The organism is Micrococcus cohnii (assembly GCF_014205175.1).
In the GTDB taxonomy this organism is placed as follows: domain Bacteria; phylum Actinomycetota; class Actinomycetes; order Actinomycetales; family Micrococcaceae; genus Micrococcus; species Micrococcus cohnii.
On the sequence record NZ_JACHNA010000001.1, the window covers coordinates 1,543,232 to 1,598,903 of the forward strand.

At 72.1% G+C, this 55,672-nt stretch carries 51 protein-coding genes and 1 tRNA gene (1 of these 52 only partly in view); 13 read left to right on the forward strand and 39 right to left on the reverse strand.

What is annotated here, in order from left to right:
• The 4 genes from HDA30_RS07060 to HDA30_RS07075 form a co-directional block, all read right to left on the reverse strand.
• Positions 1–215: the 5' end (the start) of a hypothetical protein gene (locus HDA30_RS07060; protein ID WP_158496456.1), read on the reverse strand. The gene continues 778 nt to the left of window position 1, outside the view; 215 of the gene's 993 nt are visible here — the first part of the coding sequence; the start codon lies at positions 213–215; its stop codon lies off the left edge, out of view.
• A 147-nt stretch (positions 216–362) separates the two neighbouring features.
• The gene (locus tag HDA30_RS07065) at positions 363–917 is read right to left on the reverse strand and encodes a hypothetical protein (protein WP_246418717.1); all 555 of its coding nucleotides are present in this window, start codon (positions 915–917) and stop codon (positions 363–365) included.
• A 164-nt stretch (positions 918–1,081) separates the two neighbouring features.
• Positions 1,082–2,056: a Sir2 family NAD-dependent protein deacetylase gene (locus tag HDA30_RS07070; protein ID WP_184241494.1), complete on the reverse strand. Its 975-nt coding sequence runs from the start codon at positions 2,054–2,056 to the stop codon at positions 1,082–1,084.
• Complete coding sequence (locus tag HDA30_RS07075; RefSeq protein WP_158496454.1) at positions 2,056–2,274, reverse strand: DUF3073 domain-containing protein; 219 nt, start codon at positions 2,272–2,274, stop codon at positions 2,056–2,058. The genes HDA30_RS07070 and HDA30_RS07075 overlap by 1 nt, the downstream gene beginning before the upstream one ends.
• Positions 2,275–2,560: 286 nt before the next feature.
• Here HDA30_RS07075 and HDA30_RS07080 point away from each other — a divergent pair, with 286 nt between their 5' ends.
• Complete coding sequence (locus HDA30_RS07080; RefSeq protein WP_184241495.1) at positions 2,561–3,952, forward strand: M20/M25/M40 family metallo-hydrolase; 1,392 nt, start codon at positions 2,561–2,563, stop codon at positions 3,950–3,952.
• Between the two features lie 91 nt (positions 3,953–4,043).
• On the opposite strand, the gene HDA30_RS07085 is transcribed toward HDA30_RS07080, so the two are convergent.
• Both HDA30_RS07085 and HDA30_RS07090 read right to left on the reverse strand, forming a co-directional pair.
• On the reverse strand, positions 4,044–4,664 hold the full coding sequence (locus tag HDA30_RS07085; protein WP_184241496.1) for a response regulator transcription factor: 621 nt from the start codon (positions 4,662–4,664) through the stop codon (positions 4,044–4,046).
• Positions 4,661–5,950 carry a sensor histidine kinase gene (locus tag HDA30_RS07090; protein ID WP_184241497.1) on the reverse strand — a complete coding sequence of 430 codons (1,290 nt, stop codon included), beginning with the start codon at positions 5,948–5,950 and terminating at the stop codon, positions 4,661–4,663. The genes HDA30_RS07085 and HDA30_RS07090 overlap by 4 nt, the downstream gene beginning before the upstream one ends.
• 170 nt (positions 5,951–6,120) lie before the next feature.
• Between HDA30_RS07090 and HDA30_RS07095 the strand changes: the two genes are divergently transcribed.
• Positions 6,121–6,660, forward strand: a complete 540-nt coding sequence (locus HDA30_RS07095) for a hypothetical protein (RefSeq protein WP_158496450.1) — start codon at positions 6,121–6,123, stop codon at positions 6,658–6,660.
• A gap of 89 nt (positions 6,661–6,749) precedes the next feature.
• Here the strand turns inward: HDA30_RS07095 and clpB are convergent, their stop codons facing one another.
• A complete protein-coding gene (clpB, locus tag HDA30_RS07100) occupies positions 6,750–9,377 on the reverse strand; it encodes an ATP-dependent chaperone ClpB (RefSeq protein WP_184241498.1) in 2,628 nt (875 codons plus the stop codon).
• A 198-nt stretch (positions 9,378–9,575) separates the two neighbouring features.
• On the reverse strand, positions 9,576–10,169 hold the full coding sequence (locus HDA30_RS07105; RefSeq protein ID WP_158496448.1) for a hypothetical protein: 594 nt from the start codon (positions 10,167–10,169) through the stop codon (positions 9,576–9,578).
• A 218-nt stretch (positions 10,170–10,387) separates the two neighbouring features.
• Between HDA30_RS07105 and HDA30_RS07110 the strand changes: the two genes are divergently transcribed.
• From HDA30_RS07110 to trmB, 3 genes are all read left to right on the forward strand, one after another.
• Entirely contained in the window at positions 10,388–11,131 is a 744-nt protein-coding gene (locus HDA30_RS07110) for a DedA family protein (protein ID WP_158496447.1), read from the forward strand.
• Positions 11,128–12,924 (forward strand): hypothetical protein, encoded by a 1,797-nt coding sequence (locus HDA30_RS10690; RefSeq protein WP_184241499.1) that lies wholly within the window; start codon positions 11,128–11,130, stop codon positions 12,922–12,924. The genes HDA30_RS07110 and HDA30_RS10690 overlap by 4 nt, the downstream gene beginning before the upstream one ends.
• Before the next feature lie 61 nt (positions 12,925–12,985).
• Entirely contained in the window at positions 12,986–13,894 is a 909-nt protein-coding gene (trmB, locus tag HDA30_RS07120) for a tRNA (guanosine(46)-N7)-methyltransferase TrmB (protein WP_158496445.1), read from the forward strand.
• Between the two features lie 19 nt (positions 13,895–13,913).
• Here trmB and HDA30_RS07125 read toward each other — a convergent pair whose 3' ends face one another.
• The 6 genes from HDA30_RS07125 to HDA30_RS07150 all read right to left on the reverse strand — a co-directional run bounded on the left by HDA30_RS07125 (position 13,914) and on the right by HDA30_RS07150 (position 21,740).
• Complete coding sequence (locus HDA30_RS07125; protein WP_288819085.1) at positions 13,914–14,906, reverse strand: alpha/beta hydrolase; 993 nt, start codon at positions 14,904–14,906, stop codon at positions 13,914–13,916.
• Positions 14,885–15,556: a heat shock protein transcriptional repressor HspR gene (locus HDA30_RS10810; protein ID WP_425488390.1), complete on the reverse strand. Its 672-nt coding sequence runs from the start codon at positions 15,554–15,556 to the stop codon at positions 14,885–14,887. The genes HDA30_RS07125 and HDA30_RS10810 overlap by 22 nt, the downstream gene beginning before the upstream one ends.
• Complete coding sequence (locus tag HDA30_RS07135) at positions 15,553–16,551, reverse strand: DnaJ C-terminal domain-containing protein (RefSeq protein ID WP_184241500.1); 999 nt, start codon at positions 16,549–16,551, stop codon at positions 15,553–15,555. Before HDA30_RS07135 ends, HDA30_RS10810 begins: the two co-directional genes overlap by 4 nt.
• 55 nt (positions 16,552–16,606) lie before the next feature.
• On the reverse strand, positions 16,607–17,266 hold the full coding sequence (locus tag HDA30_RS07140; RefSeq protein ID WP_184241501.1) for a nucleotide exchange factor GrpE: 660 nt from the start codon (positions 17,264–17,266) through the stop codon (positions 16,607–16,609).
• Positions 17,267–17,400: 134 nt separating this feature from the next.
• The gene (gene dnaK / locus HDA30_RS07145; RefSeq protein WP_158496442.1) at positions 17,401–19,257 is read right to left on the reverse strand and encodes a molecular chaperone DnaK; all 1,857 of its coding nucleotides are present in this window, start codon (positions 19,255–19,257) and stop codon (positions 17,401–17,403) included.
• Positions 19,258–19,487: 230 nt separating this feature from the next.
• The gene (locus HDA30_RS07150) at positions 19,488–21,740 is read right to left on the reverse strand and encodes an MMPL family transporter (protein ID WP_184242422.1); all 2,253 of its coding nucleotides are present in this window, start codon (positions 21,738–21,740) and stop codon (positions 19,488–19,490) included.
• A 91-nt stretch (positions 21,741–21,831) separates the two neighbouring features.
• Between HDA30_RS07150 and HDA30_RS07155 the strand changes: the two genes are divergently transcribed.
• Both HDA30_RS07155 and HDA30_RS07160 read left to right on the forward strand, forming a co-directional pair.
• Complete coding sequence (locus HDA30_RS07155; protein ID WP_158496441.1) at positions 21,832–22,368, forward strand: MarR family winged helix-turn-helix transcriptional regulator; 537 nt, start codon at positions 21,832–21,834, stop codon at positions 22,366–22,368.
• On the forward strand, positions 22,365–22,886 hold the full coding sequence (locus HDA30_RS07160) for a nucleoside/nucleotide kinase family protein (RefSeq protein ID WP_184241502.1): 522 nt from the start codon (positions 22,365–22,367) through the stop codon (positions 22,884–22,886). The genes HDA30_RS07155 and HDA30_RS07160 overlap by 4 nt, the downstream gene beginning before the upstream one ends.
• Before the next feature lie 3 nt (positions 22,887–22,889).
• Here the strand turns inward: HDA30_RS07160 and HDA30_RS07165 are convergent, their stop codons facing one another.
• Positions 22,890–23,546: a TetR/AcrR family transcriptional regulator gene (locus HDA30_RS07165; protein WP_221419058.1), complete on the reverse strand. Its 657-nt coding sequence runs from the start codon at positions 23,544–23,546 to the stop codon at positions 22,890–22,892.
• 269 nt (positions 23,547–23,815) lie between these two features.
• On the opposite strand from HDA30_RS07165, the gene HDA30_RS07170 reads away from it, so the two are divergent.
• The 3 genes from HDA30_RS07170 to HDA30_RS07180 all read left to right on the forward strand — a co-directional run bounded on the left by HDA30_RS07170 (position 23,816) and on the right by HDA30_RS07180 (position 27,907).
• On the forward strand, positions 23,816–26,497 hold the full coding sequence (locus HDA30_RS07170; protein ID WP_184241503.1) for an MMPL family transporter: 2,682 nt from the start codon (positions 23,816–23,818) through the stop codon (positions 26,495–26,497).
• A gap of 29 nt (positions 26,498–26,526) precedes the next feature.
• The gene (locus tag HDA30_RS07175; RefSeq protein WP_158496438.1) at positions 26,527–27,549 is read left to right on the forward strand and encodes an aminotransferase class IV; all 1,023 of its coding nucleotides are present in this window, start codon (positions 26,527–26,529) and stop codon (positions 27,547–27,549) included.
• Between the two features lie 79 nt (positions 27,550–27,628).
• Complete coding sequence (locus HDA30_RS07180; protein WP_158496437.1) at positions 27,629–27,907, forward strand: DUF4235 domain-containing protein; 279 nt, start codon at positions 27,629–27,631, stop codon at positions 27,905–27,907.
• A gap of 26 nt (positions 27,908–27,933) precedes the next feature.
• On the opposite strand, the gene mnhG is transcribed toward HDA30_RS07180, so the two are convergent.
• The 7 genes from mnhG to dcd all read right to left on the reverse strand — a co-directional run bounded on the left by mnhG (position 27,934) and on the right by dcd (position 35,511).
• A complete protein-coding gene (mnhG, locus tag HDA30_RS07185) occupies positions 27,934–28,302 on the reverse strand; it encodes a monovalent cation/H(+) antiporter subunit G (RefSeq protein ID WP_158496436.1) in 369 nt (122 codons plus the stop codon).
• Positions 28,295–28,645: an MrpF/PhaF family protein gene (locus HDA30_RS07190; RefSeq protein ID WP_158496435.1), complete on the reverse strand. Its 351-nt coding sequence runs from the start codon at positions 28,643–28,645 to the stop codon at positions 28,295–28,297. The genes mnhG and HDA30_RS07190 overlap by 8 nt, the downstream gene beginning before the upstream one ends.
• On the reverse strand, positions 28,642–29,406 hold the full coding sequence (locus HDA30_RS07195; protein ID WP_184241504.1) for a Na+/H+ antiporter subunit E: 765 nt from the start codon (positions 29,404–29,406) through the stop codon (positions 28,642–28,644). Before HDA30_RS07195 ends, HDA30_RS07190 begins: the two co-directional genes overlap by 4 nt.
• Positions 29,393–30,976 carry a Na+/H+ antiporter subunit D gene (locus tag HDA30_RS07200; RefSeq protein WP_246418873.1) on the reverse strand — a complete coding sequence of 528 codons (1,584 nt, stop codon included), beginning with the start codon at positions 30,974–30,976 and terminating at the stop codon, positions 29,393–29,395. The genes HDA30_RS07195 and HDA30_RS07200 overlap by 14 nt, the downstream gene beginning before the upstream one ends.
• Positions 30,977–31,023: 47 nt before the next feature.
• Entirely contained in the window at positions 31,024–31,602 is a 579-nt protein-coding gene (locus HDA30_RS07205) for a Na(+)/H(+) antiporter subunit C (protein ID WP_158496433.1), read from the reverse strand.
• On the reverse strand, positions 31,599–34,790 hold the full coding sequence (locus HDA30_RS07210) for a Na+/H+ antiporter subunit A (RefSeq protein WP_184241505.1): 3,192 nt from the start codon (positions 34,788–34,790) through the stop codon (positions 31,599–31,601). The genes HDA30_RS07205 and HDA30_RS07210 overlap by 4 nt, the downstream gene beginning before the upstream one ends.
• Before the next feature lie 139 nt (positions 34,791–34,929).
• The gene (gene dcd, locus HDA30_RS07215) at positions 34,930–35,511 is read right to left on the reverse strand and encodes a dCTP deaminase (protein ID WP_158496431.1); all 582 of its coding nucleotides are present in this window, start codon (positions 35,509–35,511) and stop codon (positions 34,930–34,932) included.
• A 98-nt stretch (positions 35,512–35,609) separates the two neighbouring features.
• Between dcd and HDA30_RS07220 the strand changes: the two genes are divergently transcribed.
• Both HDA30_RS07220 and HDA30_RS07225 read left to right on the forward strand, forming a co-directional pair.
• Positions 35,610–35,680 (forward strand) — tRNA-Gly (locus HDA30_RS07220).
• Between the two features lie 119 nt (positions 35,681–35,799).
• Entirely contained in the window at positions 35,800–36,783 is a 984-nt protein-coding gene (locus tag HDA30_RS07225) for an AEC family transporter (RefSeq protein ID WP_158496430.1), read from the forward strand.
• Positions 36,784–36,807: 24 nt separating this feature from the next.
• Here the strand turns inward: HDA30_RS07225 and HDA30_RS07230 are convergent, their stop codons facing one another.
• The 12 genes from HDA30_RS07230 to rpmB all read right to left on the reverse strand — a co-directional run bounded on the left by HDA30_RS07230 (position 36,808) and on the right by rpmB (position 47,668).
• Positions 36,808–37,284, reverse strand: coding sequence for a flavodoxin domain-containing protein (locus HDA30_RS07230; RefSeq protein WP_184241506.1), 477 nt, complete (start codon positions 37,282–37,284; stop codon positions 36,808–36,810).
• 71 nt (positions 37,285–37,355) lie between these two features.
• Positions 37,356–39,404, reverse strand: coding sequence for an NHL domain-containing thioredoxin family protein (locus HDA30_RS07235; protein ID WP_184241507.1), 2,049 nt, complete (start codon positions 39,402–39,404; stop codon positions 37,356–37,358).
• 80 nt (positions 39,405–39,484) lie between these two features.
• Positions 39,485–40,366 (reverse strand): hypothetical protein, encoded by an 882-nt coding sequence (locus HDA30_RS07240; protein WP_343059323.1) that lies wholly within the window; start codon positions 40,364–40,366, stop codon positions 39,485–39,487.
• Entirely contained in the window at positions 40,353–42,542 is a 2,190-nt protein-coding gene (locus tag HDA30_RS07245; RefSeq protein WP_184241508.1) for a bifunctional copper resistance protein CopD/cytochrome c oxidase assembly protein, read from the reverse strand. Before HDA30_RS07245 ends, HDA30_RS07240 begins: the two co-directional genes overlap by 14 nt.
• A gap of 99 nt (positions 42,543–42,641) precedes the next feature.
• The gene (locus HDA30_RS07250; RefSeq protein WP_158496426.1) at positions 42,642–44,000 is read right to left on the reverse strand and encodes a Dyp-type peroxidase; all 1,359 of its coding nucleotides are present in this window, start codon (positions 43,998–44,000) and stop codon (positions 42,642–42,644) included.
• On the reverse strand, positions 43,987–44,610 hold the full coding sequence (locus tag HDA30_RS07255) for a copper chaperone PCu(A)C (RefSeq protein WP_158496425.1): 624 nt from the start codon (positions 44,608–44,610) through the stop codon (positions 43,987–43,989). Before HDA30_RS07255 ends, HDA30_RS07250 begins: the two co-directional genes overlap by 14 nt.
• 114 nt (positions 44,611–44,724) lie before the next feature.
• On the reverse strand, positions 44,725–45,540 hold the full coding sequence (locus HDA30_RS07260; protein WP_184241509.1) for a copper resistance CopC family protein: 816 nt from the start codon (positions 45,538–45,540) through the stop codon (positions 44,725–44,727).
• 53 nt (positions 45,541–45,593) lie between these two features.
• Positions 45,594–46,274: a hypothetical protein gene (locus HDA30_RS07265; protein WP_158496423.1), complete on the reverse strand. Its 681-nt coding sequence runs from the start codon at positions 46,272–46,274 to the stop codon at positions 45,594–45,596.
• A gap of 151 nt (positions 46,275–46,425) precedes the next feature.
• On the reverse strand, positions 46,426–46,707 hold the full coding sequence (locus tag HDA30_RS07270) for an HU family DNA-binding protein (RefSeq protein ID WP_158496422.1): 282 nt from the start codon (positions 46,705–46,707) through the stop codon (positions 46,426–46,428).
• Positions 46,708–46,953: 246 nt separating this feature from the next.
• Positions 46,954–47,259, reverse strand: coding sequence for a 30S ribosomal protein S14 (gene rpsN / locus HDA30_RS07275; RefSeq protein ID WP_158496421.1), 306 nt, complete (start codon positions 47,257–47,259; stop codon positions 46,954–46,956).
• A gap of 3 nt (positions 47,260–47,262) precedes the next feature.
• Complete coding sequence (gene rpmG / locus HDA30_RS07280) at positions 47,263–47,430, reverse strand: 50S ribosomal protein L33 (RefSeq protein ID WP_158496420.1); 168 nt, start codon at positions 47,428–47,430, stop codon at positions 47,263–47,265.
• 1 nt (position 47,431) lies between these two features.
• Positions 47,432–47,668, reverse strand: a complete 237-nt coding sequence (rpmB, locus tag HDA30_RS07285) for a 50S ribosomal protein L28 (protein ID WP_158496419.1) — start codon at positions 47,666–47,668, stop codon at positions 47,432–47,434.
• A 544-nt stretch (positions 47,669–48,212) separates the two neighbouring features.
• Here rpmB and HDA30_RS07290 point away from each other — a divergent pair.
• Positions 48,213–49,511, forward strand: a complete 1,299-nt coding sequence (locus HDA30_RS07290) for an NRAMP family divalent metal transporter (protein ID WP_158496418.1) — start codon at positions 48,213–48,215, stop codon at positions 49,509–49,511.
• Positions 49,512–49,544: 33 nt separating this feature from the next.
• Here HDA30_RS07290 and HDA30_RS07295 read toward each other — a convergent pair whose 3' ends face one another.
• From HDA30_RS07295 to HDA30_RS07315, 5 genes are all read right to left on the reverse strand, one after another.
• Positions 49,545–50,249, reverse strand: coding sequence for a GntR family transcriptional regulator (locus HDA30_RS07295; protein ID WP_158496417.1), 705 nt, complete (start codon positions 50,247–50,249; stop codon positions 49,545–49,547).
• An 83-nt stretch (positions 50,250–50,332) separates the two neighbouring features.
• Positions 50,333–52,096, reverse strand: coding sequence for an acetyl/propionyl/methylcrotonyl-CoA carboxylase subunit alpha (locus tag HDA30_RS07300; protein WP_158496416.1), 1,764 nt, complete (start codon positions 52,094–52,096; stop codon positions 50,333–50,335).
• 3 nt (positions 52,097–52,099) lie between these two features.
• Positions 52,100–53,899, reverse strand: a complete 1,800-nt coding sequence (locus HDA30_RS07305) for a 5-oxoprolinase subunit B/C family protein (protein WP_158496415.1) — start codon at positions 53,897–53,899, stop codon at positions 52,100–52,102.
• The gene (locus HDA30_RS07310) at positions 53,896–54,660 is read right to left on the reverse strand and encodes a LamB/YcsF family protein (protein ID WP_158496414.1); all 765 of its coding nucleotides are present in this window, start codon (positions 54,658–54,660) and stop codon (positions 53,896–53,898) included. The genes HDA30_RS07305 and HDA30_RS07310 overlap by 4 nt, the downstream gene beginning before the upstream one ends.
• Positions 54,661–54,767: 107 nt before the next feature.
• Positions 54,768–55,574: a nitrilase-related carbon-nitrogen hydrolase gene (locus HDA30_RS07315; RefSeq protein ID WP_184241510.1), complete on the reverse strand. Its 807-nt coding sequence runs from the start codon at positions 55,572–55,574 to the stop codon at positions 54,768–54,770.
• Positions 55,575–55,672: the final 98 nt, after the last annotated feature.

Here is a 55,672-nt window from a genome sequence, read left to right on the forward strand (position 1 = left end):
TCCTCAGGGCAGAGGGGCGACGGTGCCTCCCCGTACCCGAGCGCGGACCACGAGCCGAGCGAGTCCGCGGTGCGCCGGTGCACTCCGTGCGTGACGCGCCTCACGTCGCGGGCGCGCACGCGATCCACGGGCAGGCCGGCCGCGGTGAGATCGGCGCGGGTGAACAGCGGCGAGGCGCGGACGACGTCGGTGAGCGGGACGGGCGGGACTGGCATGATTCCAGCCTGCCCGGGGGTGTTCAGGCCCCGCGTCCGCACCCGGGTGCGATGGGGACGACGGCAGGGCGAATGTGCCCTGTGCAGGAGCGGTGTCCTGACATCCTCCGCTCATGCCGGGCCCCGGCGTCCGGGGTCAGGCGCGCGTCAGCGACCTGACCCAGCCTCCGCCGGCAGCAGCGCGCGCGTCGCCGCCACGAGCAGCCACAGCATCGTGAAGATCAGGATGCCGTCCGCGGCGATGTACAGGTAGTGCCAGCTCGACCCGCCGTCGTCGACCCCCGCCAGCACCAGATCGGTGCGCTGGTTCAGCAGCGGGCGGATGGCCAGGGTCTTCACCGCAAGGGTGGCCGCGGCCACGATCCCGCCCAGCCACAGCCGGCCGGCACCGCTCGTGCTGCTCCCTCCCGAGCCTCGAGGCTTCCCGCACGCGCGCCACAGCGCCACCAGGAGCAGCACCGCGAGCACGACTTCGACGGCGTTCATGGCGGCGAACACGCGACGGCCGATGCCCAGGCCAAGCGGGATCGTGATGCCCGGCGCGGTGAACTTCAGCGGCGCCTCGATCAGCGAGATCCCGATCAGCAGTCCGAGCCAAATCCCCGGCACCGCGAAGAGCAGGGCCCGCGCCCACCGCGGTCCGCGGAGGACGACGTCGGGGCGGGGCGATCGGCGGCGGCGTTCCGAGGCTGTGGTGTCCATGAGGAGAAGATTACTCGCATGGGACATGCGAATTTCGCAGGTTTCCGGGCCCTCTCCCCCGCGAGCCTCCCGTTTCTCGCTCCAAAACGCCACAGAAAACTCCCGTTTCGTGCACCAAAGCGCCGCAGGTAACTCCCGTTTCGTGCACGAAAGCGCTGGGCGGGTCAGAGGCGGGCGTCGAGCCAGGCGAGCGACGCGGTCGCGGGCGCCCGCCAACGCCACCGGGCTTTCTGATCGGCGCGCGTGGGGCCGAGGTTGATCAGGCCCACCGGCTTGCCGGCCCGCTCAGCACGCAGCACGAAGCGGTAGCCGCTCATCACGGCCAGCGAGGACCCCACCGCGAGCACGGCCCCGGCGCCCGCGAGCAGGGCCTCGGCCGATTCCCGGCGACCGCGGGGGATGTTCTCGCCGAAGTACACCACGTCCGGCTTCAGCTCGACCGAGCCGCAGACGAGACAGCCGACCATAACGAACTCGTCCACCCAGCGCTGATCGAGGGTGACGTCGCCGTCCGGGTTGACCGCATCAGGATCAACCGCCACGCGCTCGAGATAGCCGGGGTTGGCCGCCTCGAGTCGGGCGTCGAGCTCACGACGATCCTCGGTTGCGCCGCAGCGCAGGCAGGCCACGCGCGCCAGGTCGCCGTGCAGCGCGCTCAGCGGCGCCGGCCCCGCATCGCCGCCATCGATTCCCCCGGCCTCGCGCTCCGCCGCGACGCGCGCCGCAGCCTGAGCATGCAGACCGTCGACGTTCTGCGTGACGATGCCCGCCAGCAGACCGCGGGCGTTCCACTCGGCGAGCAGCCGGTGGGCGTCGTTCGGCCGGGCCTGGTCCATGCGCCGCCAGCCCACGAACGAGCGCGCCCAGTACCGGTGCCGCGCGGCGGGGTCGTCGCGGAACTCCTGAAACGTCATGGGCCGGTGTCGGTGCAGCGAACCGTTCGGACCGCGATAGTCAGGGATGCCGGAGTCCGTCGACACGCCGGCGCCCGTGATGACGAGCGGCCGCCGCTCCAGGAGACGCAGAAGACCCCGAGACGCTGTCTCGGGGTCCTGCGGCGGCGCCGTGTCCTCGACGACTCGGGCGATGGACCGCACAGCGGCCTGATGCCCGTCGAGGGCCGGATGACGGTGACGCATCAGCGACGGTCGGCGCCGTCGTCCTCGTCCTCATCGGCGTAGAGGTCCGCATAGGGGTCCTCATAGGTCGGGTCCTCATACGAGGAGCCCGAGGAGTCGTTCCGCGCGCGCTTGGCCGCGAGCTCCCTTTCCAGTGCCGAGAGGTCCGTACCGGGCGTGAAGTACTTCATCTCCCGTGCCTGCTTCGTGGCTTTTGCCTTCTGACGGCCGCGCCCCATGAGCGTGACCCCCTTCGCATCTCTCGTCCTCGGGCGTAATGGGCACACAGAGGCCCGCCGGAGTGTTCACTGGTCAAAATGGTTCGTGGGGACCAGGTTACATGAACAGCACATGGCCAGGGCCCAGACGAGAGGTCCGAACGCCCCCTGTTCGCCGACGGGGAAGAGCCCGCCGCCGCGCCCAGCGCGCCGTCCGGCCCGACGAACATGACACGCGCCCTGCGCCGCGCCCACTCATCAGCTATGTTGCTCCCGTCACATTCACACGACGGAACTGAGGTACACGATGCGTCGCACTCCCGCCCTGCTGGCCGCCGCAGCCCTGGCCGCCACCCTCTCGGCACCGGTCTCGGTCGCCGCCCCCGCGCCCTCCGCGGCCCCCGCCGCGCAGTCCGCGAGCTCGGCACCGCACTCGGACCGGGCCGGCGGCAACCCGAACAGCCCGGAGAAGCTCGTGCGCAGCATCTCCTCGCAGAACCTGCGCGAGGACATCGAGGCGTTCGCCGCGATCGCCGACGAGCACGGCAACCGGGCCGCCGGCACGTCGGGCTACAAGGCCTCGCTCGACTACGCGGTCGACGAGCTCGAGGAGGCCGGCTACGACGTCGAGCTGCAGGAGTTCGAGATCACCTACACCGAGACCCTGCGGGACGAGCTCACGCAGACCGACCCGCAGCAGCGCGAGCTGGCGCACACCGTGTTCACAAACTCTCCGTCGGCCCACGTCGAGGACGCCGCGCTGGCCGCGCCCAGCGGCGACGCAACGGGCTGCGCCGAGGCGGACTGGGGCGGGGCGGACCTGACGGGCCGGGTCGCCCTCGTCGCCCGCGGCGACTGCGCGTTCGGTGAGAAGTCGGCGATCGCCGGGGCTGCGGGCGCCGAGGCGGTCGTGATCTACAACAACGAGGCCGGCGAGCTGAACGGCACCCTCGGCGAGGCCTCCGACACCCACGTGGGCTCGGTGGGCGTGACCGCCGAGCTGGGCGAGGACCTGCTGGCGCAGGTGCGCGACGGCGGCGCGAACGTCACCCTCGACCTCGAGCAGCTCGTCGAGCAGCGCCCGACCTGGAACGTGCTCGCCGAGACTCGCACCGGCAGCGACGAGGACGTCGTGATGGTCGGCGCCCACCTCGATGGCGTGCCCGAGGGCCCCGGGATCCACGACAACGCCTCGGGCGTCGCGGCGACCCTCGAGGTCGCCCGCCAGGCCGCGAAGGCGAACAAGGGCGAGTCGAAGGTCCGCTTCGCGCTGTGGGGCGCCGAGGAGATCGGCCTGCTGGGCTCGGAGCACTACGTGTCGCAGCTCGGCGACGCCGAGCGCGAGGCCATCACCCTGTACACAAACCTCGACATGGTCGCTCCGCTGGACCACCAGAACACCCTGGGCGTGCTGACGGCCGACTGGTCGATCGGAGCGGAAGAGCTGCTGGGCGAGCAGCTGGACCGTGACGGCCACGCGCACCAGCCCGAGGGCAGCAATGGCCGCTCGGACTACGCGCCGTTCGTGGACGCCGGCGTCCCGTCGACCGGCCTGCTCTCGATCCACGACGACAACTACCACACGCCTGAGGACGACATCGACAACGTCTCCATCACCACGCTGACCCACTCGGCGCGGGCCGTGGCGCACTTGATCGGCACGCTCCAGCAGGACGCGGACGCGCTCGAGCAGGGCTGAGGCCCCGCCCCGCACGACGAGGGTGCAGTTGTGGTCGCTTCCCCGCGTGGGAGGCGACCACAACTGCACCCTCGTCTGGGTTGAGGGCGGCTCAGATCCAGCCGGCCTCCCAGGCCCGCTGTGCCGCCTCATGACGAGTGCGCACGCCGAGCTTGCCCATCGCGTTCGAGAGGTGATTGCGCACCGTGCCCGGTGCGAGGTGCAGCGCCGCGGCGATGTCCTCGACGCGCGCGGCACGCCGGCCCTCGCGCAGGACGTCGAGCTCCCGGTCGGTCAGCGGCGAGCGCTCGGCGCTCAGGGCCGCTGCCGCGATCTCCGAGTCGACGTAACGGCCGCCCACCGCGACCTGCCGCAGCACCTCGGCCAGCCGAGACGCGGGCGTCGACTTCGGGACGAAACCGGACACCTTCTCCGCCAACGCTCGCCGCAGCACGCCGGGACGGGCATGGCGGGTGAAGATCACGACCTTCGTCGGCACCGTCCTCAGGATCTGCCGTGCCGCGTCGACGCCGTCGAGCCCGGGCATCTCCAGGTCCAGCAGGCACACGTCCGGCACGAGCTCCTGCGCGGCGGCCACGGCGTCGTCGCCGCGACCGACCCCCGGCAGCACCTGCAAGTCTGGTTCGAGACCCAGCAACGCCTCGACGGCGCCCCGGATCAACTCCTCGTCGTCGGCGACCAGCACGCGAATCCGACGTCCGGCCTCGCTCATGGGCGTCCTCCCTCTCGCCCCGCACGGGGCACCGTCACCTGCACCGAAAAGCCTCCCCCCGCGCCGGGACCCGTCCGCAGACTCCCACCGGCCGCCTCCGCCCGCTCGGCGAGGGCGGCCAGGCCGGTCCCGACCCCGACACCCGCGTCGAGCGCGGAATCCTCTGACACGCGCCCCGGCGCACCGTCATTGACGACACTGAGCCGCGACTGGTCCGGGCCGTCGGCCTCCAGCCTCAGGTCCACCCGTCCCGCGCGGGCATGACGCAGCACGTTCGTCGTGGCCTCGCGTACCGCCAGACCCAGCACCCGCTCAGCAGTCTCGCCGAGCCGCGTCGCCTCGCCTTCGAGGTCCACCCGCACCCGGGACCCGGCGGCCTCGAGCACCGCACGGGCGTTGTCGATCTCCTGGGCCAGGCTCACCCGCCGCAGATCGCTCACGAGGGCGCGGGTCTCACCGAGCGCTTCGGCCGCCTGTCCGCGTACCTGCGCGAGCGCGGCCGCCGCTCTGTCCGGATCACCGGCCTCCAGGAGACGCTCGGCCAGCTCGGCATGCAGCGCGACCACCTGCAGATGATGGCCCTGCACGTCGTGCAGGTCCGCCGCGAAGCGCAGCCGCTCCCCCAGCACAGCCAGCTCGGCGGCCTGCCCGCGTGCCTGTTCGAGCCGCAAGGCGATGCGCCAGAACCACACCGAGGGCAGCACCACGAGAGGGATCATCACCCACCAGATCGCCAGGCCCAGGGCCGAGTCCTGCGGGCCCGCCGGATCGCGCAGCACCGCGATCGCCGCGATCGCGGCCGTCGTCGCGGCGCCGAACGTGAGCACCGGGCTACGCCACCGCGGGACGACGACGGTCGAGAGCAGACACACCGTGAGCCACGAGCTCAGCACCGGCCAGCCCGAAAACACTGGCCGCAGCAACGGCAGCCCGGCGACGGCGAGCGCCGGCACCAGGGTCGCGGTCACGAGTCGGAGCCCCGGCGTCTGTTCCTCCTCGAGACGTCGATGACGACGGATCAGTGCCCCTTGCCCGCCCAGACACGCGAGGAGCAGGGCCACGGTGACCGCTCCGATGGGAAGACCGGCTCGGGACGGATGCACCAGCACAACCGCGAGGAAGACGGCGATCCAGACGGCGAACACGATCAGGCCTCCGGCCGTGTACCACCACAGGCGGCGCATGTCCCGCACGGACGAGACAGCCTGCGGCAGCACCCCGGTCGGCCTCAGACCGGGCGCGGTCGCGTCCTCGTCGGCGGCCGGAACGGCGGATACGTGCGACATGGCCTTCAGCGTAGGGCCATGACAACTGTCACGGACGACCGGACACCAGCGCACGGCCCTCGGTGACCGGAGGGCACTTCCGGCGCGGGGCGGCACGGGGAATCGTGGTGGGTGTCAGAGCGACGACGAGGACGGCCACCCACGGTGGCGCCGCAGCGAGGAGGACGCACGTGGGATTCATGGACATGGCACGGGACTTCGTGGCGGGGCTGCCGGAGGGGCTGCAGGGCCTGGGGGTGCTTCTGGTCGCCGCGATCCCCATGGTCGAAGGCGAGGGAGCCGCCGTCATCGGTGTACTGCTGAAGATCAACCCGTGGATCGTGGTGCCGGCCGCGGTGCTCGGCAACGTGATCGCGGTGGCCCTGCTGATCTGGGCCGCCGATGGCACCCGGCAGACCGTCCGACGTCGCCGGATCGCCCCCGCCTCTGATGCGTCCGACGTCGCCGCGACCGCGTCGGTGCGCGGCGGCGAGACCGAGCGTGAGGCCCGGATGCGCGAGCGGTTCGACCGCTGGGGCGTGCCCGGCGTCAGCCTGCTCGGACCGTGGCTGATGGTGCCCGGCCACGTCTCCGGGCCGGCGATGGTCGGCTTCGGGGCCGAGCGCGGCGCGGTGATGCTGTGGCAGGCGGTCTCGATCGTCCTGTACACGGCCCTGGGCGCCGCCGTCGCCTACGGGATCGGCTCGGGCACCGGCCTGCTCACCGCCTGACACGCCCCCGCACGACGAGGGTGCAGTTGTGGTCGCTTCCCCACGTGGGAGGCGACCACGACTGCACCCTCGTCTGGGGTGGTGGGCGGTCAGGCGGCGGCCACGCTCAGGCCTCCGTCCTTCTCGCCGTCCTCACCGGGGGCGCGGTCGACCCGCACGGTGTCGCCGTCGGCGATCTCGCCGGACAGCAGCGCCCGGGCCAGCCGATCGCCGATCTCGCGCTGGACGAGCCGGCGCAGCGGCCGGGCGCCATAGGCCGGGTCGAAACCGGTCTCGGCCAACCATGCCGTGGCTTCCTCGGAGACCTCGAGCATGAGCCGGCGAGCCGCCAGCCGCTGCTGCAGCGCATCCACCTGCAGGTCCACAATCCGCGTCAGCTCGGCCACGCTGAGCGCGTCGAACTGCACGATCTCGTCCAGGCGGTTCAGGAACTCCGGCTTGAACGCCCCGCGCACCACGGACATGACCGACTCGCGCTTGGCCGCCTCGTCCAGCGTCGGGTCCACCAGGAACTGGCTGCCCAGGTTCGAGGTGAGGATCAGGATCACGTTGCGGAAGTCCACCGTGCGGCCCTGCCCGTCGGTGAGGCGCCCGTCATCGAGCACCTGCAGCAGGATGTCGAAGACCTCGGGGTGAGCCTTCTCCACCTCGTCGAGCAGCACCACGGAGTACGGGCGCCGCCGCACGGCCTCGGTGAGCTGCCCGCCCTCGTCGTAGCCGACATAGCCCGGAGGGGCGCCGACCAGACGGGAGACCGCGTGCTTCTCCGCGTACTCGGACATGTCGATCCGCACCATGGCGCGGTCGTCGTCGAAGAGGAACTCGGCCAGCGACTTCGCCAGCTCCGTCTTGCCCACGCCCGTCGGGCCGAGGAACAGGAATGAGCCGGTCGGACGGTTCGGGTCCGCAATGCCGGCCCGAGAACGGCGCACCGCGTCGGAGACGGCGCCGACGGCCTCGCGCTGGCCGATCAGCCGCTCGCCGAGGTGCTCCTCCATAGCCAGCAGCTTCTCGGTCTCGGAGGTGAGCATGCGTCCGGCCGGGATGCCGGTCCAGGCGGAGACGACCTCCGCGATGTCGTCGGCCGTCACGTTCTCTGAGACCATCGCGTCCTCGGGCTGCGCCTCGGCGTCGGCGGCGCGGGCGTCCGCCTCGGCCAGCTGCCGCTCGAGCGCGGGGATCTCCCCGTAGAGCAGGCGGGAGGCCTCGGCGAGGTCCCCCTCACGCTGGGCCTTCTCCGCGGTCGAGCGCAGCTCGTCGATCTTCGCGCGCAGGTCGCCGGACTCGTTGAGCGTCGCCTTCTCGCGCTCCCACCGGGCGGTGAGGGCGCGCAGCTGCTCCTGCTTGTCGGCCTTCTCGTCCCGCACGGCGGCTAGGCGCTCGACGGAGCCCGGATCGGTCTCGCCGTCGAGGGCGAGCTCCTCCATGGTCAGCCGATCCACCTGGCGGCGTAGCACGTCGATCTCCTCCGGAGCGGAGTCGATCTCCATGCGCAGTCGCGAGGCGGCCTCATCGACCAGGTCGATCGCCTTGTCCGGCAGCTGCCGCCCGGTGATGTACCGATCGGACAGGGTGGCGGCAGCCACGAGCGCGGAGTCGGCGATCGCGACCTTATGGTGCGCCTCGTAGCGCTCCTTGAGCCCGCGCAGAATCGTGATCGAGTCATCGACGGAGGGCTCGCCCACGTACACCTGCTGGAAGCGGCGCTCCAGCGCCGGGTCCTTCTCGATGTTCTCGCGGTACTCGTCGAGAGTGGTCGCGCCGATCAGGCGCAGTTCGCCGCGGGCGAGCATGGGCTTGAGCATGTTGCCCGCGTCCATGGCGCCCTCGGAGGCCCCAGCGCCGACCACGGTGTGGATCTCGTCGATGAACGTGACGATCCGCCCGTCGGCGGTCTTGATCTCCTCGAGCACCGCCTTGAGGCGCTCCTCGAACTCGCCGCGGTACTTGGCTCCGGCGACCATCGCGCCCAGGTCCAGAGAGATCAGCGTCTTGCCGCGCAGCGACTCGGGCACATCGCCGGCCACCATGCGCTGGGCCAGGCCCTCGACGACGGCGGTCTTGCCGACGCCGGGCTCGCCGATGAGCACCGGATTGTTCTTGGTGCGCCGCGAGAGCACCTGAATCACGCGGCGGACCTCGGCATCGCGGCCGATGACCGGGTCCAGACGGCCCGAACGGGCCACCTCGGTCAGGTCCGTGCCGTACTTGCCGAGGGCGTCGAATGTGGCTTCGGGGTCCGGGGTCGTGACGGTCGAGTCGCCGCGCACCTGCTCGAACGCGGCGGAGAGCGCGTCGGCGTCCGCGCCGTTCTCGGCCAGAGCGCGGCCGGCGGCGCCCTCGTCGGTGGCCAAGCCGAGCAACAGGTGCTCGGTGGAGACGTACGCGTCGCCGTGCGCGGCCGCCTGGGACTGCGCGGCCTTGACGACGGCGAGCCCCGCCGAGGAGAACGAGGGCTGGGACACCGAGGCCCCGGAGACCTTCGGCAGCGCCGCGATGCCGGCCGAGGCGGCCTCGGAAACGGCGTCGGCGGAGGCGCCGGCGGACGTCAGCACGGCGACGGCCACGGACTCGCGCTGGTCCATCAGCGCCTTGAGCAGGTGGACCGGCTCGACCTGCGGGTTCGAGGCCGTCTGGGCGTTGCCGGCGGCGGCCGCGACGGCTTCCTGAGACTTGGTGGTGAACTGCGGGGTCGGGTTCTGCTGGTTCTGATTCACGGACGCTCCTTCGTGCTCGGTTCCGCGCGGCGGGCCCGCTCCGGGACGCCGCCAAACTTGAGTCTATGAAGCTCAACTTCGTGCGGGCGGGGAGTATTCCCGGCCCCGGGCTTGGCCGTCATCCGACCCCCGACACGAGAACGCCCCCGTCGGATCCGGTACGGGATCCGACGGGGGCGTCGCTCTCGAGCGCGGCGCTCAGGCCTTCTTACGCAGCTTCTGCAGCTGCTCGCGGGCCTGGCGAAGCTTCGCGGTCTGCTCCTCGCGGGCGGCGTGGATCGAGTCGACCTTGTCGGCCTTCGCGGCCATGATGGCCTCGACCTTGGCGTCGCGGGCGGCCTGGATGCGGGCGGCGCGCTTCTTGGCGGCCTTGCGGCGCTTGCCCTGGCGGTTGGCGATGGAGTCGGCCATGATGCCCACGCCGGCGCCGACGAGGAAGACGTCCTTGGCGACGGCGGTGCCCTCCTGCGACGGGCGGATGCCGTCGGACTCGGTCATCGAGGGGGTGTTCAGGTACATCGACATCAGACCGCCGGAGAACGCGGTGAGGGCGGCACCGGCCACCCAGCCCGGGACCATCGGCAGCACGAGAGCCGAGCCGACGCCGATCTCCGAGGCGACGATGAAGTTCTTGAACTGCGCCGGGCTCATCTTGGCCAGCTGCGGCACACCCTTGGCCGCCATCGACTGCAGACCGGCAGCCTGCTCGTCGGACAGCTGCAGCTTGTTGATGCCGGAGTTCAGGATGAACGCGCCCGCGGTCAGACGCAGCGGAATCTGGACGATGCTCATGGATGCTTCCTTCCAGTCTTCCCGCAGCACTCCCGTGCGCGAGCAGACAGTGTGTCGAAGAGGTCTACAGCGCACAGACTACAGAAGACACACCCCGTCGCACCCGTTCGGCCCGCCCGGGTGACCGCCGCCGAGCAGTCGAGATCGTCACCGAACGGTGACCCGACTCTCCGGCCTGGGCTATCCCTGTCCCGCCGAGCTGGGAGACAATGGTCCCCATGCCCTGGACTTCCTCTGCCCCGCTGCTGGCCGCCTCCTCGACCGATTACGGCTGGCTCGGCAACATCATCGTGGACATCATGGAGGCCGTCGGCCCCGTCGGCGTGGGTCTGGCGGTGTTCGCCGAGAACATCTTTCCGCCGATCCCCTCCGAAGTAATCCTGCCCCTGGCAGGCTTCACCGCGGCAGACGGCGCCTTCACGCCGCTGTCCGCTCTGATCTGGGCGACGATCGGCTCGGTCGTCGGCGCCCTCGCGCTCTACGGGATCGGCGCGGCCATCGGCCGCAAGCGCATGTACCGCATCGCCGAGGCCATGCCGCTGGTCGACGTGGACGATGTGGAGCGCACCGAGCGCTGGTTCATCCGGTTCGGCTACTGGAGCATCTTCCTGGGCCGCATGGTCCCCGTGTTCCGCTCGCTGATCTCCATCCCCGCCGGCATCGAGCGCATGCCGCTGGCGCTGTTCACTCTGTACACGACGCTGGGCTCGCTGCTGTGGAACGCCCTGTTCATCTACGGCGGCTACGCCCTCGGCGAGAGCTTCCACGTGATCTCCGATTACGCCGACCTGCTCTCGAACGTGGTGCTGGGTCTGATCCTGCTGTTCCTGGCGGTGTGGATCGTGCGCCGCGTGCTGCGTAACCGCCGCCTGGCCCAGGACCCGAACTACCGCGAGCCCACGCCCGACGAGGCCGCCGCACGTGTCGAGGCCGCCCTCGATCGCCACCAGTTCCGGAAGTGACCCGCATGCCCTTCTGCCTCGACCCCCGCACCCCCGGCCGCCTCCATCGCGCCGCCCTGCTCTCGACGGCAGCGGTCACGCTGCTCACGCTCTCCGCCTGCGCCCCCGGCGAGGACTGGGGCGACGCCGGCGAGACGTCCGAGCAGTCGCAGTCCGGCTCCACGCTGCCCCCGATGGACATGGACCCGTTCACCCTCGACGTCCCCGAGCACGACATGCGCATGCTCCCGGGAGCGCGGGAGCGCACAAATGAGGGCGAGAACCATCTCGGCGCCTGGTACGAGCTGCCGAAGGCCCGCTCGTGGAGCGAGAAGATGAAATCCGTCGTCGACCGCGAGGTCGATTCCTTCACTCGCGACGCCTCCGACGACGACAACCTGACGGTCCAGCCGAGTCTGGCCGTCGTCGGCGAGGACATCGCGGCGGTGCGCATGCTCGGCACGGCCACGCGGAGCGAGGACTCCCGTTCGTGGGCCACCGTCGTCTGGTATGACGTCGACTCCCGCCGGGTGCTTCAGCCCTCTGACCTGTTCACCGACGACGGCTGGGACAGCCTGCGCGAGCAGGCCCGGAAGCGCATGGGCGCGGACCCGGACGTGAACGACAAACGGCTGGACTCCCTGGTGGAGGATCCCGAGGCCGCCGAGAACGCGCGGGTGTGGGACGGGATCGTGTTCCTCAAGGACGGCTCCGTGCTGGTCGAGGTCGACCAGGGTGCGATCGCCCCGGACGATGCCGGCGTGCTCAGCGTCCGCCTCCCCGCCGATCAGGCCTCCGACTGGCTCTCCGAGCAGGGCCGTCGCGCTCAGGAGGCCGCGAAGGACCCGGCGGCGGTGCGCTGGCCCGAGGGGTCCTCGGGCACGACCGACGGCGACGATGACGGACGCCCGGCCGGCGAGGACCGCGAGGATGAGGGCTCCGCCCGACCCGAGACCTCCCAGGAGCCGGCGGACGAGTCGACCCGGGACGCTGACGGCGGCGCCCCCGTTCCCGCGCCGGGCGCCGAGTCCTCCCGCGAGGACAGCCGCGGGAACAAGGAGAGCCCCGCCACGAACTCCCCTGATGAGGACGACGAGAGCGACGAGACGGCGTCGCAGCGGCCCACCCCGCCCCGCGAGTCCTCGTCCTCGGCCCCGGAGCGCTCCTCGAGCGCCCCGACATCCTCGGATGACGGGTCACCCTCGGATGAAGGGTTGCCCTCGAGCGACCCGGCACCGTCAAACGAGCCGGCACCGTCGAACGAGCCGGCACCGTCGAGCGATCCCGCCGAGAGCCGGGGCCCCAGCCCGTCCGAGGCACCGACATCGCAGCCTGCCACCTCCGAGGCGCCGACCTCCCAGGCCCCGACCTCCGAGGCTCCGACCACGGAGTCGGCGGCGCCCACCTCTGAGGCGCCCACCTCTGAGGCGCCGACCACGGAGTCGGCGGCGCCCACCTCTGAGGCGCCCACCTCTGAGGCGCCGACCACGGAGTCGGCGGCGCCCACCTCTGAGGCGCCCACCTCTGAGGCGCCGACCTCCCCGTCGGTTCCCGCATCCTCATCGGCGGTTACATCGGAGGCCCCGGCCTCGGACTCCCCCTCGAGCGAGACCGCGACGAGCGAGGCCCCGGCCGCGTCCAGCTCGACCGCTGAGCCCACGGAGTCCAGCTCCGCCACCGACACGAGCTCGGCGACGGCGGCTGCCACCTCCGAGTCCGCGACGTCGCCGTCCACCACCGAGGAGGCCGGCTCACCGAGCGCGGCCGACGGGGCCACGGACGCGACGCCGACCGCGAGCGGTGCCGTGGCCTGACCCGCCCACCTCGCGAACCACGTTTCGCGTCCCCGCCTCGGACCGGCGAGAATCGAGAACCATGACCGAGCCGAACCCCGCGTCGCAGGACCGCGACGCCGAGCCCAACCCCGTTCCCGCCTCGCAGCGGGCGCACCCGCATGATCACAACCTGGAGAAGGACCCGGCCCTGTTCCGTCGGGAGCCGGTCTCCTTCGTGCGCCGCGGCGCCCGCCTGAATCGCTCCCGGCAGGGGGCATGGGACCGTATGGCGGACACCGTGCTCGTGCCGGTGCCCCGCGACCGCGCCGACACCTCCGTCGCCCGCGACGCCGTGTTCGACTGGACGCAGATCTTCGGGCGGCCCGGCCGCATGCTCGTCGACATCGGCTGCGGCCAGGGCGAGTCGACCGCGCAGGGCGCCGCCGACCGTCCCGACTGGAACGTGCTGGCCGTCGAGGTGTACGTCCCGGGCCTGGCCGGACTCATGGGTCTAGCCGAGCGGGGCGAGCTGACGAACATCCGCGCCGTCGAGGCCAACGCCCCCGAGGTGCTCGACCACCTGCTGCCCGCCGGCGGCGTCGACGAGGTGTGGGTGTTCTTCCCCGATCCGTGGCACAAGTCGCGCCACCACAAGCGACGCCTGGTCTCCCCCGCGTTCGCCGACCGGCTCGCCCGCGTCCTGGCCCCCGGCGGACTGATCCGCCTGGCCACGGACTGGTCGGACTACGCCGTGCAGATGCGTACAGTCTTCGAGAGCGATGAGCGATTCGAGAACCTGCACCCGGGGGAACGCGCGGGCACCCACTCCCCGCTGACCCGGGTCCGGGCCGAGGGCCTCGAGAAGCAGGAGCCGCTGCCGGCCGAGGACGCGCTCGACGCCGAAGGCGGCTGGTCCCCGCGCTTTGCGGGACGCCCGCTGACCAGCTTCGAGGCGAAGTCGCAGAAGGCCGGGCGGCTCGTCTTCGATCTGACCTACCGCCGCGTGTGAACCGCCACCGCGGCCCCAGTCAGTGACGCGCCGCGCCCTCGGGCAGCGGGAGCCCCGCGGTGACACGGGCCGTGGCGGCCAGGGTGACCGTGCCGGGGTCCCGGTAGCCGCGGGGCGCGTCGGCCCCCTTCTCTCGGCGCCAGCGGGAGGTGTCGTGCCCGCTCACGGCGGCCCCGCCCAGGGACCGCACCGGGGCGGTCGGCAGGCGCACGGTGTCCGTCCACGGCGCCCGCGAGGACACGAGCCGACCGAGCCGGGCCAGCAGGTCACCCGGTGCGGCGGCCTGGAACACGCGCTCGCGCGACAGGCCCACCACGTCGTCCCCGTCGGCGAGCAGGTCCGCGGGCAGACCGATCGCCCCGGCGAGTACGAGAGCGTCGACGTGCCGCTGTCCCGTCTGCCGCGTGCGCTCGCGCAGCCGTCGCAGAGCGTGCGCCGCGACGAGGGTGCCGTAGGAGTGGGACTCGATGCTCACGTAGGGGGCCGTGCCGCGGGCCTGCGGACCGGTCGAACGCGCGAAGTCGGACCAGGCCTCGATGTCGCGGGCCAGTGCCTCGCCGCCGGCCCGGCCGGGCGCGTCCAAGGGCACCTTCCAGAACGGGGGCGCGGCATAGCCCAGCCACGCGATCGTGCACGGTCGCGGCGCGCCGACCTCGCGCTGCGCCGCCCAGAGCCGGGCCGCCTCCTGCGCGGTGCCCCACATGGCGGTGTGCGCGCGGATCCCCATGCCGGAGACGAGCCACGTCACGTGAGTCGCGCGAGCCGGGTCGCCGACGGCGACGACCGCCGTCGGGCCGTCGTCGCCGTCGAGGCAGTAGTCGAGCAGCCGCCGCTCGGGGAAGGACGCGTCCATCGCGTGCGGCTTCAGGGCGTGGACGATCCCGTCGAGGGCGCTGCGTCCGCGCCGGCCGAGAGCGCCGCGTCGGCGCATGTCCGCGTGCAGCCGCTCGCGGACCGCCACACGGTGCGCCGGCTGGAACGATGCGGGAGTCAGTCCCGCGCGCGCTTCCACACCAGCACCTTGCGTTCAGCGGTCGAACCGGCCGGCAGCGCGCGCACGCTCGGGGCCCACGCGGGCTGCTGCGGGGAGTCCGTATGGGCGGATCGCTCGTCGAGGTTCTCCGACGACGCGCCCTGCGTCCGTTCCTGGCCGTGGGCCGCGGCACGCTCCTGCGCCTGGGCGCGGGTGCGCGCGGACCGGCTCATGGAACGCCGCACGGCCGAGTCGGAGTACCGGGCCGACGCCTCGCCCTGCGCCCCCACGGTGAACACCCGGGAGATCCGGGAGACCTGGTGCATGCGGTCCACCTGGCCGGCCAGCTCGGCGACGACGTCCTGCAGCTGCTCGACCTCTCGCTCCAGGTCGACGATGCGTCGGATGCCCTCGAGCGAAACGCCGTCGCGGCTGAGGGCCTGCACGGTACGCAGCCGGTCGACGTCGGCCCGCGAGTAGCGACGCTGCCGACCACCCTGACGCTGCGGAACGACCAGACCGATGCGGTCGTACTGCCGCAGCGTCTGCGGGTGCATCTGCGCCATCTCGGCGGCGGCCGAGATCACGAACACCGGGGCGGTCCAGCCCTGACCTCGATCGGAGGAGGCGCGGGCGGCCTGCCGAGCACGGCGGGCCGCGTCATCCGCGCTCTGCGCAGCGGAACTCACCACTGCGCCTTCCGGTGCAGATCGGCGCGCACGTCCTGGCCCGCCGTCGCGGCCGCGAACGCTTCCAGGGCCTCACGGGCCTGGTCGTCCAGGTCGGCGGGCACGGCGACCTCAAGCTCAACGAGCAGATCCCCCGCCCCGTTCTTGGCCGGGACGCCGCGGCCCTTGAGCCGCAGCACCTTGCCCGACGACGAGCCGGCCGGCACCTTGACGCGGACCGGGTCGGCCAGCGTCGGCACCGAGATCGTCGCACCGAGCGCGGCCTCGGCGAACGTCACCGGAACCACGATGCGCAGATTCTCACCGTCGCGGCGGAAGAACTCGTGCTCGCGGACCTGCACCGTCACGATCAGGTCCCCGCGGCCCGCCGCGCCGGGCGAGCCCTTGCCGCGGGCGCGCACCTTCTTGCCGTCGGCGATCCCCGCGGGGATCTTCACCTCAGTCACCTCGCCGTCTCCGGCACGCAGGCGCAGCCGCGTGCCCTCGAGGGACTCGCGGAACGAGATGGTCGTGGTGGCCTGCCGATCGGCGCCCTTGCTCGCGGGCTGCTGGCCGAAACCGGTCTGACCGCCGAAGTCCGCCTGCCCCGGCCCGCCGAAGCCGCCGCCGGTGAACGCCCCGAACAGGTCCGACAGGTCGGGACCGGCGCCGCCCGAGCTCGAGAAGCGCCCGCCACCGCGTGCGCCGCCGAACATGTCCCCGAAGATGTCCTCGAAGCCGCCGGCCGAGCCTCCGCCAGGCGCGGCGAACCGCGCGCCACCGCCCATGGCGCGGACGGCGTCGTACTCCTTGCGCTGTTCCGGGTCGCCGAGGACGGTGTACGCCTCGGTGATCTCCTTGAACCGCTTCTCGGCCGCCTCGTCCCCCGGGTTCTGGTCCGGGTGGTGCGTGCGCGCGAGCTTGCGGTAGGCCTTCTTGATCTCGGCGTCGGAGGCGTCCTTCGCCACCCCGAGGACCTGGTAGAAGTCCTTGGTCATCCACTCTTGCGAGGCCATCAGCGCCTCCTTTCGTTCGTCGTCTCGGTCGTGTCGGTCGCGGTCGTCGCTCGGCTCACTCGGTGCCGGCGGAGACCATCACCTGCGCGGCGCGCAGCACGCGGCCCTCGCGCACGTAGCCGTTGCGGAAGACCTGCACGATGTGGTCAGCGGGGATCTCGTCGTGCGGCTGACGCATGACGGCCTCCTGCTGGGTCGGATCGAACTCGGTGCCAGCCAGGGCCTGGTGGTCCTGACGCTCAAGGCCCAGGCCGGCCAGGGCTGAGTCGAGCTTCGCGGCGATCGCGGCCATCGGGCCCTCCTCGAGGTCCCCGGCGGCGCGGGCCGCGTCGAGGTCGTCGAGCACGGGCAGCAGCGCGGTGACCGCGCTGAGCACGCCCTGGTCCTTCGCCACGTCGCGGTCGCGGTCCACGCGGCGCTTGTAGTTCACGTACTCGGCCTGCAGGCGGCGCAGGTCCTCCTGCAGCTCGGCCTCGCGGTCAGAGCCGGGGGCCGGCTCGTCCTGATCGGACTGAAGCTGTGCGTCGGCACCGGCCTCGTCGAGGATCTGCTCGGCCTGGGACAGCGCGTCCCCGTCCTCGGCGTGCCCGCCCGCGGCGGCTTCCTGCTCGGCCGAGACCTGTTCGGTTTCCTCGTGCTCGGCCTCCTGGCCGGTGGTCTGCTCGTGCTCGGCGTTCTCGTCGTGGTTCGGGGTCTCGTTCTGGTTCTCACTCATGGTGCACGTCCTTTCGCGGCCGCGGCGCACCGCCTGCGGCCGGTGGTCTCGGGTGGCGCTCGGCGGGCCGGCCGACAGCGGAGGCTGCCAGCCGGCCCGCCGAGTCACGGGGCGTCAGAGAGACGGGGCGACGATCAGTTCTTCTTGTCCTCGTCCTCGTCGACGACCTCGGCGTCGACGATGTCCTCATCGTCCTTGCCGGCGTCGCCGGCCGGCTGCTCGCCCGCACCGTCGGCCGACTGCTGTGCGTACAGCGCCTCGCCGATCTTCACCTGCGAAGCCTGCAGCTTCTCGAACGCCGCCTTGACCTCGTCGTCGTTGTCCTGCTTCTCCAGGGCCGCCTTGAGGGCGTCGACGTCGGCCTGGACCTCGGACTTCACATCCTCGGAGAGCTTCTCGTCGTTCTCCTTGAGAAGCTTGTCGACGGCGTAGGCCGACTGCTCCGCCTGGTTGCGCTGCTCGGCGGCCTCGCGGCGGGCCTTGTCCTCATCGGCGTGGGCCTCGGCGTCCTTGACCATGCGGTCGATGTCCTCCTGGGACAGCGACGAGCCGCCCGTGATGGTCATCGACTGCTCGGTGCCGGTGCCCTTGTCCTTCGCGGAGACGTGGACGATGCCGTTGGCGTCGATGTCGAAGGTGACCTCGATCTGCGGCATGCCGCGCGGGGCCGGCGCGATGCCGGTCAGCTCGAAGGTGCCCAGGTTCTTGTTGTCCCGGGTGAACTCACGCTCGCCCTGGAAGACCTGGATGGACACGGAGGGCTGGTTGTCCTCGGCCGTGGTGAACGTCTCCGAGCGCTTGGTCGGGATGGCCGTGTTGCGCTCGATGAGCTTGGCCATCACGCCGCCCTTGGTCTCGATGCCCAGCGACAGCGGGGTCACGTCGATCAGCAGGACGTCCTTGCGCTCGCCGGCGAGCACGCCGGCCTGCAGCGAGGCGCCGATCGCGACGACCTCGTCCGGGTTCACGGTCTTGTTCGGCTCCTTGCCGCCGGTCAGGTCCTTCACCAAGTCGGCGACGGCCGGCATGCGGGTCGAGCCACCCACGAGCACGACGTGGTCGATGTCCGAGACCTTGACGCCGGCCTCGGTGATGACGTCGTTGAACGGCTTGCGGGTGCGCTCGAGCAGATCCGAGGTGAGGTCCTGGAACTTGGCGCGGGACAGGTGCTCATCCAGGTGCACCGGGCCCTCCGGGGTGACGGAGAGGTACTGCAGCGAGATGTTCGTCGAGGTGGCCGACGACAGCTCCTTCTTGGCCTGCTCCGCAGCCTCCTTGAGGCGCTGCAGCGCGATCTTGTCGTTCGACAGGTCCGCGCCCTTGGCCTTGGCCTGGCTCAGCAACCAGTCGACGACGCGCTGGTCCCAGTCATCGCCGCCGAGGCGGTTGTCGCCTGCGGTGGCGCGCACCTGGATGGTCGAGAAGTCGTCCTCGTCCTTGCCCACCTCGAGCAGGGAGACGTCGAAGGTGCCGCCGCCGAGGTCGAAGACGAGGATCAGCTCGTCCTCCTTGCCCTTCTCGAGGCCGTAGGCGAGGGCGGCCGCGGTGGGCTCGTTGATGATGCGCGAGACCTTCATGCCCGCGATCTCGCCGGCCTCCTTGGTGGCCTGACGCTCGGCGTCGTTGAAGTACGCCGGGACGGTGATCACGGCTTCGGTGACCTTCTCGCCCAGGTACTCCTCCGCGTCGTGCTTGAGCTTCATGAGCGTGCGGGCCGAGAGCTCCTGCGCGGTGTACTTCTTCCCGTCCACCTCCGTGGTCCAGTCGGTGCCCATGTGGCGCTTGACCGACGCGTAGGTGCGCTCCGGGTTGTTCACGGCCTGGCGCTTGGCGACCTCGCCGACCAGGACCTCGTTGGACTTGGAGAAGGCGACCACCGACGGGGTGGTGCGGGCTCCCTCCGCGTTCGCGATGACCGAGGGCTCGCCGCCCTCGAGCACGGAGACGACGGAGTTGGTGGTGCCCAGATCGATGCCGACTGCTCGCGACATGGTGTGTGTCCTTTCGTCCGTTGACGTGTTGCCTATCTGCGTCGAGGCCGGTGCGACCGCATCGCGGTCCCGCCTTGAGCGCTCGGGACTCAACCTGCCACCGACTCCGGAGGCCTGTCAAGAAACCTGAGCCGCCTCGACTCATGTTCGGTTCACCGGAGACAACCGGGGCGGGACAGGTTTCATTCCCGCCCCGCCCCGGTGATTCAGGACACTCTCCGCGTCGAGCCTCAGGACGCCGTCGCCGGCCACCACACCCGGGGCCCGATCTCGCGCACGAGCGCGGGGATCAGCAGGGTACGCACCACAAGCGTGTCCAGCAGGACGCCCAGGCACACGATGAACGCCAGCTGCACCATGAACTGCAGCGGGATCACCGCGAGCGCGGCGAAGGTGGCCGCAAGGACCACGCCCGCCGAGGTGATGACGCCGCCGGTGACCGTGAGCGCGCGCAGCACGCCGGCCCGAGTGCCGTGCACGTCCAGCTCCTGCCGGGCGCGCGTCATCAGGAAGATCGTGTAGTCGACGCCCAGGGCCACCAGGAACACGAACCCGTAGAGCGGCACCGTCGGGTCGCCCCCCTCGAACCCGAGCACGAACCGGAACACGAGCGCGGAGAGCCCGAGTGCGGCGCCGAAGCTGAGCACCGTCGCGGCCACGAGCACCACGGGAAGCAGCACCGAGCGCAGCAGCACCGACAGGATGACCAACAGCATCAGCAGCACGAGCGGAATGATCACCCACAGGTCCCGCTGAGCGGTCTCGTTCGTGTCGAGGTTCTGCGCGGCCGTGCCCCCGACGAGCACGTCGCCGTCGAGGCGGTGCAGGCGCTCGCGCAGCTCGGCGACGGTCCGCTCGGCCTCGAGCGACTCGGCCGGATCGGACAGGGTGGCCGAAATCAGCACGCGGCCATCGATCTGCGCCGGGGGCAGGTTCATCGGCGGGGTGCCGGCCGGGGCCCCACCCTCGGCCGTCAGGCTTGCCTCGGCCACCCCGTCGGCACCCTGCACCACCTCGACCGCCTCGTCCTGAACCCGTGCAGGGGCGACGATCTGCGCGGGCGAGCCGGTGCCGGCGTCGAAGTGCTCGGCGAGCATCCGCTGGCCGTCCCGAGCGTCGGAGGCGCCGAGCAGCACCTCCGACTGGGAGGCCCCGTCGGCCTGGACCTGGGTCAGCCCCACGCACAGAAGAGCGAGCACCCCGGCGGTCACCAGCCACACGGGGCGGGCGCGGCGGGCCACGATGCCGCCGATGCGCGTCCACACCCCGTGGTCGTCCTCGAGCCCGGCGATCGGTTCGCCGCGGCGGTCCAGGGGCTGCTCGAACGCCGCGCCCCGGGACGCGCGGCGGTGCTGACGGCGGTGCTGCCGCTGCGCGCTCGGGGCGCTGGGCCAGAAGGCCACCCGCCCCAGCAGCGTCAGCAGCGCGGGCAGCAGGGTCAGTGCGGCAAGCCAGGCGAAGGCGATGCCCACCGCGGCGACCGGCCCCAGCGCACGGTTGGAGTTCAGGTCTGAGAACAGCAGCAGGAGCAGGGCGAGGGCGACGGTGACGGCCGAGGCCGTGATGGCGCCGAACGACCCCCGCACCGCCGCGCGGACCGCCTCGGCCGTGCGCTGGCGCACGAGGAGCTCCTCGCGCTGACGCGCGACGAGCAGCAGACAGTAGTCGGTCGTCGCGCCGATCACGAGGATCGACAGGATGCCCTGCGACTGCCCGTTGAGCTGGATCCACTCGGCCGCGGCCATGGCGTACACGGCCAAAATGGCCGCGCACAGAGCAGCCATGGCGGTGACCAGCACGAGCACGGGCAGCAGCACAGAACGGTAGACGAGCACCAGGATCACGAACACGACGATGAGCGCGACGAGCAGCAGCACCCCGTCGATGCCGGCGAACGCCGCACCGAGATCGGCCGCGAAGCCCGCCGGGCCGGCCACGTGCCACCGCCCCGCGTCGAGCTCGCCGCCGACCTGGTCGAGCTGCGCCCGCAGGTCCGCGACGACGTCGGCCGCCTCGCGCTCGGCGTCGTCGCCGGAGGAGATCAGCGCGATGTACTGGACCGCCCGCCCGTCCTCGCTGGGCGTCGGGCCGAGCACGCGCTCGACCCCGTCGACGCCGGAGAGGCCGTCCCCCAGGCGCTGCAGGGCAGCCGCGTCCTGCTCCGGCTCGGCCTCGCCCACGACGACGGCGGGGATGGCCTGCCCCTGCTGGAACCGGGCGGCCTCCTGCTGCGCGCGCGTCGACTCGGCCTCGGCGGGCAGGAAGGTGGCCTGGTCGTTCGAGGAGACCTCGGAGATCTTGCCGAACGTCGGCCCGCCAACCCCCATCGCCGCCAGCCACACGAGCACGAGGGCGAGCGCGAGGCCGACACGCACGAACGCCGTCGCTCGGCCGGCGCCGCCCGCCCTGCCGGGGTCGTCCTCGACCTCTCGCCGAGCAGGCGCGTTGCGGTATCGGCCCAGGTCCACACGGGCGGGGCGCATCTGTCTGATCACACCACCACGCTACCAAGATGATTCGACCGTCGAAACATCTCGCGACGGGTCGTCATCCCCGCTGGCTACACTGCCCGGCATGGACGCGACGACGAGCCGCCACCGGCCGATGCTCCAGGCCCTGCGCGCCTTCAGCGAGCGCGCGGACCGACTCGTCGATGACGCCGCCCAGGAACTCGGCCTGCACCGCACCGACCTGCGCGCCCTGTCCGTCCTCATGGCACACGAGCACGCCGGGCAGGCCGCCACGGCCGGCGACCTGCGGCACGAGCTGAACCTCACCCCCGCCGCCACGACGGCCGTGCTCGACCGGCTCACCGCGTCGGGGCACGCCGTGCGTCGACGGGGGGACCACGACCGCCGCCAGGTGTTCGCCGCACCCACCGCAGCCGCAGCATCCGACGCGGCGCGCGCCTTCGCCCCACTCTCCGCCCGCATTGCGAACGTGCTCGACGGCGTCGACGACGCGGACCTGGCCGCGGCTCTGCGCGTGATCCGCGCGCTCGCCGACGCCCTCGAGGAGCCGACCTCGCAGATCGGCACCGCCGCACGGACGGCCCCCGCTTTCCACCCGGAAGCGGGGGCGAGCCCGCCGGAGCCCTCGTGCAGCAGATGAGCTCACCCTCGGCGGCGCGGCCCGTGCTGATCGGCATCGACGGACGGTCGGGGTCGGGCAAGTCCACGCTCGCCGCAGCCCTTCTCGCCCGCCTGAGCCCGCACGCGCACGTGTGCGTGCTGCCGCTGGAGTCCCTCTACCCCGGCTGGGACGGACTGGCGGTCCCGCTCGGCGACCACGGCGCCTATCCCTGTGCCCTGCGAGAGCTGACGGCGGGGCGGCCGGCACGGTGGCGCGCCTGGGACTGGCATGTCGGGACGCCGGGGCCCTGGCAGACGACCCCCGTGTGCGATGTGGTGGTCTGCGAGGGCGTGGGCGCCCTGTGCCGATCCGCCCGGCCGCTGCTGGACCTCACCGTGTGGCTGGACGGAGACGAGGCGGAACGCCGCCGGCGCGCGCTGGCCCGCGACGGCGACCTCTATGCACCGCACTGGCGGCGCTGGGCCGCGCAGGAAGAGCGATACTTGGCCGAGCACGCCCCGCGCGCGGCGGCCGATCTGCGGCTGCGTCTGGAGTGAGCCTCAGGCCCGCGGGATCAGCCAGGCGATGGTCTCGTCGATCCATTCATCGCTCATCCGCTGACCGAACAGCACGTTCATCAGGATCAGTGAGGTGAACACCTCGATGATCTTCTCCACGTCCAGGGCCGTGCCCAGCGACTGGCTGGCCGCCTCGAGTCGGCTCCCCACCTGCTCGGCGACGGGATCCACGAGCACCGCCCGGATGGTCTCACCGCGGCTGTCCTGCTGAGCGAGCGCACCGACCAGCCCCTGGGCCAGCTGCGACGCGCCTCCGCCTTCGATCTCGTGGCGCAGCAGGTGCATCCACACCCGCAGGTCCGCATGGAGATCGCCGGTGTCCTCAGGCCCCGGCAGCGGCAGGGTCAGGTACCCCTCGCCCACGGACTCCACGATGACATCGGCCTTGGACGGCCACCACCGATACACCGTCTGCTTGCTGACACCGGCGCGGGCCGCGATGCCCTCCATGGTCAGCTGCGCATACTGCCCCGGCGCCATGAGCTCGCCCGTGGCGCGCAGGATCGCTTCCCTCGAGGCCTGACTCCGCGGACGTCCACGACGCTTGGGCGCGGCCTCGGCGCGCTGCGACACCGCGTCGCCGGCGGCCCCGGCGACCGGCTCGGTCCGCTCGGCTTCCTCGCGCGTCGTCATGTTCATGTCATACAGCATACTCACAGCGGCGGCTGCGGCGAACTCGCCGACAACCGCCGCTCCAGGTCAGACCCCGATTCACCGGGTCCGCCGGACATCACCGTCACCCTTCTCGCCTCACGACTCACACCCGGCGTGGTGTCTTTCCCCACAGTCGAGAGCTGACCGGAGCGGAGCGCTCCGATTAGCCCTACACTTGCTGTGGCCGCGCCCGCTGTCTCCGCGCGCCCGCCGCGGCCCCGCTCACGTCCCTGCCCGAAAGGTCTGCCCTCCACATGGCCCAACTGCTCCACCGCCTCGGACTCGGCGCCGCGCGGCGTCCGCTGCTCGCGATCCTCGCGTGGGCCCTCGCCCTCGCGCTCGCGATCGGCGGCTTCCTCGCCTTCAGCGGCACCCTCAGCACCACCATCACGATCCCGGGCACCCCGACCTCCCAGCTCACCGAGAAGCTGCAGGACGAGTTCCCCGAGGCCGCGCACGGCTCCGGCGAGGTCGTGTTCACCACGACCGACGGGTCGGCGTTCACGCCGCAGCAGCGCCGCGAGATCGCTGATGTCCTCGAGGATGTGACGGCGATGGAGAGCGTCCACGACACGCGCGACCCCTTCGCCCTCGAGCAGCAGCGCGCCGACGGCGAGGAGGAACTGACGACGGGCCGCGCGGAGCTGAAGAAGAACAAGGAGAAGATCAGCTCCGGCGAGAAGGAGCTCGAGACCGCAAAGGAGGAGCTGGAGACGAGCCGCACCGAGCTCGAGGAGGCTCAGCGGACACTCGACGCCGCCAAGGAGGAGGCGCTCGAGCAGGGTGCGGCCGCCGGACTCACCCAGGCCGACGTCGACGCCCAGTTCGAGACTCAGCAGGACCAGCTCGACGCCGGTTTCGACGAGCTCGAGAAGGGCGAGAAGGAGATCGAGAAGAACGAGAAGGAGCTGGCCGAGGGCCGGAAGAAGATCAAGGACGGCGAAGCCGACCTCGAGACCGGCGAGCGGACCCTCGAGCTCACCGACGGCTACCGGAGCGTCTCCGAGGATGAGTCGACGGCCGTCGGCGCCGTGGTCTTCACCGACCCGCTGATCGACGTCGAGGCCGATCAGATGAAGGCCGTCTCCGAGGCGCTGGAACAGGCCGATGTCGACGGCGTGCAGATCCACCCGTCCCAGGCCATCAACGCGACCGTCCCGTCGATCGTGGGCCCGGCCGAGATCATCGGACTGGCCGTGGCCGCCGTCGTGCTGATCATCATGCTCGGCTCGTTCGTCGCCGCAGGCCTGCCCCTGCTGAACGCGCTGGTCGGCGTGGGTGTGGGGGTCTCCGGCGCCCTGGCGTTCTCCTCCCTCGTGCAGATGAACTCAGTGACCCCCGTGCTGGGCGTGATGCTCGGTCTGGCCGTCGGCATCGACTACGCGTTGTTCATCATCAACCGGCACCGCCAGCAGCTCAAGGCCGGCCTGGGCGTGCGCGAGTCGATCGCCCTGGCCGACGGCACGGCGGGCAATGCGGTCATCTTCGCCGGCCTGACCGTCGTGATCGCCCTGGCCGCCCTGAACGTCACCGGGATCCCGTTCCTCGGCCTGATGGGCACCGTCGGCGCCGTGTGCGTGGCCGTCGCCGTGCTCGTGGCCGTCACGCTCACCCCGGCGCTGCTCTCGCTGATCGGCGAGCGCGCGCTGTCGAAGAAGGAACGGGCCGCGCGGGCCGCCGGCGAGGTGCATGACCTGCATGCCTCGGTCTCCCGCCGGCCCGACGGCAGCGTGAAGACCCTGTCGACGCCGCGCGCCGTCCTCACGGCGCTGCTGGCGACCGCGGCGCTCGTCGTGATCGCCCTGCCCTTCGGTTCGATGCGCTTGGGCCTGCCCGACGGCGGCTCCCAGCCGATCGGCTCCGACTCTCAGCGTGCCTATGAGCTGATGGACGAGCGCTTCGGTCCCGGCTATAACGGCCCGCTCGTGGTCACGGCGGATCTGCCGGCCGGGCTGGACGAGAACGCGGCGACCTCCCGTCAGCTCGACATCGCCGAGTCCATCGCGCGGATGCCCCACGTCGAGGCGGCCGTCCCGGCCGCCGTCAACGAGGACCGGTCGATCGCGATGGTCCAGGTGATCCCCGAGACCGGGCCGAACGCCATCGAGACCGAACAGCTGGTGCACGAGCTGCGCACGACGCCCGGCCCGGACGGCGAGCACCTCGACGTCGCGGGCATGACCAGCGGCTTCATCGACGTCTCGGAGAAGCTCTCCGACGCGCTTCCGCTGTACCTGGGCCTGGTCGTGGGGCTGTCCCTGCTGATCATGGTCGTCGTGTTCCGGTCGCTGTTGGTGCCGCTGATCGCCACGGGCGGGTTCATGCTGTCCGTGTTCGCCGCGATGGGCGCCGTCGTGGCCGTCTATCAGTGGGGCTGGCTGGCCCAGGTGTTCGGCGTGCACGCGCCGGGCCCGGTGCTCAGCTTCCTGCCGACGATCATGATCGGCATCCTGTTCGGGCTCGCCATGGACTACCAGCTGTTCATCGCCTCCGGCATGCGAGAGGCCTACGCCCACGGCGCTCCGGCCCGAGCCGCGGTCCGTATGGGCCTGCGCACGGGGCGGTCCGTCGTGATCGCCGCGGCGATCATCATGGTCAGCGTGTTCGGCGGGTTCATCTTCTCCCACGACACGATGATCCGGCCGATCGGCTTCGGCCTGACGATCGGCATCCTGTTCGACGCGTTCGTCGTGCGCCTGCTGCTGATGCCCGCGCTGATGCACCTGCTCGGCGCCTCCGCGTGGTGGCTGCCGAGCTGGCTCGACCGGATCCTTCCGGACGTCGATGTGGAGGGCTCCCAGCTCGAACGGGAGCACCCCACCTCCGGTTCCGGCGCGTCCGCTGTCGAGTCCGATCCCGCCGGCGGGCACCGGCCTCGCCGGCCCACGCCGATCCCCGCGCGCGGCCCGGCGGACATCAGCTACCTACGGCACTGAGCCCCGGGGGCCGGCGTTAGCCTGAGCGCATGACCGACCATGCCTGCGGCCCGCTGGCCCCCTGTCTCGTGATGCTCACCCCCGCCGACGGCACCGGCTCGGCCTGGACCGTCGCGGAGGCGGACCCGAGGCAACCGCAGATCCTGGTGACCGATCAGGGGCTCACCCGCGGCGACGGCCTGTTCGAAACGGCCCTGGCCGTGCCGGACGACGCCGGCCACTTGCGCGTGCGCAAGCTCGAGGCCCATCTGCAGCGGTTGGCCGGCTCCGCCGCGGCCCTGCGCCTGCCGGTGCCCGGTGCCGACGACTGGCGGGCGGCGATCGAGACGGCCCTGCGCGGCTTCGCCGCGCACGCCCGCGCAGCCGGGTCCCTCGATGCCCGCGGCGTCGTGCGCCTGACGGCCACGCGCGGCCCGGAGCCGGCCGAGGAACGACCCGGCGGTGCCTCGGCGTGGGTGCTCGTCTCCCCTGCCCCGGCCCCGGACCCGGAGCTGCGGGACCGCGGCCTCGACGCGCTGCTGCTCAACCGCGGCCTGGACTCCCGCTCCGCCGAGCGCGCCCCCTGGCTGCTCACTGAGGCGAAGACGCTCAGCTACGCGATCAACATGGCCGCCCTGCGCCACGCCCGCGAGCAGGGCGCGGACGACGTCGTGTTCGTCTCCGCAGACGGCCAGCTGCTGGAGGGACCGACCTCCACGATGCTCTTGGCCCGTCGCGACCGGCAGGGTCGTCGCGAACTCGTGACGCCGCTGCGCCGGCAGGGCATTCTCGCCGGCACCTCGCAGGCGGTGGTCTTCGCCGGTGCCGAGGCCGCCGGATGGCGGCTCGGCTACGGCCCCCTCGTGCCCGCCGACCTCCTCGGCGGCCAGGACGCCCGGGTCGAGGGAGTCTGGCTCGTCTCCTCGGTGCGCGGCCTCATGCCCGTGCGCTCGCTGCGCGGTGAGGGCGTCGATATCCCGCAGCTTCCGGTCGACGCGGAGCTGACCGCCACCCTGGAGGGGTATCTGCGGCAGGACCTGCCGGCCGGACCGCACGGCAGCGCATCGGGCTGAGGCCCGTGGCCGCTAGGCTGGGCCGCAGAGCGTCGGCCTGAGGGTCGGCGCGTCGTTCGCACATGAGGAGAGGACCCCCGTGAACACCATCCTGCACAACCTCCTGGCCACCGGCATCAAGATCGGCGGCGGCATCGTCGGCACCAAGCTCGTCTCCGGCGGCTGGAAGCTCGCTACGGGCCACTCGGCCCCGAAGGACGCCACCGACGAGACCCTGCCGATCGTCGAGGCCCTGGCCTTCGCCTTCGTCTCCGCCGGCATCGGCGCCCTGCTCAAGGTGGCGGGCCAGCGCGGCGCCGGCAAGGCGATCGGCAAGATCGAGGCCAAGACCGGCCGGAACATCGACAACGAGGTCTGACGGGCCAGGCCACCGGTCCGGTGCGCTCAGTCGTGTTCCCCGTGTCGGCCGGTGCGCACGACGTCGGCCAGCTCGTCCCGATGCAGCCGCTCGCGCCGCACGTGCTTGGTGCGATACCCCGCGCGAGCGATCAGATGCGCCGCCACCGGACCGGTGAGGGCCTGCAGCACCCACGCCAGCACCAGCACCGGCAGCCACGGCCACGCCCGCCACTGCACGGCCAGGCCGGCCAGCAGCAGGAGCAGCCCGAGCACCTGGGGCTTCGCGGCCGCGTGCATCCGGGTGAGCAGATCCGGCAGCACCATCAGCCCCACGCCGGCGATCAGCGAGAGCAGACAGCCGCCGATCAGCAGCACCGCGGACACGACGTCCCACACCAGGTCGAGCTCAGCCACGGTGCTCCTCCTTCATCGCCGACGCGGTGTCCTCGCCCGCGCGCACCCGATCGTTCGGCTCGCGCCCGTGCTCGGGACGCAGGTCCTCGACGAACCGGGCGATCGTGACGGAGCCGACGAAGCCCACCATCGCGGCGAGCATGACCAAGACGATCGTCTGGGTGTGACCGCGCACGGCCATATCCAGCACCAGCGCCGCCCCGAGCACGACGAGCAGCACGTCCGAGGCGATGGCCCGGTCCAGCAGGGACGGCCCGCGCACGATCCGGTAGATGGCGCCCGCCGCGCCGACGGCGAGCATCGTCCCACCGACGATCCCGGCCACGAACAGGGGTGTGCTCATCCTCGCTCCTTCTCGGTCGTCGCCTGCCGCGGCCCGGCCCCGGAAACCTCGGCCGACGGCGGCTCCTCGGCGTCGGGCCGGTGCGGTGCCGGTTGCCCGGGAACGTCGATCTGCTCGAACGGCGGGGCCGAGACCGGATAGCGCCGCAGCAGCTCCCGATCCTCCCGTGAGCCGATCGCCCGGATGATCGCCGCCTCCGTGGCCAGTGCCTCCGCCTTAATCGACTCGATGGCCTCGTCGTCCGAGACGTCGAGACAGTGGAGGTACAGGGTCGCGGTCACGCGGTCGACGTCCAGGACGATCGAGCCGGGCACGAGCCCGAGCGCATGACTGGTGAGGGTCAGGATCATGTCCTGGTGGCTGCGCAGCCGCATCTCGACGATCGAGTGCCGGGAGACCCGCGGACGGACCATCACGACCCAGGCCACCTGGAGCGAGCCGAGGAGGACGGACCACAGGAACCGGGCGGTGAACACGAGGCAATACCAGGGGTGCAGTCGGCCCGGGAACGGGATCGTCGGCAGCGGGAACACCCACATCACCAGCAGGGAGAACACCGCTCCGGTCAGCAGCACGTGCGGGCCGAAGTCCTGCCATGCCGCCGCCCAGAGCACGCTCATCACGGCCACCATGGACCACTGGGGGCGCCGAGCACCGCCGCGGCGGCCGCCCGGGCGCGCGCCGTCCGTGGTGTCGGAGGCCGCATCGGCCGGGGCCGTGCTGCCCCGTTCCCGCGCCGGTCCGGTGTCAGTCGCGGTCATCGCTGGCCTCCGTGGGGTCGGCCGCCAGGTCGCGGGCGGCGTCCTGGGCCGCCTCGTCGCCGAGCACGGCGGAGATGTAGGGGGTGCGGGACATCATGTCGGCCGCAGCCCGGTCGGACAGGTCGTAGAGCGGGCCCGCCAGCACGGTGAATGCCAGGCCCAGCGCGACCAGTCCCGCCGTCGGCAGCACGAGCCCCGGACTCAACGGTTTGGGCCGCTTGCCCGCGGTTTTGGCCCGTTGATAGGCGGAGACCAGCTGTGCCGGAGGATGCTCGACGTCCTCGAGTCGGCGCCAGAAGGCCCGGACCCACGCGCGCACCATGACCAGCAGGGTCAGCAGCGACACGATCAGGCTGACCGCGACGAGCGTGTAAGACAGGCCCGTGTCCTGCTCGACGCCGCCGGCGATCAGCCCGATCTTGCCGAGGAACCCGGAGAACGGCGGGATGCCGGCCAGGTTCATCGCGGGGATGAAGAACAGCACCGCGACCAGCGGGGAGACGAAGGCGAGGGAGCCGAGGCGCTCGAGATTCGCCGTGCCGGCCCGGTTCTCGATCAGCCCGGTCACCAGGAACAACCCGGTCTGCACCGTGATGTGGTGGGCGACGTAGAAGACCGTCGCGGCGAGCCCGAGCTGCGTGGCCAGCCCGAGGCCGAAGACCATGTAGCCGATATGGGACACGAGGGTGAAGGAGAGGATGCGCTTGATGTCCGCCTGCGCCATCGCGCCGAAGATGCCGACCACCATCGTCAGGGCCGCGACCACCATGAGCAGGGCGTTCACGTGCTCGCCCGGGAACAGCAGGGTCTCGGTGCGGATCATCGCGTACACGCCGACCTTGGTCAGCAGCCCCGCGAAGACCGCCGTCACCGGGGCCGGCGCCGTCGGGTAGGAGTCCGGCAGCCAGAAGGACAGCGGGAAGACCGCCGCCTTAATCGCGAAACCGGCCAGCAGCATCACGTGCAGCACCATCTCCACGTCCGCGGGCAGCTCGCCGAGGCGGACGGCCAGGTCCGCCATCGTCACGGTGCCGGTGGCGGCGTAGATCATGCCGATCGCCACGAGGAACACCACGGAGGAGATCACAGAGACGACGACGTAGGTGATGCCCGCGCGGATGCGCTGACCGGTGCCGCCGAGCGTGAGCAGCACGTAGGAGGCGGTCAGCAGGATCTCGAACCCGACGTACAGGTTGAACAGATCCCCGGCGAGGAACGCATTGGACACGCCCGCCACAAGGATCAGATAGGTCGGGTGGAAGATCGAGACGGGCCCACCCTGGTCCTCGTCGACGACGCCCTGGGCGGTCGCGTAGATCAGCACGGCGAGGGTGACCAGCGAGGAGATCACGAGCATCAGCGCCGAGAGCCGGTCCACCACCAGGGCGATGCCGTAGGGCGGATCCCACGCGCCGACCGAGACGGATGCGGCCCCGACGTCCCAGACGGCCGCGAGCAGCAGCGCGTTGAGCACGAGCGTGAGCACCAGCGCCACGATGGTGACGGTGATCTGCGCGCGCGGTCGGCGCACGAGGGTGAAGGTCAGCGCCGCGCCCAAGATGGGCAGCATGACGGACAGCGGCGCGAAGTCGGTGATCGGCAGCCCAGCCAGATGGATCACGACCGGTCACCGTCCGAGTGCGGGGTGCGCGAACCGGCGCGGCGCCCGGCACGGCGGGCGGCCCATCCGGTGCCGGCGCCGCGGCGGACCGCCGTGGCGGTGGCCGCTTCCGGCTGCTCCGGGCTCGTGTGCTCGTACTCCGCGTTCGGGTCGCGGTCCTCGTCCAGGAATTCCGAGGTCTCCTCCTCCAGTTCCGAGTCCTCCTCTGCGTCGTAGAGGTCCTGCGAGGCCACCTTGAGGTCCTCGGCGTCCACCTCGACCTCGTCCTCGCGGCTGAGCTGCCAGGAGCGATAGATCATCGCCACCAGGAACGCCGTGACGGCGAAGCCGATCACGATCGCGGTGAGCATGAGGGCCTGCGGGAGCGGGTCGTTGTACTCCTGCCCCGGACGACCGGGGACGTACAGGGGCGCCTCGCCGGGCGGGCCGCCGGCGACCAGCAGCAGCAGAATCGTCGCGTTGGTCATCAGCACGATCCCCAGCAGGATCCGGGTCAGGTTGCGTTCCAGCACCATGTAGACGCCGCACGCGTACAGCACCCCCATGGCCACCAACAGGGCAATGTTCACGGTCATCGACGGGCCTCCTCGTCGGTGGCGGCGTTCCCGGACCCGCCGGCGTCACGGACCGCGGCGGACGCGGCCGGGGCGGCGGTGGCCGGAGCGGCGCCGCTCTGGCGGGTGGCCAGCGCCTCGGCACGCTGGCGACGGGCGCGATGGCGCCGCACACGAGCGCGCTCGCGCACCGCACGGGCCTCGTCCCCGCGCCGGTCGATCTCCGCGCCGAGCGCGCGGAGCACATCCAGCACGAGGCCGACGACCACCAGGTACACGCCGACGTCGAAGGCGGTCGCGGAGACCAGCTTGACGTCGCCGAACAGCCAGAGCCCGTGCAGGGTGAGCGCGGCGGACTGCAGCACCTGGCTGCCGAAGATCAGGGGCACCAGGCCGGTCACGGTCGCGATCGCCAGACCGAGGCCGAGCAGCACGCCGGCCGGCACGCGCATGGCCTGCTGCAGCTCGTACCGACCGCCGGCCAGGTAGCGCAGCGTGAGCGCCAGACCGGCGAGCAGGCCGCCGGCGAAACCGCCGCCGGGGGTGTTGTGCCCGGCGAGCAGCAGATAGATCGAGTACAGGACCATGGCGTGGAACAGCATGCGGGTGATGACCTCGAGGACGATCGAGCGCCGCTCGGGCGCGAGCGTACGCCCGGCCTCGAGCCAGGTGGCCGAATCTTCCGTCGAGAAGCGGCGCACGGTGCGCAGCACGGCGGTGCCCATCGAGCCCTCGCTGTTGATCCGCCCCACCGAACCGGTCTGCACGTCCGCGAGACGACCGCCGCGACGGTCCCGCTGCTGGAGGAAGATCAAGGAGGCCACGCCCGTGGCGGCCGCCGCCAGCACGGTGATCTCCCCCCAGGTGTCCCACGCGCGGATGTCCACGAGGATCACGTTGACCACGTTCGTGCCGTCGCCCTCCTTGTAGGCCATCTCGGGCATGGGCACCGACACGCGTTCGGCGGTGCGGGAGGCCAGCGAGGTGGCCGCGACCCACATCATCACCAGGGCGAAGCCGACGGCGATCACTGCCCGCACACCCCGGGCGCGGGGGATGCCGTGGCCGTACCAGCTCGGTGGCAGCACCCGCAGGCCCAGCACCATCGTCACCAGCACGATCGTCTCGACGAGCACCTGGGTGATGGCGAGGTCGGGGGCGCCGCGCAGGGCGAACAGGGCCGCGGCGCCGTAACCGGTGACCGCGACCAGCAGGATCGCCATGAAGCGCTTGGCAGCGCCGATCGACGCGATCGCACCGGCCACGATCACGGCGACCACGAACGCCTGCGCCCAGTTCTCCGCCGCCACGACGCCGGAGGACAGCCACGCCCCGACCAGCGGCCGGGTCTCGCCGCCGACCGGGAACACCATGAACAGCGCCGGCAGCACGAGCGCGACGGAGAGGATGATGCCCAGGTAGCGGCTGAGCGAGCCGGTCTGGGTGCGACCGGTGACCCACACGGCGGCCACGTCGAAGGCGCCGACGATCAGCTGATAGCCGCGGGCCGCCTCGAACGGGAACGCCACGCGGGCCTGCAGCCGTTCAAGCCCGGACCGCCGCCAGATGAGCAGGGCGCCGGTGAGCACGATGAGCACGGACAGGCCCAGCGCCGGGGTCAGGCCGTGCCAGAGCGCGAGATAGGCGGGCTTGTGGCCGGCCTCGAGCGGGGCGAGCGCACCCGTGAAGGCGGTGATCAGGTGCTCGACGGCTCCCGGCACGACGGCGGCGGCCACGCACAGCAGCGCCAGGATCGCCGCCGGGGCCAGCTCGGAGACCGTGACGCGCGAGCGGAACGGCGTCGGCGGCACGGTCTGACGCGACCCGTCCTCGCCGACGACGTGCTTGGTGGCGAACGCACCCCAGAGGAAGCGGCCCGTGTAGGCGACGGTGAGAACGGACCCGAGCACGAGCCCGACCGGCACCGCCCACCACCAGCCGCCGCCGTGTTCGGCCGCGGCCAGCGTCGTCTCGAGCACCGATTCCTTCGCCACGAACCCGAACAGCGGCGGCAGCCCCGCCATCGACGCCGCGGCGAGGCACGTGACGAGGAACAGTCCGGTGTTGCGGCGCCCGATCCCCGAGAGCCTGCCGATCTCGCGGGTGCCGGCCTCGTGGTCGATGATGCCGACCACCATGAACAGGGGCGCCTTGAACAGGGCGTGGGCCAGCAGCATCGCCAGGCCCGCCATCGCGGCGTCGCGCGTGCCCAGACCGTTGGCGATCATGAGGAACCCGAGCTGGCTGACGGTGCCGTAGGCGAGGATCAGCTTGATGTCCTTCTGCCGCAGCGCTCGCCACCCGCCGACCAGCAGGGTGAGCAGCCCGACGCCGAGCACGAGCGTCCGCCAGCTGAGCAGCTCGCCGTAGGCCGGGGCCAGCCGGGCCACGAGGAACACGCCCGCCTTCACCATGGCGGCGGCGTGCAGATACGCCGAGACCGGCGTGGGTGCCGCCATCGCGGACGGCAGCCAGAAGTGGAATGGCACCTGCGCCGACTTGGTCAGCGCGCCAAGCAGCACGAGCGCGACCGCCGCCTCGAGGTATCCACGTGAGACGCCGCCGTCGAGCAGGGCCGGAGCGGCCTCCACGACCGCCGAGACGCGCCACGACCCGGCGGCGATGCCGAGCATCACGAGGCCGACGAGCATCGCCAGGCCCCCGAGTGTGGTGACGATCAGCGCCTGGATCGCCGAGCGGCGGGCGAAGATGCGCTGCCCGGAGTACCCGATCAACAGGAACGACAGGACCGAGGTGATCTCCCAGAACGTGTAGAGCACCATCAGGTCGTCGGTGGTGACCAGCCCGAACATCGCGCCGGCGAAAGCGAGCAGCTGCGCGCCGAACACGGCGTCCTTGGGCTCGTGGCGGCGGAAGTAGCGGGCACAGTAGGCCAGCACGAGCGCCCCGACGCCGAGCACGATCAGGGCCATGAACGCCGAGAGCGCGTCGAGGCGGAAGGCGAGGGAGACGCCCAGGTAGGGAATCCACTCGATCTCACGCACCAGGTGCGCGGATCCGGCGGGCACGGGCTCGCCCGCGTCGAGCGCGGACTGCAGGGAGAGGACCGCGGGCAACTGGGTCAGCAGCCAGAGGAACCCGGCCGCCGGCGCTGCGGCGAGCGCGTAGAACCCGTCACGACCCGTCCACCGGAAGAGAAGAGGCGCGGCGCAGGCCACGGTGAACAGGCCGATCAGGGTGACGAGCATGCAGTCCCTTCGTCGTGGCGGGGTCGGGACTCACCCGCGTCATGCAGAGCAAGCGGTGCCGGGTCGGGCGAGGGTTGCAGGCATTCTACCGAGTCGCACCGTCCGGCTCCATATTCCGGGGACCGCTCGCCCCCGGCGCTCAGCGCTCGACGACGGTGCGGTGGAAGTTCAGGTGCGACCGGGAGGCCGTCGGCCCGCGCTGGCCCTGATACCGGTTCCCGTGCGGGCCGGAGCCGTAGGGGTGCTCGGCGGGGCTGGAGAGCCTGAAGAAGCACAGCTGGCCGACCTTCATGCCGGGCCAGAGCTTGATGGGCAGCGTCGCCATGTTGGACAACTCGAGCGTGACGTGCCCGGTGAACCCGGGGTCGATGAACCCGGCGGTCGAGTGAGTCAGCAGACCCAGACGACCCAGGGAGGACTTGCCCTCCAGACGGGCGGCGACGTCCGCGGGCAGGCTCACCTGCTCGTACGTGGAGCCCAGGACGAACTCGCCGGGGTGCAGCACGAACGGCTCGTCGGGATCCACCTCGACCAGGCGCGTCAGTTCGTCCTGCTCCTGGGCGGGATCGATGTGCGCGTACCGGTGGTTGTCGAAGAGCCGGAAGTGGCGGTCCAGGCGGACATCGAGGGAGGCCGGCTGGACGAAGGAGGGGTCGAACGGGTCCAGGGCGACGCGCCCTGCCTCGATCTCGGAGCGGATATCGCGGTCACTGAGCAGCACGGGTTCACGGTAGCGCAGTCCGGCCGGCGCGCACCGGCACCGACCGTGGCGTGGTGTAGGGTGGTCCTCGCGCCGCAGGCGGAATGCCGAGCGGTTGCGCGGGCGTAGCTCAATGGTAGAGCGCTTGCTTCCCAAGCAAGATACGCGGGTTCGATTCCCGTCGCCCGCTCCGTTCATCGCGGAGTCCGCTCCGCCGCAGGCCCGGTTCTCGCCGGGCCTTTCGCGTCCCCGCAGCGACAGACAGAGCAGGCGGCCGACCGGTATGCGGGGCCGCCGGGAAGGGTCAGGGTGGGTCAGGTCCTCTCGGGCTTCACCGTCGTCTGGGTCATCATCGGCGTCGGCATGCTCGTGGGGCGCACCGGCGTCCTGGGTCCGGAGGCCCGGCCGGTCCTGTCCCGCGCGGCCTTCTTCATCGGTTCCCCCGCCTTGCTGTTCACGACGCTCGCGACCGCGGACGTCGGCGCCGTGCTCGGTCCGCAGCTGGGGGTCGCCGCCTCATCCGGGCTGCTGTGCGCGGCCCTGCACATGAGCCTGTCCCGGCTGCTGTTGCCCCGGCGGGCCAACTCGGAACGGATCATTCACGGTCTGAGCGCCTCGATGGTGAACTCGGCCAATCTGGGGCTGCCGGTCGCCGCCTACGTGTTCGGCGACGCCGCGCTCGCCGCCCCCGTGATCCTCTTCCAGCTGGCGCTCTACACGCCCCTGTACATCACGGCGCTCGAAGCGACGCTCTCCGCCGAGAGCGCCCGAGCCCCGGACGGGGTCCCGGCCGCCGGCCCGACGCCGTTCTCGCGCCGTCGGCGGGTGCTGCGACAGCTCGCGCAGACGGGGCGGAACCCGTTGATCATCGGCTCGCTGGGCGGCCTGGTGGTCTCCCTGACCGGGTGGGGCCTGCCCGATCCGCTGTGGGACTCGATCGAGCTGATCGGCGGGCTGTCCATCCCGGCCATGCTGATCGCGTTCGGCATGTCCCTGGTCGGCTCGCGCCCGCTGCGCCGGGCCGAGGGCCGACTGCCGGACACGCTGCTGGCCGCCGGGTGCAAACTCGTGCTGCATCCGCTGGCGGCCTGGACGATCGCAGCGCAGGTCTTCGCGCTCAGCGGCCAGGACCTGCTGGTCGCGGTGGTGCTGGCCTGCCTGCCGACGGCGCAGAATGTGTACGTCGCGGCCGTGCGCTATGAGACCGGCGAGGTGGTCGCGAAGGACGCCGTGCTCCTGACGACCGTGCTGGCGATTCCCGTCATGGTCGGCGCCGCCGCCGCGCTGGGCTGAGGCACGCGGCGCGCGGGCGCCGCCTCAGGCAGCGCCGTGGCCGTGCAGGGACTTGGCCCAGTGCTCGATCTCGTCCCACTGGCGGAAGTCGCCGAAACGCGCGCCGGCCAGCTTGATCTTCAGCTTGTCCAGGAACCCGAGGCGCTCCTCGACGACCGCGCCGCGGAAGTAGCCGATCTCCCGCGGGCCGTAAGCCTCGAGCTTGGCTCGCAGGTCCGCGTCGAGCTCCGGTGCGCCGCCGGAGACCAGCAGCACGAGCGGCTTCTTGGTCAGCTCGGCGCGGCGGGTGTCCAGGAATCCCTGCGCGTCCTTGGCGAGCCGACCGTTGTACACCGGCGCGGCGACGACCACGGCGTCGGCCGTGGCCAGCCACACCGCCGCCTCCGAGACGTCCTCCACAACCGTGTCGATGGCCTGGGCGTCGCGCAGGGTCTGGGCGACGCGCTCGGCGATCTGCCGGGTGGAGCCGTGGGCGGAGGAGGAGACGACGAGCGTGGTCATGGAAGTGCGGTCCTCACTGGATCGGGGGCGAGCGAGTCGACAGGGGCCGTGACCGGCCCGAGTCCTGTCGGTCAGTGTATCCCGCGCAGGTCCAGGTCGAGATGCCTCGCCGCCTGCTCTGGGGCTGCGTCCTCGGCGTGGACCGTCACGGGGATCCCCCAGTCCTGCTGGTACAGGTGGCACGCCGCGTGGTCCGGGATGGGCTGGCCGGCCTCGCCGTCGCACGCCGCGGCGCGGGCCGTCACGTGCAGGACGCCCTCGGCCACCTCGGGGTTCAGGCGCAGTCGACGCAGCAGACCGGTGGAGGTGCCGGCGCCCTCGAGCAGCAACGACTCCGGCGAGGCCGAGACCTTCACCTGGGTCGGATCACCCCAGCGGTCGTCGAGCTTCTGCCCGGCCGGCGCGGCAAAGCCGATGCGCAGCTCATGCTCGCCGGCGACGACCGGGGTGCGCGGCCGCTGGGTCTGCCGGGCGCCCTCGTCCACGGTGAGGTACTCCTCGGGCACCGCGAGGCGAGTGAGTCGGTGAGCGTTCGTCTCCACCACGACGATGGAGGTGGCCGCGCCGTCCGCGTCGATCTCGACGAGCACGTCCGAGGGCTCGGCCAGGCCCTGCGCGAGGGTCTGCACCTGGGCGGGGCGCTCACGGCCGGCGGCGTCGACCCCGGCCGGCACGTGCCGACGGACGGCCCCGTTGTAGGTGTCGGCGATCAGCACGGACCCGTCCGGCAGCGCCGCCACGCCCAGCGGATGCTGCAGGCGCGCCTGTTCGGCGGGCCCGTCGACGTGTCCGAAGTCGAACAGTCCGGCGCCCACGGCGGTCTCGACGCGCACGCCGTGGTCGTCGGCGGTGATCCGGCGCAGGGCGGAGGTCTCGGAGTCGGCGGCCCACACGGCGCCGTCGCCGTCGACCGACAGCCCGGAGGTCTGCGCGAACCAGGCCTCGGCCGCCGGACCGTCGGTGAGCCCCTCCAGCCCCGTGCCGGCCAGCAGCGACAGTTCTTCGGCCACGGGGTCGTAGGCGTGGATCTGATGGGTGCCGGCCATCGCGATCACGACGTGTCCCGCGGTCTCGTCCCACACGAGGTCCCACGGGGAGGACAGGGCCAGGCTCGTGGGATCGCCGGGCAGCGGGCCGGGTTCGACGGCCGCCGGCCGCTTGGCCCGTTCCGAGTCGATGAGCGCCTGCACGCCGTTGCCGGCGAGGGTGCGCACCCGGCCGGTGGCGAGTTCGAGCCCGCGCAGACGGTGGTTCACGGTGTCGGCGACGACGACGTCGTAGCCGACCCGCGCGGCGATCTCGGTCGGCAGCAGGGTCATGCCATTGGGCTCGGAGAACAGCGCCTGCTCCGGCCCGCCGTCGGCATGACCGCGCACGGCCGGCGTCGGGAACGCGAGCTCGGCTTGGGCACCGGAGGCCTCGGCCGGGTCGCCTCCACCGATCGCCCGCACGACGCTGCTCAGATCCGCGTCGACCTCGACGAGCCGGTGGTGGCCGGTGTCCGCGACCAGGAACGTGCCGGGGCGACTGCCCCGCCCGGCCAGGGAGATCGCCTTGCCGGGGAAACGCACGTCGCGGGCCACCGGCTCGGGCGGCACATAGGGCCCGGAACCGCGGTGCAGCGTGCCCGCCGCCTCGTGCTCGGCGACGAGCTCCTGCACGAGCGAGCGCAGACCCGCCACGTGCCCCTCGCCGGAGAGGTGCGCGGCGATATTTCCCTCAGGGTCCACGACGACGAGCGTCGGCCACGCCCTCGCGGCGTAGGCCTGCCACGTGGCCAGCTCCGGGTCGTCGAGGACGGGGTGGGCGATCTCGTAGCGCTCGACGGCCGCGGCCAGCGCGTCGGGGTCCGCCTCGTGCTCGAACTTCGGCGAGTGCACGCCGACGGTGACCAGCACGTCCGAGAACTCCTCCTCGAGCGGGCGCAGCTCGTCGAGCACGTGCAGGCAGTTGATGCAGCAGAACGTCCAGAAGTCGAGCACGACGATCTTGCCGCGCAGCGACTCCAGGCTCAGCTGCTCGCCGCCGGTGTTGAGCCAGCCGCGACCGCTCAGGGCCGAGGCGCGCACACGGGAGGCGGCGCGAGGGGCGTGGGGCTGCGAGGCATGCGGTTCGGTCATGCGCCCCATTGTGGCCGACGGCGGCCCCGGCGCCGCACGGGGTGGGCCGCGCGGCGTCATGCAGGCCGCGCCGGGAGCGGTCAGTCGGCGCGGCGGGCGGCGGCGAGGATCTCCTCGGCCATGAGCGTGAACTCCCGCCGCCCCGTCTCGTCCTGGCCGGCGAAGGAGACCATGACGACGTGATCGTCGGTGGTGGCCGTGAGCACCTGCACGGTGAGCTTCTGGTCCTCGTCGCTGGGCAGCCAGCGCCGCCACACGAGCCCGGACTGAGCGGGCGAGCCGTCCGAGAGGTCGGCCTTCTCAGCGCGCAGCTCGAACCGCGTCTCGGTGCCGTCCTCGGCCACCGTCATGGTCATCGTCTCGCAATCCTGCGCGAGTGTGTTGACGGTCTGCAGGTGCTTCTCCACGCGCTGACGGCCGGGCCCGTCGAGCGCGGCGACCTCGATGGTGCCGGTGCCGGTGAACGAATCCGCGCCGACGTCGATGCGGGTCGTCTCCCGGGTGTCCAGCATGATCGGTGAGAAGTCCAGGGCCGTGAGCGGTGCCTTGCAGTCGGAGGGCTCGACCGTGGTGCGGCCCGGGTTCTGCAGTCGGGCGCGGTTGTCGTCGCGGCTGCGCTGCACCTCCTGCTCGCTGGCGGCCTGCTGACGGACGAACCCGAAGGTCGCGGCGCGTTCGGCAGCGGCCTGGGCCATCTTCTGGTCGGGGCGGTCGCCCAGCTCAAGCCCGCGCGCGACGTCGGCGGCCTGTTCGTCCGAGGCGGCCCCGTCCTGACCGACCTGACCGGAGGCTTCGACGTCCTGGGCCGTGGCGGAGCCCTCCTGGCCGCCGGCGGGGTTCTGCTCCTCGCCGCCCGAGCACGCGCTCAGCGCCAGGGCGAGGGCTGCTCCCACTGCGGCGACGCGGGGCAGGCGGGCGCTGGCGGCGCGGCGGGGCGCGCGGGCGGGGTCAGCGGCGAACACGGGGATCCTCCTGATTGAGCTGGTCGTACATCGAGTTCCACGCGGCGAGCTCGGCGTCGCCGTCGCGGTCGGCCTGGCGGTCGAGCCGGGCGGCGCGCTTGGAGTCGTCACGCGCCCACAGCACGGCGACGGTGACGGCCATCAGCACCGTCGGGAACTCGCCGATCCCCCACATGATGGCGCCGCCGATCCGCTGGTCGGCCAGCGGGTCCGGGCCCCAGTCGCGGCCGAGGTTGCCGAACCACGAGGCCTGCATGAGGCCGGTCGAGGACGTCATGGCGACGCCGATGAACGCGTGCTGGACCATGGTCGCCAGCAGCAGCACGAGCCGCAGCGGGTAGGGAGGGCGCCGCGGCAGCGGGTCGGCGCCGATCATCACGAGCGCGAACACGAAGCCGGTGAGCAGGAAGTGAGCGTTCATCAGCTCATGGCCGACGTGCTCGTCCAGGGCGAAGCGGAAGAAGTCCGTGTAGTAGAAGACCAGGATCGACCCGGCGAAGTTCACCCCGGCGACGATCGGGTGCGTGACGAACGCACCCCACGGAGAGTGCACGATCCACAGGATCCACTCGCGGGGCCCGCGAGTGCCGTCGGTGCGCACGGGCAGCGAGCGCAGGGCCAGCGTGATGGGGGCGCCCAGCACCAGGAACACCGGGGCGATCATCGTCAGGGTCATGTGCCCGACCATGTGCGCCGAGAACAGCACCATGCCGTAGACGGCAGGTGCCCCGGATGTCGCCCACGTGAGCACCACCAGACCGGCGAGCCAGCACAGGGTGCGCAGCACCGGCCACGGGTCCCCGCGGCGGCGCAGTCGCCGCACGGCCCCCAGGTACCACAGGGCCAGGAACAGGGCGACGGCGACCCACAGCCAGTCGAACCGCCACTGCGTGAACCAGCGCTCGAACGTCAGCTCGGGCGGCAGCTCGTAGCCGGTGAGGATGCGGGCGGGCGTCGCGTCGGGCGCCAGCTCCTCGGGCACGGGCGGGGCGGTGCGGGAGAGCACCGCGGAGGCGCCGAGCACGGCCCCCATCAGCAGGGCCTCGACGGCGATCAGCTGCCACAGCAGGCGACGGGCCGGCCGCGGGGACTCGAGCTCCTCGCGCTCCCCGGCGGTGTCCGCGGCACCGCGCAGCTGCGGGATGATCCACCGCCGGTGCAGCAGACCGAGGAACCCGAGCATCAGGCTCACCGCGGCCTTGGCCAGCACGAGCAGGCCGTACTCGCTGAACAGCTGCTCGACGCGGTTCATGCGGATTGTGGCGTTGACGACGCCCGAGGCCACGACGGTGACCAGGCCGAGGCCGGCGAGCACCGAGTAGCGGGACAGGACGGTGGCCAGCAGCGGGGCCCGGCCCTGCCGATAGGCCGAGTGGGTGCCCTGCGCGCCGTCCTCGCCGACGAGCCGGCCCGAAATCAGCACGAGCACGAGCAGGCCGCCGACCCACACGATGACGCCGAGCAGGTGCAGGCCGATCGAGTTCACCGCGCCGTAGTGGTCGTCGCCGCCGGCGGCGTGACCGATGAGCGCCTGCGGCACGATGCCGAGCATCGCGACGATGCCGGTCCAGAACAGGCCTGCATGGCCGCGCACGGCGACCGCCAGTGAGGTGACGACCGCGGCGATGGCCGCCGTGGCGAACCAGGCCCGACCGACGGAGATCTGCTGGGCGTAGACCATGAGCCCGGCGGTGAACTGTTCGCCGGCCGAGACCGGCACGCCCGCCAGGTCCGAGTACGAGAGCACCGCCACGGCCAGCGAGGACAGCGTCCACACCGCCGCGCCGGCCGCGGCGATCGTCATGGTGAGCGTGAACGCCGGGTGTTCGTCCCGCTCGTGGGGTTCCTGGGCGGCGCGCGCGCCGGCGCGTCGACGGCGCCGCCGGCCGACCTCGGGCGGCAGCACCCCGGCCGCGAAGATCACGGCGGCGATCGTGACGGTCATCGACAGGCTCGCCAGGAACTCGGAGACCGGCACGCCCCAGCGGGTCAGCGCGCCGGGGTCGGAGAGCTGATCGGGGGCGGCGATGCCGGTGACCAGGGCCGCGGCGACGACCGTCAGCAGCCCGACGACCGGCACGGCCGCGGCGACCCACGGGGGCAGGCCGACGCGGCCGGCGTCCGCGGGGATGCGGGCGGGGCGGTCTGCGGTGGGTGCGGTGTCGGTGGTGGGCATGAGGTCCATTCTCTCCCCTCGGGGAGCTTGCGTGCGGCGGGGCCCGTCTGCGTCCGGGGCGTCGCGGGCGCGAGGCCCCGGACGGAGACGCTCGTCGGGTCAGTCGAACAGCTGCTGGCCGATGTACCCGCCCTCGGGGCAGCCCGGCGGGATCGCGAACACGGCCGAGCCGACCGGGGTCGTCCAGATGTTCAGGTGGTCGGACTCGGCGAGCCGCTCCTGCACTGGGACGAACTGGGCGTCGACGTCGCACTGGTAGGCGGCGAACAGCAGCCCGGACTCCCCCGCGTCGTCGTAGTTGTAGCCGCGGCGCAGCATGCCCGCGTCCGGCCCGTCCAGCCGGGCCCGGCGCACGTGGGCCACGTCGGAGATCACGGGGAACCCCGTGGGCCCGGTCGCCTCGAGGTCGACCGGGTCGTCCTCCCGCTCACCGGTCAGGGGCGCCCCGGTGCCCAGACGCCGACCGATCACCTGTTCCTTCGCCGGGCGATCGAGCTCGTCCCACGTGTCCAACTCCATGCGGATCCGGCGCAGCACCAGGGAGGTGCCGTCTTCGATCCACGGTGTGAGCCGGGTGGGCTCGCTCGCGTCGCCCTGGGCCCGGGCTCCCCAGACGAGCCGCTCGGACGGGGCCGTCTCCGGCCTCGGGTTCGCGGTGCCGTCGACCTGCCCGAACAGGTTGCGCATCGTCGTTCCGTTCGGGTGGGCGCCGCGGGCCGCGCGGAACCCGGTCTGGGCCCAGCGCGGCTGCGCGAACGCCCGCGCGTTCTTGGTCAGCATGCGCCGAGCGTGCGCAATGGACATGGGGTCGTCCCCGCAGATCTGCAGCAGCAGGTCGCCGTCGCAGTACGCCTCGTCCAGCTCGTCGATCCGCTCGAATGCCGGCAGCGGCCGCAGCCATGCCGGCGCCCGGTCCGGGGCCACGCGACGCAGCAGCTCGGGGCCGAAGCCGAACGTCACGGTCAGCCGGGCCGGCGCGGCCGCCAGTTCCGGCTCGGTGTCGGCCAGGGTCGCACGGCCCTGGGTGAGCCGCGCGGCGTCGTCCGTGAGCAGCCGCAGCATGCGTCCGATCGCGTCGCGGTCGGCGTTCTCGCGCAGGTCGAAGGCCAGAAACACCGCGTGCGTCTGGGCGGGGGTGTCGATGCCCGCCTGGCGCGGGCCGTGGAAGGCGATGGTGTCCGTGCCGACCGGCGAGCTCACCGCGACCCGTGCGGACTCGCCGCCGGGCTCGGCCCAGCCGTCGACGCCGATCTGTCCCGAGGCGGACTGCGGTGCCGGCGTCGCGGCTCCCTCCCCGCCCGGGGCGGAGCCCGCGCCTGAGGCGGGGCGGGCTGCGGTGTGCCCCGCGGCGTACCCCACGGAAGAGCCGAGGAGTCCGCCACCGAGCACGCCGGCGCCCAGCAGCAGGCCGCGGCGTCCGACTTCGGCCGTGCCCGTGCCGTCCTCAGTGCTCGCCATGGCCCTGGCCGTCCTCCTCGGGGGCGTAGGACTCCTGGGCGCCGGCGAACTCGCGGGCCACCGAGGTGACCTCGAGCTCGTCGCCGTCCTCGGTCTCGAGGACGTAGGTGACCTCCTCGCCCGGCTCGATCGGCTCCTCCAGGCCCATGAACATCACGTGCTCGCCGCCGGGAACCAGTTCGAAGGTCGCGCCGGGCTCGACGGTGAAACCGTCTTCGGCCTCAGTCATGCTCATCTGGCCGGAGCCGTCGTCCTGCATCCGGTGCAGCCCCACGTGCGAGCCGGTCTCGGAGCGCACCCCGGTGATGTGCACGGGCTCGTCGGAGGTGTTCGTCAGCGTGCCGAACGAGCCGGTCATCGTCATGGACTCATCGGTGGCCTTGGTCCACGGATCGGTCATGGTCAGCGGGCCCTCGCCCTGTGCCACGTCGGAGCCGGACGCAGTGGAGCCTTCGGCAGAGGAGCTCGCGGAGCCGGCGGCAGAGGCGGCGGTCTCGGAAGCAGCGGAGGCGGTCTCGCCCGAGCCGCCCTGGTCACCGCCGGCGGCGCAGCCAGTGAGCAGCAGCAGCCCCGCCGCGAGGGCCGCGAGAGACAGGTGGTTCTTCATCATGATGAGACTTCTTTCTGAGCAGAGATGGGCACACCGAGGGCGAGCGCGGAGCGCTCGACCGTCACTCGGCGGCGAAAGGTGGTGTCTGTGCGTGGGGCGCAGAAGGCAAGGACGTCAGGACCGGCCGAGAGAGCGGGCCTTGAGCGCCGTCAGCACGGCGGCCGCCACGATGACGACGAGTCCGCCGACGCCGGCGATCCAGACCCAGGCTGGCAGACCGGCCTGGTCGGAGGACTGCTGCCCGTCGGCCGCGGCGGACGAGGGGTCCTGGCTCGCATCCCGCTGCGGCTCACCGGCGCCGTCAGCCGGCTCCGAGCCGTCCGCTCCGTCCTGCGTGGCGCCGCCGGCAGAGCCCTGCGCCGCATCGGAGCCCGAGGCATCGTCGGGGGCGCCGACCTCCGGGTCCATGCGCTCGGCCGGGCCGTCGTCGATCTGCACGGCCTGATCGGCCGGGGTCCCGCAGTCACCGGACGGCGCGGTCCCCTCCTCGGGGGCCTGCGGGTCGTCCACGGTGAACTCGTGCGACATCGTCTCGGTGTGCCCGTCGGAGTACACGACCCGATACGCCGCCTCGTAAGTGCCGTTCGGCAGGCCGTCGCACAGCGGCGCGGTCATGACCCGGCCCTGCACCTGGGCCTGCGTCGTCCGCTGCCATTCGTTGCCGTCGGCGTCTCGCACGGTGGCCATGTTCGTGATCTCACCGCCGTTAATGAGCTCGCCGGAGAACTCCAGCGTCAGCTCGCTCGGGGCGGTCGTCACGGTCTGGCCGTCGGAGGGATCGGCCCGCACCAGCTGGTCATGGGCGCTCGCGGGGCTCGCGAGGCCCGCGGCCAGCAGGGGTGCAGCCGCCAGCGCGGCCGCGCGACGGCGCACGGGGCGGGTGCGGGTGCGGGTGCGGGTGAGGGCAGGGTGAGGGGTCGAAGAGCGCATGCGCGGGTACCTTTCGTGGGCTCGAGGCCGACGACGGAGGCCGCGGCCGCGAGTCAAGCGGGTGTGGTGAGTCGTGCCCGGGGCGGGCGGGCATGCGCGGGTGGTCCGCGTTCACTGGCGGCGCAGGTCCAGGTCTGGGCGCGCAACGGGGTTGGCCGGGCGGCCACCACGCGCAGGCGCAGGCGCACCGGAGCGGGACGCCACCGCAGCAGCATCACGGCCACGCAGGCGTCCAGCACGCGCCCGGCCACGGCCGCGACGAGGCGTTCGCCGTGACGGATCAGGGCGACCGTGACCACGGCCGCGCTCAGATGTGCCAGGAGCATGCCGACGCCGGCCTGGCCGTGACCGCCGTGGGCGTGCGCGGCGAAGCTGGAGAGCTGCCCAGAGGCGTGTCCGAGGTGCTCGGCGTGGTCGCCGGAGGGCAGGTGCTCGGGGGCGACGGGCCCACCGGCCATGCTGTAGAGCAGGTGGAAGAGCAGCTGACTGCCGACGACACCGGCGACGACGCGCCAGAGCGAGAACATGTGCCCGGCCAGCACAGTGCACAACGGTGCGGCCAGGGCGATGGCCCACAGCCAGACGGCCGGGGGGACGGCGTGGCCGGCCGGCGCCGCGGCGGAGTGGGAGGCGGCGGCAAGGCCGGTCGCCAGCACCGCCCCGGCCCACCCGCGGGCCAAGCGTCCGGCCCCGCGCACGGGGACGGTGCGCAACGCGGGGTGATGCGTCTGCATGGGCCGTCCTTCCCGTCGGTGCGCGTCGGCGAGGTGTGCCCGCCAGTCTACTCCCGCACACGACGACGGCGCCCCGTCCGTGAGGACGAGGCGCCGTGCATGCGCGGGTCGGTCCGCGGCGCTCAGGCCACGGTCACGACGGGGTGCGGGCTCACTCGGAGGCGGCGGCCTTGAGCTTGGAGCCGGCGGTCACCTTGACCGAGTAGCCGGCCGGGATGGTGATCTCCTCGCCGGTGCGCGGGTTGCGGCCGGTGCGCTCCTTGCGCTCGGTGCGCTCGACGGCGAGCCAGCCCGGCACCGAAACCTTCTCGCCCTTCTTCACCTGGGCCGAGAACACCTCGAAGACGGCGTCCAGCACATCGCTGACGGCGGCCTGGGTGTTGCCGGAGCGCTCCGCGACGGCAGCGACGAGTTCCTTGCGGTTCATAGCCATGAGGTCCTCCTGTTTGGGACGTCCGTAGGTGTCCCGGACCGTGTCGTCCGGGCCGTACACGCCTGAACGTACCATCCGGTGCCGCGTGGGCGCGCCCCCGAACGGCCTGTCCGCGCGGATTCTCATCGAACCCCTGGACTTCACCGACGGCGCTGCAGACCGCCGTGGCCGCACGGACGACGACGGCGGCCGCCCCGTGATCGGGGCGGCCGCCGTCGGGCCTGCGACAGAGGCTGCGTCAGCGTGTCACCAGGAGGACTTGGTCACGCCGGGCAGCTCGCCACGGTGCGCCATGTCGCGGAAGCGCACGCGGGAGATCCCGAAGCGCTGGAAGGTGCCGCGCGGGCGACCGTCGATCGAGTCGCGGTTGCGCACACGCACCGGCGACGCGTCGCGGGGCAGCTTCTGCAGGCCCACGCGGGCGGCCTCGCGGGCCTCGTCCGAGGCGTTCGGGTCCACGAGCGTCTTCTTGAGCTCGAGGCGCTTCTCAGCGTTGCGCGCGACGACGGCCTTGCGCTGCTCGTTCTTGGCGATCTTCGACTTCTTTGCCATGCCTCAGCGCTCCTCTCGGAAATCCACGTGCTTGCGGACCACCGGGTCGTACTTCTTCAGGGTGATGCGATCCGGGGTGTTGCGGCGGTTCTTGCGGGTCACATAGGTGAACCCGGTGCCGGCCGTCGACTTCAGCTTGATGATCGGACGAACGTCCTTGTCCTTGGCCATGTCAGAGCTTCACTCCCTTCGCGATCAGGTCGGCGACGACCGCGTCGATGCCGCGCACGTCGATGGTCTTGATGCCCTTGGTCGACAGCGTCAGGGTGACGTTGCGGCGCAGGGACGGGACCCAGTAGGTCTTCTTCTGGATGTTCGGGTCGAACCGGCGCTTGGTGCGGCGGTGCGAGTGGGAGATGCTGTGGCCGAAACCCGGCCCAGCCCCGGTTACCTGGCAGTGAGCTGCCATGATCACTCCTCGTGGCAAGTTGTAGTAAAAGGACGGGCGGAACCCGCATGTCGGTCAGGACGCGGACGCACGATGACGCCACGGCCGTGTCCGAGAGAGTCCCGCCGGCGGGTGTGGACACCGCACTCTTACTGCGACTTCGTCGAAAAGGTGAACCAGGCTGGGTGAGAGCCAACCGAAGTGCCTTCAGATCGCTGGTGTGAACGGTGAGCCCGGCGCCTCAAGGAATCTGGGGCGTCGGAGTCCGGTCCGCGGGAGCACGCTGCTTTTCCGGCCCCCGAGCGTTCGAGTCGGATGACCGCGGACGCACTGGGAACAGCGAGGCTTGCGCCGTCCTATCTTACGGCACACCCTCAAGCGGTTCAACTCGCCGAGGGGCGCTCGCAGGCGAGACGTGCCTCACGGGTACATGACGCGGTCACGCGGAGCGCGCCCGTACGAGGTCGGTATTGCGCGCGTTGTTGAACAACCTATACCGTCTCCTGAGCCACAGTCGGTGACACCGATCACGGCGTCCCTCGTCCCCCGACCGATAGGCCAGAGCATGGCGACCTCCGCAGACCTCTCCTCCCACGAGAAGCGCTCGGCACAGAGCCCCGAGCCGGGCTCCGCGCCGGCCGACGCGCCCACCGCGCCCGGGCGCGCTCCCCTGGACGGCAAGGGCCGACGCACCGCCCTGCTGGGCGCCATGTTCCTCATGGCGACCTCGGCCATCGGGCCCGGCTTCATCACCCAGACCTCGACGTTCACCGTCCAGATCGGCGCCGCGTTCGCGTTCGCGATCCTCGTGTCGATCCTCATCGACATCGCCGTGCAGATGAACGTGTGGCGCGTCGTCGGCGTCTCCGGCATGCGCGCCCAGGAACTCGCTAATGCCGTGCTCCCGGGCCTGGGCTGGGTGCTCTCGGTGCTCGTGTTCATCGGCGGCATGGTGTTCAACATCGGCAACATCGCCGGCACCGGCCTCGGCACCGACGCGATGTTCGGCCTGGATCCGCTGCTCGGCGGGGCCGCGTCCGCCGCGATCGCCATCGCCGTGTTCCTGTCCAAGCGCGCCGGCATGGCTCTGGATCGGATCGTGCTGGTCCTCGGCATCGTGATGATCCTGCTGATGGGCTTCGTCGCCGTCGTCTCCAACCCGCCCGTGGGCGAGGCGGCCCGCCAGACCGTGCTTCCCGACAGCGTCGACATGCTCATCATCGTCACGCTCGTCGGCGGCACCGTGGGCGGCTACATCACCTACGCGGGCGCCCACCGCATGATCGACTCGGGCGTCTCCGGTGTCGACGACGTCGCCTCGATCACCCGCTCGTCCGTGCTGTCGATCATCGTCACCGGCGTGATGCGCGTGCTGCTGTTCCTTGCGATCCTCGGCGTCGTCGCCGCGGGCGCGACACTGAACCCGGACAACCTCGCGGCCTCGGCCTTCGAGCACGCCGCGGGCGAGGTCGGACTGCGCATGTTCGGCGTCGTCCTCTGGGCGGCGGCCATCAGCTCGGTCATCGGAGCGGCCTACACCTCGGTCTCGTTCATCACGAAGTCCACGACATCGGCGCGCACTCGCAACCTGCTGACCGTCGCGTTCATCGCGGTGTGCGCCGTCCTGTACCTGCTGCTGCAGCAGGCGCCGCAGACCCTGCTGGTGTTCGCCGGCGCGTTCAACGGCATGATCCTGCCGATCGGCTTCGCCGCGCTCATGTACGTCGCCTGGCGCCGCCGCGATCTGCTGGGCGGTTACCGCTACCCGGTGTGGTTGCTGGTGATCGGCGCGCTGGCCTGGCTGGTCTCGCTCGTGATCGCCGTGCGCGGCTTCCAGCCGATGCTGGAGCTGTTCGCTGCCTGACCGAACCCACCGCGCTGGCGGCGGGCTCAGCGCTCAGCGTTCCCGGATGTGGTCCAGCACGAGCGCTTCGGCCTCGTCGAGATAGGGCTCGAGCACCTCGATCGCGCCCTGACGGTCGCCGGTGAGGATCAACCGGGCCAGCAGGCGGTTGCGCTCGGCGAAGCGCAGGTGCAGGTCCGTCATCACGTCCATCGGCTGGAACGACAGGCGCAGCCGGCCGAGCACGGAGGCCATCAGCCGATCGAGGTCGGCCGAGGCCAGCAGCCCGACGATCGTGGTGTGCAGACGCTGGTTCGCATCACCGAGCCGGCGCGGATCGTCGGCGACTTCCACGCCGGCTCCGACGCTGGCGACGACGTACTCCAGCTGCTGACGCTGAGCCGAGGTCAGCCGCCCGTACTGCAGGGCGCCAAGCTCGATCACGCGTCGGGCGCGGAAGATCTCCTCCACGTCGCGCGCGCCGGGCTGCACAACGAATACGCCGCGGTGCGGATAGCGCACCAGCAGGTTCTCGGCGACCAGCTGCGCGAAGGCCTCCCGCAGACTGTTGCGGCTGACCCCCAGCTCCTCGGCGAGCGCGACCTCGCCGAGCCGGGCGCCGGGGGCCAGCCGGGCCAGGCCGATCCGCTCGCGCAGGGCCGCGGCGACCGCGTCCACCGCGGACGCGCCCGCCCCCTCCTCGGGCAGGCCGGTCGGCGGGGCCGGCAGAAGCGGGCTGTCGGCGGGGTCCACAGGCACGCGAGTCTCCTTCGGTGTGGTCGGATCAGGGGCGGGCGCCCGGGTCGGCGCACCCGCCCACAGGCCCGGAGGCCGGACGGCGGTCAGGACTCGACGCGCGCGATCACCTGGCCGCGACTCAGCGCGACGCCCGGCTCCAGAGATTCGAGCTGCACCCTACCGGTCGCCGGGGCGGTCACCGGCGTCTCCATCTTCATGGCCTCGACCACCGCGACGGTCTGCCCCGCCGACACCTGGTCGCCGTCGGCCACGGAGAAGGAGACGAGCGAGCCGTTGATCGGGGAGGTCACCGCGCCGGCGGCCTCCTCGGAGCCGCCCGCCCCCTGCGCGTCCGCGTCGACGGCCGCGCCGGCCGCTCCCCCGCCGCCGAGCAGCGCGGCGTGCAGGCGCGCCGGGATGCCCAGCTGCACGGCCTTCCCGTCGAGCTCGACGGTCAGGGTGGTGCGGCGGCCGTCGGGCTGGGCGGCGGCCAGGTGCGGGGAGGCCTCCAGCTCCGTGGCGAAGGCCGACTCGATCCACGTGGTGTACACGCCGAGCTCGTCGGCGGCGGTGAAGTCCGGGTGCTCGATCACGGTGCGGTGGAACGGCACGACGGTCGCCACGCCCTCGATGCGCAGCTCGGCGAGCGCGTCCTTGGCGCGGGCCAGCGCCTGGGCCCGGTCCTCGCCCCAGACGATCAGCTTGGCCATCAGCGAGTCGTACTCACCGGGGATCACCGAGCCTGAGCGCACGCCGGCGTCCATGCGCACGCCGGGACCGGTCGGCGCCTCGAACGCCTCGACCAGCCCGGGCGAGGGCAGAAAGCCCATGGCCGGGTCCTCGGCGTTCAGGCGGAACTCGAAGGCGTGACCGCGCGGGGTCGGGTCTTCGGTGATCGACAGCGGCTCGCCGGCCGCGGCGCGGAACTGCTCGCGTACCAGATCCACGCCCGTCGTCGCCTCGGAGACGGGGTGCTCGACCTGCAGGCGCGTGTTCACCTCGAGGAAGCTGATGAGCCCGTCGGGGGCGACGAGGTACTCGACCGTGCCGGCGCCGGTGTACGCGGCCTCGGCGCAGATGCGGCGGGCGGAGTCGTGGATGCGCTCGCGCTGCTCATCGGTGAGGAACGGCGCGGGCGCCTCCTCGACGAGCTTCTGGTTGCGGCGCTGCAGCGAGCAGTCGCGGGTGCCGACCACCACGACGTTGCCGTGCGAGTCCGCGACGACCTGCGCCTCCACGTGGCGCGGGCGGTCCAGGAAGCGCTCGACGAAGCACTCGCCGCGGCCGAAGGCCGTCACGGCCTCGCGCACGGCCGAGGCGAAGGCGTCCTCGACATCGTCCAGCTCACGGACGACCTTGATGCCGCGGCCGCCGCCGCCGAAGGCGGCCTTGATGGCGATCGGCAGGCCGTGCTCCTCGGCGAACGCGCGGGCCTCGGCCGGCGAGTCCACGGGGCCGTCCGAGCCGGGCACGAGCGGGGCGCCGGCGGCCTGAGCGATCGCACGGGCCGTGATCTTGTCGCCCAGGTCGCGGATGACCTTCGGGCTCGGGCCGACCCAGGTCAGCCCCGCCTCGACGACCTTCTCGGCGAAGTCCGCGTTCTCGGAGAGGAAGCCGTAGCCGGGGTGCACACCGTCGGCGCCGCTGCGGCGGGCGATCTCGATGAGGGCGTCCTGGTCCAGGTAGGTCTCGGCCGATGAGGCGCCCGGCAGGTGGTAGGCCTCGTCGGCGAGCGCCACGTGCATCGCGTCCGCGTCGGGGTCGGAGTACACGGCGACGGAGGTCAGGCCGTGGTCGCGGCACGCGCGGGCCACGCGCACGGCGATCTCGCCTCGGTTCGCGATGAGGATCTTGGTCAGCTGCGGCATGGGTCAGGCCTCCTCGGTCTGAGCGGGGGACGTCGTCGGCGCGGGCTGTGCCGACGAGGACGTCTGCGGGGTCGGTGATGCCTCGGATGCCGCGGGCCGGTTGGCCGTGGCCGTCTGGGCGAGGTCGGCGGGGTCGGCGGGGTCGGCGGGGCCGCTGTGGTCGTCGTCGGCGTCCACCGTCGTGAAGCGCACGCGCGCCCCGGGCGGCAGCTGGGCGGCGGTGCCCAGGTCCTCGGGTACGACCACCGCGACGACGGGATAGCCGCCGGTCACCGGGTGGTCGGCGAGGAACAGCACCGGCTCGCCCGACGGCGGGACCTGCAGAGCGCCGGTGAACACGCCTTCGGAGGCGAGCTCACCGTCCTTCGCACGGGTGAGCGGGGCCCCGTCGTCCGGAGCGCGCAGGCGGACGCCGATCCGGTTCGACTCAGCCGTGACGGTCCACTGCTGCGCGGTGAAGCGCTCGAGCGAGTCCGCGTCGAACCAGTCCTGCCTCGGGCCCAGCACGACGCGCAGGGTCGTGAGCCCGTGGGCGGTCGGGGTGCGGCGCACGGGCGGCTCGGCGTCCCCGACGAGGCGGTGGCCGGGGTCCACGCGGCGGGGCACGAACATGCCCGGGGCCAGCGGGTCCGGGCCGATGCCGGACATGACGTCGGTGGCGCGCGAGCCCAGCGGTGCCTCGACCTCAATGCCGCCGCGCACGGCGAGGTAGGCGCGCATGCCGGCGGCGGGCTCCTCCAGAGTGAGGGTCTCGTCGTCGAGCAGCGCGAAGGGGCGCCGCACCGGGGCGGTGCGCACGTGCGCCGGGGAGGTGATGGTGGCGCGGGCCTCGGCGCCGGCCAGGGCCAGCACGTGGTCGCCGTGCGCCGTCACGCTCAGCCCGCCCAGCAGCGCCTCGATGACCGCCTCGGACGAGGAGTTGCCCACCAGACGGTTGGCCTGGCGCGCCGCGGTGCGGTCGGCGGCACCGGAGGCCGTGACGCCGAGATCGCCGTGGCCGTGCCGCCCAAGGTCTTGGATCAGGGCCTGCAGACCGGTCGCCTCGACGTGCAGCCCGGGGGCGTCCGCGTCGGCGAGTGACCCGGCGGCGTCCACCTGGTCGGCGTCCTCCGTGTGGTCGGCGTCCGCACGGCTGGGGGTGGGCGTCGTGACCACGGCCAGCTCCCGCACGGCTCGGTAGCGCACGCGGTCGCCGGGGCGGATGAGCGCCGGAGCCTCACGATCGATGTCCCACAGGACGGCATCGGTGCGGCCGAGCAGCTGCCAACCGCCGGGCGAGACACGCGGGTAGACGGCGGAGAACCGACCGGCCAGGCCGACGGACCCCGCGGGCACCGCGGTGCGCGGCGAACTGCGCCGCGGCACGTCGAAGGGAGCCGGCTCAGCGGCGCAGTAGGTGAAGCCCGGGGCGAAGCCGCCGAAGGCGCCGACGTATTCGGTCGAGGTGTGGGCGTCGATCACGGCGTCAATGCTCATGCCCGTCAGCGCGGCCACATCGGCGAGGTCTTCACCGTCGTAGAGAACATCGACCGTGACCACGCGAGCAGCCTCATCGTCACGCGCCTCAGGGGTGACGGTCGTGACCTGGCGGGCGGCGGCGACGGCCTCGCCGCGGGTGCGGAAGACCAGCAGCACGGTCTCGGCGGCGGCGATCGCCTCGCGCTGCCCGGGATAGGGATGGGCGATCAGGTGCGCGTGCAGCGTCATGACGTCGGCCAGGCTCGCGCACTCGAGCAGGAACGCCTGCGGACCGGCCCAACGCAGGGTGGGGACGGTGAAGCCGCCCGAGGAGGTGACGCTCATGCGAAGGCCTCGATCCGCACGCCGGCCTCATCGAGCCCGGCGCGCACGGCGGCGGCCATCGCGACGGCACCGGGGGTGTCGCCATGCAGGCAGATCGACTCGGCCTCGACGCGGATGTCCGAGCCGTCGACGGCGCTCAGGACCCCCTCGGTGGCCAGGCGCACCATGCGCGCGGTCACCTCCGCTTCGTCATGCAGGACGGCGCCGGGCTCCCGGCGGGAGACGAGCGTGCCTTCGGGGGTGTACCCGCGGTCGGCGAAGGCCTCGGCGACGCCGCGCAGCCCGGCCGCACGCGCCTTCTCGAGCGCGACCGACCCCGGCAGCAGCAGCAGCGGCAGGTCCCCGCCGAACTCCTTCACCGCGTCCACGACAGCCTGGGCGTGCGCCTCGTGGTGGACGATCGTGTTGTAGAGGGCGCCGTGCGGCTTGACGTAGCGAATGCGGCCACCGGCGGCGCGGGCCAGGGCCTCGAGGGCGCCCATCTGGTAGAGCACGTCGTCGGCCAGCTCGGTCGGTGAGCAGTCGAGGAAGCGGCGGCCGAAGCCGGCCAGGTCCCGGTACCCGACGTGTGCGCCGATGCTGATGCCTGCGGCGACGGCCGCACGACAGGTCGCCCCGATGCCGGACGGATCGCCGGCGTGGAAGCCGCAGGCGACGTTCGCGGAGGACACGGAGCGGAACATGGCGGCGTCGTCGCCCATGGACCAGCTGCCGAAGGACTCGCCGACGTCGCTGTTCAGGTCGATGCTCATGGCCGTCATGGTGCGGCTCCTCTCAGGCGGATGCGGGACAGATCACTCCATAATGAGGCCTGCACCAGAATTGTTCAACAATCCCGGCTGACGTGGGACGACGTGGCGCGACGGGCTCAGAGCTCCCGCGCGTTCTCCACCACCGGCACGGCGGCGCGAAACCGCCGCACGGCCTCGAGGTCCAGCTCGACGACGCGCGTCTGCGGGCCGTGATCCAGACGCACCGCGTCGACGCCGTCGGGGCCGATCAGGCCCGAGCGCCCCACCCCCAGCGGGGCGGTGTCGGAGGCCACCTCGGGGTCCTGACCGAGGTCGGCGCGCACGGCCTGATCGCACGCGGCGACCAGCGCACCGCTGTCCAGCGCCCGGGCGCGGGTGAGCGTCTCCCACTGGGCCGCCTTGCCAGGCCCCGCGCCCCACGAGGCCGCGACGAGCATGACCTGCGCCCCCTCGCGGGCGAGCCGGGTGAACAGCGCCGGGAAGCGTACGTCGTAGCAGGTGGCCAGTCCGAAGCGAACTCCCCCGTGCTCGACGACGCACGGCGCGTCCCCGGGGGCGATCGTGTCCGACTCACGATGGCCGAAGGCGTCGTAGAGGTGGATCTTGTCGTAACCCAGCGGCTCCTCACCCGGGCGCAGCATCAGCAGGGTGTTGTGGATACGGCCGTCGGCAGCGGGCGTGAACGTGCCGACGACCAGGGTGAGGTCGAGCTCGTCGGCCAGCGCCGCAAGGCGGGCGTGCGCGGCCTCGGCGCGGTCGGCCGCGAACGCGTCGAGGTCGCCGTCGAACGCGCACGTCGCAGCCTCGGGGAACAGCACGAGCCGGGCACCCTCCCCGGCCGCGTCCCGCGCCGCCGCGTCCACGGCACGAAGGTTCGCTTCGACGTCGGGGGTCGAGCTGATCTGGGCGAGGGCGATCTTCACGTGCTGCGCCTCCTCGATGTCGGGCGGGCTGTGACGGTGCCTACACCGTACCCGCTGAGAAATGCCGCACGTTTGCAACATTGCCGACGCGGAGCACT

What these genes read in the sequence shown, in the direction of transcription:
- HDA30_RS07175 (WP_158496438.1), top strand. Translation starts at nt 26,527, where the DNA reads ATGACCGACCATGCCTGCGGCCCGCTGGCCCCCTGTCTCGTGATGCTC.
- HDA30_RS07235 (WP_184241507.1), bottom strand. Translation starts at nt 39,404, where the DNA reads ATGACCGAACCGCATGCCTCGCAGCCCCACGCCCCTCGCGCCGCCTCC.
- trmB (WP_158496445.1), top strand. Translation starts at nt 12,986, where the DNA reads ATGACCGAGCCGAACCCCGCGTCGCAGGACCGCGACGCCGAGCCCAAC.
- HDA30_RS07070 (WP_184241494.1), bottom strand. Translation starts at nt 2,056, where the DNA reads ATGCGTCACCGTCATCCGGCCCTCGACGGGCATCAGGCCGCTGTGCGG.
- HDA30_RS07065 (WP_246418717.1), bottom strand. Translation starts at nt 917, where the DNA reads ATGGACACCACAGCCTCGGAACGCCGCCGCCGATCGCCCCGCCCCGAC.
- HDA30_RS07170 (WP_184241503.1), top strand. Translation starts at nt 23,816, where the DNA reads ATGGCCCAACTGCTCCACCGCCTCGGACTCGGCGCCGCGCGGCGTCCG.
- HDA30_RS07310 (WP_158496414.1), bottom strand. Translation starts at nt 54,660, where the DNA reads ATGACGGCCATGAGCATCGACCTGAACAGCGACGTCGGCGAGTCCTTC.
- HDA30_RS07110 (WP_158496447.1), top strand. Translation starts at nt 10,388, where the DNA reads ATGCCCTGGACTTCCTCTGCCCCGCTGCTGGCCGCCTCCTCGACCGAT.
- HDA30_RS07210 (WP_184241505.1), bottom strand. Translation starts at nt 34,790, where the DNA reads ATGCTCGTCACCCTGATCGGCCTGTTCACCGTGGCCTGCGCCGCGCCT.
- HDA30_RS07205 (WP_158496433.1), bottom strand. Translation starts at nt 31,602, where the DNA reads ATGACCGTGAACATTGCCCTGTTGGTGGCCATGGGGGTGCTGTACGCG.
- HDA30_RS07160 (WP_184241502.1), top strand. Translation starts at nt 22,365, where the DNA reads ATGAGCTCACCCTCGGCGGCGCGGCCCGTGCTGATCGGCATCGACGGA.
- HDA30_RS07265 (WP_158496423.1), bottom strand. Translation starts at nt 46,274, where the DNA reads ATGCAGACGCATCACCCCGCGTTGCGCACCGTCCCCGTGCGCGGGGCC.
- HDA30_RS07300 (WP_158496416.1), bottom strand. Translation starts at nt 52,096, where the DNA reads ATGCCGCAGCTGACCAAGATCCTCATCGCGAACCGAGGCGAGATCGCC.
- HDA30_RS07150 (WP_184242422.1), bottom strand. Translation starts at nt 21,740, where the DNA reads ATGCGCCCCGCCCGTGTGGACCTGGGCCGATACCGCAACGCGCCTGCT.
- HDA30_RS07080 (WP_184241495.1), top strand. Translation starts at nt 2,561, where the DNA reads ATGCGTCGCACTCCCGCCCTGCTGGCCGCCGCAGCCCTGGCCGCCACC.
- HDA30_RS07135 (WP_184241500.1), bottom strand. Translation starts at nt 16,551, where the DNA reads ATGGCCTCGCAAGAGTGGATGACCAAGGACTTCTACCAGGTCCTCGGG.
- HDA30_RS07260 (WP_184241509.1), bottom strand. Translation starts at nt 45,540, where the DNA reads ATGCGCTCTTCGACCCCTCACCCTGCCCTCACCCGCACCCGCACCCGC.
- HDA30_RS07305 (WP_158496415.1), bottom strand. Translation starts at nt 53,899, where the DNA reads ATGAGCGTCACCTCCTCGGGCGGCTTCACCGTCCCCACCCTGCGTTGG.
- HDA30_RS07250 (WP_158496426.1), bottom strand. Translation starts at nt 44,000, where the DNA reads ATGGCGAGCACTGAGGACGGCACGGGCACGGCCGAAGTCGGACGCCGC.
- HDA30_RS07165 (WP_221419058.1), bottom strand. Translation starts at nt 23,546, where the DNA reads ATGAACATGACGACGCGCGAGGAAGCCGAGCGGACCGAGCCGGTCGCC.
- HDA30_RS07245 (WP_184241508.1), bottom strand. Translation starts at nt 42,542, where the DNA reads ATGCCCACCACCGACACCGCACCCACCGCAGACCGCCCCGCCCGCATC.
- HDA30_RS07200 (WP_246418873.1), bottom strand. Translation starts at nt 30,976, where the DNA reads ATGCTGCCCATCTTGGGCGCGGCGCTGACCTTCACCCTCGTGCGCCGA.
- HDA30_RS07195 (WP_184241504.1), bottom strand. Translation starts at nt 29,406, where the DNA reads ATGACCGCGACTGACACCGGACCGGCGCGGGAACGGGGCAGCACGGCC.
- HDA30_RS07290 (WP_158496418.1), top strand. Translation starts at nt 48,213, where the DNA reads ATGGCGACCTCCGCAGACCTCTCCTCCCACGAGAAGCGCTCGGCACAG.
- HDA30_RS07155 (WP_158496441.1), top strand. Translation starts at nt 21,832, where the DNA reads ATGGACGCGACGACGAGCCGCCACCGGCCGATGCTCCAGGCCCTGCGC.
- HDA30_RS07230 (WP_184241506.1), bottom strand. Translation starts at nt 37,284, where the DNA reads ATGACCACGCTCGTCGTCTCCTCCTCCGCCCACGGCTCCACCCGGCAG.
- HDA30_RS07140 (WP_184241501.1), bottom strand. Translation starts at nt 17,266, where the DNA reads ATGAGTGAGAACCAGAACGAGACCCCGAACCACGACGAGAACGCCGAG.
- HDA30_RS07090 (WP_184241497.1), bottom strand. Translation starts at nt 5,950, where the DNA reads ATGTCGCACGTATCCGCCGTTCCGGCCGCCGACGAGGACGCGACCGCG.
- HDA30_RS07190 (WP_158496435.1), bottom strand. Translation starts at nt 28,645, where the DNA reads ATGAGCACACCCCTGTTCGTGGCCGGGATCGTCGGTGGGACGATGCTC.
- rpmG (WP_158496420.1), bottom strand. Translation starts at nt 47,430, where the DNA reads ATGGCCAAGGACAAGGACGTTCGTCCGATCATCAAGCTGAAGTCGACG.
- HDA30_RS07270 (WP_158496422.1), bottom strand. Translation starts at nt 46,707, where the DNA reads ATGGCTATGAACCGCAAGGAACTCGTCGCTGCCGTCGCGGAGCGCTCC.
- HDA30_RS07085 (WP_184241496.1), bottom strand. Translation starts at nt 4,664, where the DNA reads ATGAGCGAGGCCGGACGTCGGATTCGCGTGCTGGTCGCCGACGACGAG.
- rpmB (WP_158496419.1), bottom strand. Translation starts at nt 47,668, where the DNA reads ATGGCAGCTCACTGCCAGGTAACCGGGGCTGGGCCGGGTTTCGGCCAC.
- rpsN (WP_158496421.1), bottom strand. Translation starts at nt 47,259, where the DNA reads ATGGCAAAGAAGTCGAAGATCGCCAAGAACGAGCAGCGCAAGGCCGTC.
- HDA30_RS07255 (WP_158496425.1), bottom strand. Translation starts at nt 44,610, where the DNA reads ATGATGAAGAACCACCTGTCTCTCGCGGCCCTCGCGGCGGGGCTGCTG.
- HDA30_RS07075 (WP_158496454.1), bottom strand. Translation starts at nt 2,274, where the DNA reads ATGGGGCGCGGCCGTCAGAAGGCAAAAGCCACGAAGCAGGCACGGGAG.
- dnaK (WP_158496442.1), bottom strand. Translation starts at nt 19,257, where the DNA reads ATGTCGCGAGCAGTCGGCATCGATCTGGGCACCACCAACTCCGTCGTC.
- HDA30_RS07105 (WP_158496448.1), bottom strand. Translation starts at nt 10,169, where the DNA reads ATGAGCATCGTCCAGATTCCGCTGCGTCTGACCGCGGGCGCGTTCATC.